The organism is Shinella sp. AETb1-6, assembly GCF_009826875.1.
In the GTDB taxonomy this organism is placed as follows: Bacteria; Pseudomonadota; Alphaproteobacteria; order Rhizobiales; family Rhizobiaceae; genus Shinella; species Shinella sumterensis.
The window spans coordinates 345251-387524 of record NZ_WUMM01000005.1 but is presented as its reverse complement, the minus strand read 5'-3'; the positions used below and the strand labels follow the sequence as shown (position 1 = coordinate 387524).

Sequence of the window (42274 nt, the reverse complement as noted above, 5' to 3'; positions counted from 1 at the left end):
TTTGTGGCGAGACACACCCCCAAAAAACCGCGCCCTGGTCAGTCGACGGTCGTCAGAAAAGTTGGCCACCGCTTCGGCATGGAAGACATACCGCAAGCGCAAGCAGGCCTCCTATTCCGTCGAGTCTGCAGCGATATGGCTATCGATGCCGCGTGTCGCGAGGCCTTCGGCCGTCACATCGCGCACACCCTTCACGCCTCGAACGAAGCGGATGAGATGGTTTCGGTCATCTTCGCTGTCGACGGCGCCATCGAGTTCGGCAACGCCGTCGCGAATGGTGATCTGCAGCATGTCCAGTTCCACGCGGCCATCGTCCTCGAGCGCCTCCATGATGCGGGCCTCCAGATCATCGTCGCTGATTGTTCCACCCTCCTCGTCGGAGAATGGCGTCGGTGCGCCGGCGACGGCGCGTTCCTTAGGATCCGACGTCACCGCAAGACGCTCGTTGTCGATCTGGTCGAGTTCCGCGCCGCCGGCGCCGTAGGGTGCGTTGCCGCCGGCCTTTCGGCCGTCGTCATTATCCGAATAAGGCCAGCCGTCGCGGATATCCCGCTCTTCATAGTCGCGAAAATCCTCTTCGCGGGATGGGTGTTTGCGATCGGTCATCGTCGTTTCCTCGCTCACAATTGGCGTTGCATCCCTAACCGATCAGGGTTCGCCCTTGTTCCACGTCGCATTTCGCTCGCCGGGAAGACCGGCGGCGACGATGCGGCTTTTGAGGAACAATCGGCGAAAAGCGTGGTTGGTCATCAATCCCGACACACGATGCCCAACACAAGAGGCGAAGATGGCACTGACAGCACTGGCGCTCAACTGCACCTTGAAGACGAAGAGGGCCGAAGACCCCTCCTCGACCGACCGTATGTTGAAACTCCTCGCCGCGGCCATGGAGCCGCTCGGCGTCACCACGCAGTTCGTGCAACTGGCCGATCACGATATCAAGCCGGGCGTCACGTCCGATGAAGGCGATGGCGACGCGTGGCCGGCCATCCGCCAGAAGATCCTGGACGCCGACATCCTCATCATGGGCACGCCGATCTGGATGGGGCAGCCGTCCAGCGTCTGCAAGCGCGCGCTTGAACGCATGGATGCATTCCTGGAGGAAAAGGACGAAGAGGGGCGCATGGTGTCCTACGGTCGCGTCGCCGCCGTTGCCGTCGTCGGCAACGAGGACGGCGCGCATCATGTCTCCGCGGAGCTTTTTCAAGCGCTCAACGATGTCGGCTTCACCATTCCCGCAAATGCCTTAACCTACTGGGTCGGCGAGGCGATGGGATCCGTGAATTTCGTCGATCTCGATGAAATCCCGGAGCCCGTGCGCTCCACGCTCTCGCTTGTCGCACGCAACACCGTGCACGCCGCGACGCTGCTGAAGGCCCGTCCCTATCCAGGTGAAGGTGCATGACCATGGGAAAGAAAAAGAAGAAGTGGTCGCAGGACGTCACGGAAAACAGCGACGCCATGGACCTCGAAAACGGCGTCTTCAAACAGAAGAGCGCCAGGAAGATCGCCAGTTCGCTCAAGCAGTCTGCCGAAGAGAGCGGCCGGCGCAAATCGAGCCCGTTCCGCTCGGCCATGTCCATGCTGACGTTCTACATCAACCGCGCCGGCAGCCAGCTCTCGAAGAGCCGGCGCGACACACTGGAAGACGCGAAAGCGGAGTTGCGAAAGGATTTCGGCAAGCAGCCAAAGAAGGGTAAATAGCCTGAGATTCATGATACTCAGGGCGCCAAAGGCGTCACCCTCCAGACCAAGACGCCGCCTCAACTATCCTGCGCAATGATGGACGATCGCTTTTTCAACCAGCGAAACACCTGGATTTCATCCTCGTCCATCCAGTCCAGAAGACGTTTTGCGCTTGTCTTCATCTTCAATACCTCGCCCAGCCTGCCGGCATGAAAATCCTCGAAAACGGCCGGATGAATGTAGGATGAGCGACAGACGGCACGGGTGTTCACCAGTCTTGCCGCGACCGTGTCGATCGCCTGGTTGATCTGTCGGGTGAGTTCGCGCTTGGTCGGCGGAACATCGACGGTAGCAAGCGCCTGGACGGCCATGCACGTTGCGCCCCAGGTGCGAAACTGCTTCGAGCTGAAACCGTCGCCGGCGATCTCGCGAATATAATCGTTTACGTCCTGCGAGGAGATCGGCCGGCAGCCGCCCTCATCACACACATATTTGAAAAGGTGCTGTCCCGGCAGCTCCTGCAGCTTGCGGACCACATTGGCAATCCGGCGATCGCTGTGGACGAGGTTCCACTCCTTGCCCGACTTTCCCTTGAAACGGAACTTGAGGTTGCCGCCGTCGACCTTGACATGCCGCCTGCGCAATGTCGTCAAGCCATAGGATTTGTTCGCCTCGGCATAGGCCGCGTTGCCGACACGGATATAGAGATTGTCGAGCATCCAGATGACGGTCGCCAGCGCCTTGTCGAACGTCAGGCCGGGCGAACGCAGGTCGTGTTCCACACGCTCACGCAGGTCCGGCAGCCGGTTCGCGAAGTCGATGAGCCGTTCGAATTTGGCACGGCCGCGCTCGGCATGCCAGTCGGCGTGATAGCGATACTGACGGCGGCCGCGCGCATCCTTGCCGATCGCCTGCAAATGAGAATACGGGTTGGTGGAAATCACCACGTCGGTATAGGCCGGTGGAATCGCGAGAGCGTTCAGGCGCGCGATTTCCGCGCGGTCTGTGATCCTTCGCCCGTCGGGCCCGTAATAGAGATATCCCTTTGCGCCCGTTTTGCGCGTGATACCGGTTTCCAAACCTTCGATGTAAACCAACTTCGCGTGGAGGTCGGTATCGGAAGGGGCATCGGCGAACACGCGGGGCATCTGGTTCATGACGCGATAACTCGCAGACCCGTCCGCTGTTCCCGGTCTAAATCGTCGGAAGGACCTCAACGGCTCCAAGATCGCGCAGAGCTTGGAGCTGGTCGCCGGAAGGCTCGCCATCGGCAAAGACGCGGAAAGCCTTTCCCTGGTCCTTCAGCCCCTGCGCCATTTTCAGCGCATCCGGAAAGACCAGTTTCGGCTCGTCGCGCGTGTCCGTGCCTTCGGGATCGAGCGCGCTGAGCGCGACGATCTGATAGGTGGTCGGCATCCGCCTCTCCTCTTCAACCCTCATTTCCATCCGAAACGAAATTGTCGGACACAGCCGCACGTGCGCGTCTCATCGCCTCGATCTGATCGAGCCAATTGCGGCTCAAGACCTGCTGGATCGCCAGAGCGATGTCCTCCATGTTCCAGCCGGCATCTTCCAGTTCCACAACGAGAGCGGTCAGCTTGGTATCGATGACGGCGTTCAGTTCTTCGGTCCGGTCGTCACGGGAATCACGCATATGCCTGGCCTTCTTGTGGTGGCGCTCTAACGTCATGCGTCAGGCGCGGTGATATCTCGTGGCGTAACGCGTGAAATGACATCAGGTTTCGCGGGATGGATCAGACGGCGCGAATATGGAACTGTATCGGCACTTGGCGGTTAAGAGATGTTGGGGCAACGCAGCATTTTCGTCAAAGACCTGAAACCGGATGCTGTTGCGGGAAGGAGCCGGCCTTGGCCGAGGATAATCATAGCAACGGACTGCTTGCACGCGTCGACCCCGACGATTTGGCGGCGTTATCGGCGCAATTTGAGCGCGTGGATCTGGATCAGGGGCAATTCCTGTTCCACGCCCACGAGGCCATCGAGCACGTCTATTTTTTCCTGAACGGTCTATCGTCGGAAATCGCCGGCCCACGCGGCAAGGAAGTCGAGGTCGGCTGCGTCGGCGCCGAGGGATTGTCCGGCGTGCCCGCGCTTCTCGGCGTCGACAGCAGCCCGCATTATGCTTTCATGCAGGTCGGCGGGACGGCCCTGCGTATCCGCAGCGACGCCCTGAGGGACCTGATGGACAGGCGCCCGCGGCTAAGGTGGTTTCTCCTGCGTTTCGCGCATGTCTTCATGATGCAGATCGCCGCCACCAGCCTGGCCAATGGAAGGTTTAATGTGGAGCAGCGCCTCGCGCGCTGGCTGCTGATGTCGCAGGATCGCCTGGGCGACCGCCTTCCCCTCACCCACGATTTTTTCGCGCTTATGCTTGGCGTGCGTCGGCCCAGCGTAACGGACGCCCTGCATTTGCTTGAGGGAAAGCGCCTTATACAATCCAGCCGCCGGCTCGTGACGATCCGGGACCGCGCAGGGCTGGCACAGCTTGCCGGCGCCTCATACGGTATGCCGGAAACGGAATATCGACGACTTATATCGGGTCATTCCGAACCGTCGCCACCACTCATTGAGACTTCGATCTGAGCGCTGAGCGAAACGGCACGCTCACAAGAACCCGGCCCTCTTCATCGGCGATGTCGAAAAACTGCCCGTCCGGCTCATATCCCGCCAGAACATGCTCCGCCATGATCTCACGCGCCGCCAACCGTGCGTCCTCGATCGCAAGCTCCAAAGTATCGAATTCCGATCCTTCGAGATCCTCTTCCGTGCGCTCTCCGTCGCGAATATTAAAGAAGTATCGCACTCTTATTTCCTCCTGCAAACCATGCGAACAGAAAGCCGCGGTGCTTTGTTCCGGACGGTGTTGACCCGGCGGTTCGACGGGTCGCGCACAAGGCGACGCCGCACGCCCGATACTCTGCCTAGAGACCAGCGCCCGCCTTGTTTTCACGCCTGTCGGACCCTGTGGAAACGGAACATCCCGCGATCCAGACGGTTTAGAGCGTGAAAGGAGATGTCACATGGGTATGAACAAACCGCAGGACGGCGCACCGGGCACCACGGATCAGTCGCCTCGCTGGGAGGGGCCGGAATCATCCAGACCGCGCGGCTACCTGCCTGCCAAGGACGATCCCGACACCGCGCGCGACGCCGTCGGTGAGACGAACAAGGATCCCGAGCGCAATGGGGTAGCGGACGCGATGAAAGCCAAAGGTGATCAAGGCGGACAGTCTCCGGCCGTGCAATCGCTCAAGGAAGAGCAATCCCGCCAGGCGCGACCCAGTCAGGAAGGAGAGCTCCAGAAAGGGCTGGAAGACACGTTCCCCGCCTCCGACCCGGTTTCAGCCGCCAATACCTCGACCGTGAAGAAACACGTTCCCCAGGATGAAACATAGCCATCGCGGCCCCCGATCGGGCACCGCAACAACGAGATGAAAGACGGCGGCATTCCGGATGCCGCCGTTTCTTCTGAGGCGGTACGATAGAAAGAGCGGGCTCCTGTCAGTCGAACAATGTGCCGCGGGCGCCTTCCTGCTCGCGTGCCAGCTGCCTTATGGCGTCTTGCGCCTCGTCGGCGCGCCACCCTGCTCTCTCCGCTCCTGCAACAAGCTCCGCGAAATTGCCCGCAGGCCCGGTGGTCATCGTTGTCGTCAGATCCTCCGGCGCCGCTATCGCCAGGTCCGCGACGGCAGGTCGCAGCGCGGCGACGCAGTCGGCGCTGCGACCGGGATAGTCTGCACTCTCCTTGGGAGGCTCGATAGCGTGCTGATGCGGCATGGCCGTTTTTCCTCGTTGGCACTACACTGCCAATCCCCGCCAGCCTCCATTGTTCCCCGCCAAGGTCGGAACAATCCTTGAAGGCCGAGGTTGGCCCATTGTCCTGATGTGCAGCGGCACATGTCATGAAAGAGGCGCGCAAGAGACCATGTCCACCCATGACCCTTACACGCATTCACAGGTCGTCATCATCGGTGCGGGCTTTGCCGGCCTCGCCTGCGCAAAGGGCCTCGGCAAGTCGGGCATCACCGTTACCGTCGTGGACCGGCGCAACCACAATCTCTTCCAGCCCCTGCTCTACCAGGTGGCCACTGCCGCCCTGTCGCCGGCCGATATCGCAGAACCCGTGCGTCGGACGCTCGGGCGATATGACAATATCCGTGTCCTGCTGGGCGAGGTCGTCGGTATCGACAGCACCGGGCACCGTGTTCTGCTGAAGGACGGCACGTCGCTCCCCTATGACGACCTCGTCATCGCGACCGGCTCGGAATACAACTATTTCGGCAACGACGGGTGGAAGCCGTTCGCCCCGGGCCTCAAGACCATTCATGAAGCAAGGCTCATCCGCCACCGATTGCTGTCCGCCTTCGAGCGCGCGGAGCGCGCAACCGATCCCGCCATTCGCAAACGCCTGCTCACCTTCGCCATCATCGGCGGCGGTCCGACCGGTGTCGAGATGGCCGGCGCCATTTCCGAACTGGCGCGCCAGATGATCCATCACGACTTCAAGGCCATCAACAAGAACGAGGTCGATGTCCTTCTCATCGAAGCCGGGCCCCGCATCCTTGCCGCCTTCCCGGAGAAACTCGCGGCCTACGCGCATGCCTATCTGACGGATATCGGCGTTCGGGTCCTGACCGGACGCAGCGTGACCAAAATCGACGCCGACTCCTTGTCGCTGGGCGACGAGCGCATCGAAACAAGCTGCATCGTCTGGGGTGCGGGTGTGCGTGCCTCGCCCGCTGCGCGCTGGCTTGACGTGGAAGGCGGGCAGCAGGGCCGCATTCCCGTGGAACCGGATCTGTCGCTGCCCGGGCATCCTGATATTGCGGTCATCGGCGATACGGCCCTGGCGACGGATGAGGATGGAAAGCCGCTTCCGGCACTGGCGCAGGTCGCCAAGCAGCAGGGCGAGTATGTGGCGGACCGCCTGCGCCATAAACTGACCGGCCGCACGCACACGGCACCGTTCCGGTTTCACAACCGTGGCAACACCGCCGTCATCGGCCGCAACGCCGCGATCTTCGATTTCGGGTCCTGGACCCTGAAGGGCCGCATGGCCTGGTTCCTGTGGGCCCTCGTCCACGTCTATCTGCTGGTGAATTTCGAAAAACGCCTGCTGGTCAGCATTCAGTGGATAACGCGTTACTTCACCCGGCAACGCAGTGCACGCCTGATCGACGAGAACCACGGTCGTGACGACGACACATCGGATCCACCCGACAAACCGTTCGAGAACCCGCCGGCAGCGGGGCGTTAATTTCGCGAGGCCGACAAACCGGAGGCGGCCTGCGTCGCGTTCACGAACCGAACAGGAGGACGCTATGGAAGCGATGGAAGAACAGTTCTGGTTTCTGGCGATTGCGGGCGGCGCGCTGCTCCTGGGGGCTGTGCTGGTTTACGGTGTTATGAAGCAGCGACGCCTGTCACCGACGGAGCGCGCGCAGCAAAACCGGAAGGTCAGAAGCCTCTATGGAAAGGACACCCCCGCCGCAACGCCGCAGGTCGACGACGGTTCGGACCAACCCCGCGCACGGACCGGGCCTATTTTTCTGGCGGTCCTGTTCGTCGTGGTGGGCTGCATTCTCGGCTATTTCGTCATCAGGCAACCGACGGCGCCCTCCCCTTTCGTCGAAGGAAAGGAAACCAATGACGCCCAACCTGCCGCACCGGCTGACAAGAATGCCCTGCCCGGCCAGTCCTGAGCGCGCAGCCTACGTCTCTTTCGCGTAAAACATGCGGGCCGACGACTCTACGACAAAGCGATGCTTGGCGGGATCGAATGTAGCATCGGCGAAGGTATCGAAGAGATATCTGGCAAAGCTCTCTCGCGCTTCGTCCGAGGCAGCAAACCATGGCTGTGCGGTCAACTCGTCGAAGACCGACTGCAACGCGCCCAGTTCTTCAGGATCGAATGCGCCGTAATGTGTGTAGCTGCACATGCTCACCTCCTGAATGAGAAGAGGAAAGCTTAGAGAACTTGCGGCCCAATACAAAGCGGGAACACTGTACGAAAGCGTACAGTGTTCCCGCCGCTCAGCGCCGGCGCGCGTGGACGCCTACATGACCCCGGGCCGCCCGATATCGTCCTCGAGCATCTTTCTCGCACGGTTGACCCGGCTCTTGACCGTGCCGATTTCACAGGCGCAAAGCCTTGCCGTGTCGATGTAGCTGACACCCATCGCCACCAGCAGCAATGTGCGGCGGGTGCTGAAAGGAATGCGCTTGAGCGCTGATCGCAATTCGCTGCGGCAGACCGCCCATTCCTGCGGCGCGCTGATGCTGATCCGTTCGAAAAGCTCCGGATCCATGCCGGCGGGCTCCCGGCAGCGGCGATGATATTCGGTGTTGAAGGTGTTGCGCATGATCGTGAACAACCATGAGCGGAGATTTGTGTTCGGGCGAAATTGATGGGAGGACCGCAGGGCCCGCATCACCGTTTCCTGAACGAGATCTTCGCGATCGCTGATTGCACGACACAATTGCCGCGCAAACCGCCTGAGGGCAGGCAACTGGGCTTCGATCTGGGCATGAACTGTCTGCTCGATTGGGGCAGTAACCAAGGCGTCCATTCGTTCCTCCATTTCAAAGGGAACGAGACGGCTTCAAAGAGGTTGCAGTACGTTATCGTACGGATCACCGCGCGGAAATGCGCACGTGGTCGCGCTTCGCGATCGGCGGGACCGCACGGTTTCCGGCAAAACATGAAGGCATATTCCGATCAGTCCGAGGAACGCGCGATGCTTGTCCCGATGAGGCGCTCATATTCCCGCTCGCATTCGCCATAGGCGTCCCGCGCGAAGGCGACCAGCCCCGCCCTGTCGCGGACGCTGACAACACCCCGTTCGGAATAGATGAGCTTCTTGCCTTCCAGCACGTGGAGCGCCGTGGTGATGCTGGGACGCCTGACCGCAAGCACCATCGACATGAACTCGTGCGTCAGACTGATCTCCGTTCCGTCCACACGGTCATGGCACATCAGGATCCAGCGGGCGAGACGCTCGCCGATCTGGTGCACCGCGTTGGAGAGCGAGGTGTAGGCCTGCTGGACGGTCAGCGCCTGGACGTAACAGGCAAGCAGCCGGTGGATCTCCGGATCTTCGGCCATCATCGACTTGAGAGCGGGCGTGGCAATCCGGTGCGCTTCGCCCTGGATCTGCATGTGGACCGAGAATGGATCGGCGTCCACGTCCAGAATGGCCGAGGCGGGATACATGCCATCCCTGCCGACGATGCCGATCTCGCTGCACCGTCCATCAGGCGAGCGGATAACCACCGATGCTATGCCGCTTTCGAAGAAATAGGCGTGTTTCATCGGCTGCTGGGGTGAAGACAGCTGATGCCATCGGGGAAGCCGCACCCGTTCGAGATGCGGCAAAATCCGTTGCAGGCTCGCTTCCGGTAAACGCCGAAGAAGGTTGTTCCGAAACCCGCCGTCACAACCAGCTGCCATCAATAAATCCAATGCAGTTCATCGACCGCATATCCGCCAAAGGCCTCGGTCTCTCCCAAAGTCAATGGCTGTCCATCTATGGCCATACAATCGGCGAAACAACCCGGTCTGGAGGGTCGGTACGAAAGCGGACAGAGGTCTCCCGCCCGCAGGCGCCGCATCGCATTCGTACGGTTTCGTACGGAGCTTTTCCCCGCGGAACTTCCCGCCTCCGCGTGCATTTTGCGGGCTTCACCGGGAGGAACACCATGCAACACGTCGACAGCAATCGCTCCGTAGCGCAGGTCAGGGTGTATGACGTCGTGCTCTATTGCAGGCAGCAGGGCATACACGAAGCGGAAGCCCGGAAACTGGTCCGCCTGATCGGGCCATTCGCGGACCGCTTGGCGATCCAGATGAACCTGACGAAACGACCGGTCCGTTTCCGCTAAGCCAGCGGACGCCATCCGTCCTTGACAAGGTTCTGATATAGAACGCTTGCGGTTTAACTCTCGCGCCCGCGCCTATATCTTGTCGGACTGAACAGCAGTGCGACAGAGGGCATTCGTGACGGGCAGACTAAGCCATCCGGAAACAAAACTCGGCCGTAACCGGCGGCGGGACATTGCGGGGAACGCCATTTGGGGCCCGTTCCGCTATGGTGTCGCCGGCCTCCTGATCTGGCTTGCGGCATCCTGCCAAGTGTGGGCGCAACAGCCCGTACCGGCGGGCTGGAGGAAACAGACCTTCGACTTCGGGAGCACGGACCTGCGAGGCGAAATCCTCGTTCCCGCCAACGCTGATTTCCAGACCGTGGAAATCCAGCCTCGCCGGGCGGGTACCGCCGGCAACGTGACGGTGGTCGGCAAGATCGCACCATCGGCTGCCGTGCCGGCGGACGTGACCATCATGGCGCTGGATCTCCAATATCCGGCGGCGGCATTACGGGTCTGCCTCTACGAGGTGGGATTGATTGGCCTCGAAGTTTTCTCACGATCCATCGCGGACGACCTGTCGAGCGCATCCGTGCGCAGCATGCGCGTCAAAGACGGCCGGTTCGAGCAGGTGGCCTATTCGCGCTGCCTGACACGCGGCACCAAGCTCCTCGTCTTTCATTTCATCGCCACGCCCGCCGGTACGGACGAGGAAAGCGCCTTCGCGACCGGCGGGAACATCGAGACATTCGCACGAACGGCGCTCGATGGCCTGACCTTTGCCGACGGCAAGCCGGTCAGCCATTGGGCCGGCATGACCGATGTCCCGCTGAAACTCGGGTCACGCACCGTGGCCCTGCCGGTTTCGCCCGCCTGGAGCATCGCCATCAACGACTTCCAGGGCGGCGTCCCCGCCGAACTCAGCATGGTGCGCAAGCGCGATGGCAAGGATGCCGGCCTCGTCTGGCTTGGCGCTTTCGATGCGCCCGCCGGCTTCGACATCGCACGCGATGGAGAGACGTTCCTGCGCGATTTCATCGCCAGGCAGTCGCCGGATTTCGGTAGCGCGCAACTGCTGTCGAGCGACAGCGCTTCGCCGCCCGATGGCGTCGAGGGCACGAAGAACCATTTCCACTTTGACATCGCCACGAAAACCGGAGGCGAGGCCGGAGAGGTTTTCGCAACCGTCACCCTGAGCGGCGACAGGCTCTACACCGCTGCATGGTGGTCGCCGCCCGTGTCCGGCGATGGTCGCGCCGCGTTCATGGCCCGCCTGCCCGGCATGACGGCTTTCGATCTGGCAAGGCGGGCGGCCGACCGTATGATGGCCGCGCCGTAGCGTCCGGCGCGCCAAACCGAATCTCCGAAGAATATTCCAGGCCGCGCGGACGTCGAACAATCGGGTACGGGCTGGGGCGCACGACGAACACGCAGATGGAGGACAGCACGATTTCGAACAGACCGGAACTGAGCGAGCTTTTCCCCCTTCCCTATGCGCACTGGTACGCGGCATCGCTCTTTGCCGATGTGGGGCGCCCCGCACGCGAAATCCTCTCCCGGCTCGGCATCGACGCTGCGCGCTGGCAGAACTGCAACAACCGTTACGGGCAGCTTCACTTCGCCAATACGGGCTGGGTTGCCGGCGCCTATGCCCGCGAGGGCTTGCCTGAGCCCGAGCATGACCGCGCACTCTTCGATCATCTGACCGAACATGACGGCATCGACCTGCCCGTGCCCGAGCCGTTCAGCATGCGCCGGGAACTCGGCACCCTGCGGCGGGCGGTCGAAGCCAACCCGCGCATCGGCCCCTTCTCGGACGTCGACTGGGTCGCGCACTACATCTGCGAGCGGCGCTTTCCCGTCATCCGTTACGTTCACGATGGCAGCCATGTTTGCGTCGACGGTGCTCCGATCGCAGATCGAAAGGGGGTGCCTCTCGCCGGCCTCGACCCTTTGACCTTCCGCCAGCTTGGCGATCGCTGGTTCTGCGACGCCAAGCGCGTCTACGGCCAGGGCGAGACGCCCACGAAAATCTTCTGGTTCGTCGCGCGCGGCGCAGATCCGGAAAGCTTCACCGTGCTGAACGAGCGCTACGGCGCCGATAAGGCCGCCGGCTTCTACATCACCAACCTGCGCCTGCCGATGGCGGAGCCCGGCACGTTCGAAATCGTGAGTTATTATTACGGACGCGGCCAGAAACCCGGCATCCATGTCGATGAAAGCCACTATGCCAAGGACAGCCGCAAGGTCTATGCCTATGGCGTCGAAATCAAGGGCGCGGACGCACCGAGCTTCCACGCGATAGGCGACGAGGGTCGGTATTTCGCCGACAGGAACCGCATCTACTGGGAAAACCGTCCGATCCCCGAGGCGGACCGGCAAAGCTTCACCTGCGCGTCCGAGGCCGGCCAATATTGCGCCTACGACAAGGACCGGCCCTTCTCGCGTGGGGAGCCGAAATCGGTATCCGCCGAATTCGAACACTGGAGCCGCTATTTCGAGTCGCATCCCGAGCTCACCGGCACCTGGTGGCATCGCGAAAAGGCGCGGCGGGAGCGTGGGGCCGCGGACGCCGCCGAGCTGGTCCCCATGGGCGGACCCTATTTCAGCGACGGGAGCCGTGTCCTGGTCCGACCGGCACGTCCGCATGATGGCGCGTGGGTCTCACTGGATCATTTCGACCATGACAGCCTTCGCCACATCGTCGATGTCTTTGCCGAGGACAGGCACGGGCTGCGCTATTTCGAACCGGGGATGGAGCGTTACGGATGCTCGCCGGTCAAGGGTGCCGACGCCGCGAGTTTCGAGCGTGTGTCCGGCCCCTGGTTTCGCGATCGCCGGCAGGCCTATTATTTCGACAGCACGGCGCCCATGCCGGCGCTTGTCATCGTCAAGGCGGATCTGAAGAGTTTCGAGGTGCTCGGCGGCGCCTATGCGCGCGATGCCAAGGGGCTGATCGTCGAGGGCGTGCGCAAACGCGGCATCGATGATCCCGATGCTGTCGAAGCGCTCGGCTGCACCTTCGCCCGTATGGGCGAGACGCTGCTTTACCGTGGTAAACCCGTCACCAGGCCCGGCAAGGTCGATCCCGCAACGGCGCGTGGCGTCCACGAGCAGCTTCTGATCGATGCCGAGGGACACATGCTTTTCGGCGGCAGTTATCGCAAGCCCCTCCCCGGCATCGATCCCGCCACGCTGACCTTCCTCAACCGCATTTTCGCGGCCGACGTGCGGCATGTCTATGCCCTTACCGATTCCGGCCTCGTCGCCTGCCCGGAGGTCGACCGCACCCGCGTGCATACGCTGGGGCACTATGCCGTGCATGTCGGAGACGTCAAATTCCAGGTCGTCAGCGGCCGCGTTCGACAATTCCCGTTGGAGGAGCAGGTGTGAGCGACTGGCGGATCCCCTTGCCATACGTCATGACTGTGACCACGATCGACATCAAAACACCGAGGCGAAGCGAACCCAGATGATGACCACTCCACGCCGCGACCACAGACGATACACGATCCTCATGACCGTGCTGGCCTTCATCATCATCGCGGCCTGCATGCGTCTTCCCATTCCCGGCATCGATCTTATTCCGGCAAGCCTCCAGCTGGCGCAGTCCGGCGGCATGGAGCGGCTGTCGCTGTTCGCTTTGGGAACCGTTCCGCTGTTCAGCCTGCTGGCGCTTGTCGAACTCGTGAGATTGATGGCGCCGGACCTGACGGAACGGCTGGGCCATGCCGGCTGGCCAAGGCTGCTCTTCGGCATTGCCGTGCTGCTTTTGACCGCCCTGCAGGCCTACGGTGTGCTGACGGCATTCGTCACCATGGGCCTCATGGCCGATACGCTCGGCGCCATGGCCCTGGGGATCGCAGCCTTTGTCGGCGTATCCGCCCTGTTGCTGTGGCTGAACGATGCGATCCGGCTTCCGGGCCTCGGCAGCGGCATATGGCTGCTCATGACGATCCCTATGTTTTCGCGCGTGCCTCGGGAAATCGTCATGTCCATTCAAACGGTCCGATCCGGCATCATGCCGCCGTGGCATCTCTGGATGCTTGCCGGCGCCGTCGTCGTAGCCGTCGCCATCGTCGTGGCGTTGAACCGACTGCTGCTCGCTACCGGCCGGGACGACGGCATGCGGCAGGATACGCCCTTGAGCGTTCTCCTCTGGCCTCCGTTTCTGGCGGGCATCGCCACCGGATATCTGATGGTCGTTCCCATCATCCTGCTGCCGGCTTCGCTCGAAACAGCGCCATGGCTCGCCACGGCGATGCACACCGTGTTCATGAGCGTGCTCATACCGCTCTTCGTCTATGGCTATTTCCGGCAGCTGCCGTTCGACCGCCGGGCAGACATGAAGCCGATCCTGACTGTCGTGGCCTTGGCGCAAGTCCTGCTCTGCGCGGGCCTGGGGCTGCTGCACCTGATCGTCTTCGCGCCGGCGGCACCCACCGGCCCCGCGCTCATCGTCTGCGTCACCGTCGTCCTCGCCCTGGGTCGGGTTCTGGTGAGCGGCCGCCGGCAGACCCGATGAGGCATTTGGCCGGTCAACTGAACTGTCGGGTCAGGCGGCCGCGAGACCACTCATGCGAAGGTGCAGTTATACCGCGCTACATCCCGCAAAACCGCACAGCCCGTCGGGCGTGCATAATGCGCGATAATAATGGATTATGGGGCTAAGGTTGGTATCGTCGCCAAGCACATCGAGGCCCAGCGTGCCAAAAAGCATCCGCATCCCGCCATGGGTCGCCATTTGCCAGCTTGGCCGAATCGAGATGCTCCTTCGCGCACGACTTTTATGAACGAAACTCCCTTTGAATTTCAGCGCCGGAGATTTGTCGGGAAATTTAGGAACTGCGTGGCAACCCGCCCGCATGAAGGGCAAAACCGAGATGAGCCGCCAAGTTCATATGGGATTGAAAGTAAGACCCTTCCGCAAACCCGTTCAGGTGTTCTCACGCGCGCTTGATGTTGGCGGCCAGCATTTGCCTGAGGTCGTCGATCTGGGCTGGCGTGAGGACACGCTTGGGCAGCATGTTGAACAGGCGCGGTCCCTGGAAGAGGAGGATTACCTTGCTGTCCTCGGTCCATTTGAGGTAGTCGGCCCAGGGGATGTTCCATTCGCCCTGCTCTGCGGTGCTCTTGAAGCCACCGTCCGACCATGAAACCCTCATCGGATGCTGAAGGGTTTTCTGGTTTGCGTAAGCCTTGCGGGCAAACACGGTAGCAGCGAAGAAATATTGATAGAACGGTATCGCGATCACAACCGCCACACAGATGTAGAAGAATGCCGCGTAAGGCTCAACACGAAGTCGCAGCGCCGGTACGAAGAACGAGCCGAGCAGCAGCGCAACGAATATCAGCCAGCAAACGAGCGGCCGGAGTGACGTTGCACTTTTCAGGATGAACAGCTTGTTGGCCGCGACATAGTCGTCGGCGGTCAAGGTGAGGGTAACGCTGCGGTTCGTATCGCTCATTGCCTGCCTGGTAAGGGTCTGTTTCAGCTCTTTAACAGCAAACGTTTGTGACGTGGAAAAGCAACGACTGCGACGGGCGAAAAATCAGGATTTCGACGACATCTGGTGGATAAGGAGGTGCTGAACGGGCTGCCGATGAACAAACTCGGCCTCCACGCACAACAGCGGGCTATTATCATGCCGGTCAGAACAAGGAGAAGATCATCATGCCGGCGAAGGCTATGAGCAATACGATGTAAAACGGACGGAAGAGATAGAAGCGCTGCCAATTCGTGAGGCCGAGAGCATTGATATGAACACGCTCATCAAGCTTCAGATTGTCCACGCCGCTGTCGACGGAAAAATCACCGCCGTTGCTCTTATAAAATCGGTACTCCCTGACCTGCGTGACAATTTGGTGAGCCGCCAGAAAAATGACCGCCAAAAACGCTGCTGAAAAAAGCAAGATTTCCAATAACAGCAAAACTGGAAGACTCCTCTTTAATTCCCGGGGCAGGAATAAATAGCAGCCAGCGTCTCTATGACCAATGGCGATGCACTCCCTTTGAGACGCTTTGGCGTGACGCTTCGAAGACGCGCGTAAATCCGGTCTGTCAGCCCATGGCGAGAACCGATCAGTCCATCGCCTCGTTCGATATCTCGATGAGGTTCTTCTCCTGGAACAGGCCATGGCCGGGCTGAAACAGCACCAATTGCGGCCAGGTAAATCCTGTCGTCTTGCTCACGAAGACCGGCGGCTTTCCCTTGCGTCGCACGCGACGAGCCGGGAAAGCGGCTCGCGGCCACTGGTTCGGATGAAGCGAAAATGACCGCTCGACAGGGGCCCGGGCAGGGTTCGCAGTCGAAAAGCCATGACTGCCGCGGCCGTCACTGTATAGTAACGTCCGATATACGGTTCATTCATTGTTTAAAAATTGGGGGTCTAAAAATCGCAAAGGCTTTTTCAGCCGACGAAGCCGAAAACCACGGCGCTCACGAAGATGAAGGCACCGGCAAAGAGCACGGTGCTGACGAGCGCCTGACGCTCCGCCCGGCGGGCACGGCGCGAGCCGAAGGTTGCGTAAGTCGCACGGCTGTCGAGTTTCATATCGCGCATTGCCACCGTCCTTTGCTCGAGCGTCTGCTTATCGCAGGTTGGCCAAGAAGAGCGCTTCACTCCGCTCCGGAGATATTTCTATAGGATCCCTATAAGATTGGTAGGGTATTTTTTCTCATTTTGGCCGCAATCGTAAATTCGCGTTTCTCCCTTCTTCCGGCGATGACTTGCCACAGTGGGTGACGGGTTGCAGGGCAAGGCGTTCTGGGCCATAAATCCCGCCCCACCTGTCGGAGGCAGCCGTCATTGCGAGTGTTGCGGGCCGTGCGTGAATGTCACGCCACGACGCCTCCCCTGCGCTCCTCCCGCCCCGACAGCACCGGACACGACTGCGGACCGACCAAAAAGGAGAACGCATCATGGGCGCAACGGGACACCTTGGCACAGCCTGGCGCAAGCGCGACTATCACCGCCAGTGGCTCTGGCGGGAGGCAAACCGCCTGTTCGATTTCTTCCAGAACCGGGCCTTCAATCCGCTCGGCGGCTTTCACGAACTCGACGTCGACGGTCGCCCGCTCAATGCCGGCAACCCGGTGCGCGGCATTCATTCCACCGCCCGCATGGTCCATTGCTTTGCGATCGGCAGCCTGCTTGGCCGCCCCGGCTCCGACGAGATCGTTGACCACGGCATGAAATTCCTCTGGGAAAAGCACCGCGACCACGAGCGCGGCGGCTATCATTGGTCGCTCGACAATGCCGGCCTGCTGGATGCCACCAAGCAGGGCTACGGCCACGCCTTCGTTCTGCTGGCCGCCTCGAGCGCCAAGCTTGCCGGCCACCCCGATGCCGACCGCATGATCGCCGACGTGACCGAGGTTCTGGACAAGCACTTCTGGGAAGACCGTCACGGCGCCATCGCGGAGGAATTCGAGGCCGATTGGACGCCGGTTGCCGGCTATCGCGGCCAGAACTCGAATATGCACCTCACCGAGGCCCTCATGGCGGCATACGAGGCGACCGGCGAGCGTTTCTATCTCGACCGCGCCGAGAGCATCGCCGACCTCATCATCCGCCGCCGTGCCGCCGAGAGCGGTTTCCGCGTGGGAGAACATTTCGACGAGAACTGGGTGCTGGATCGCGATTACCGCGGTAACGAGATGTTCCGTCCCTCCGGCACCACGCCGGGCCACTGGCTGGAATGGACCCGCCTGGTGCTCCAGCTCTATGCACTCGGCGGCCGCAAGCATGCCTGGATGCCGGACGCGGCGAAGGCCTTGTTCGACCAGTCCATCGCATTGGGCTGGGATACGGAAAAGGGCGGCTTCTACTACACGCTTGATTGGGACGACGTCCCGGCCAAGCGCAACAAGCTCTGGTGGCCCATGGCCGAGGGCGTGGGCGCCGCAGCGTTTCTGTGCGAACATCTGCCCGATGAGAAGCATGAACTCTGGTATCGGCGTATCTGGGGCTCGATTTCCCGCCATTTCCTCGACAACGAGCGCGGTGGTTGGCACGAAGAGCTCACGGAAGACCTCACGCCGAGCTACACGCTGTTTGCGGGCAAGAGCGATATCTATCACGCCCTCCAGGCCTGCCTCATCCCGCTCTATCCGGCAACCGGCAGCCTGACGCGCGGCATCATCGAAGCGGGCCAGCGCTGACATCTGCTACCGCGCCGAGACCGTCGGGATCCGAAACGCCGCCGCTCCGGCGGCGTTTTACGATGTGGTGTTCCCGGCATCATGCGCGCACGACGACGCAGGATCGCCAAGGGAACGATAGCGACGGCGCTTTCCTCGGCCCGGAAGCCGGCTCGGCTTTTAACGACATCCTCCAGGCCGCAATCGTCTCCATGCCGGCCGTCGTCGCCGGCGAAGGATTTTTCTCCCGCAGACCCTTTCGTAAAATAGATTGTCTACTGATTTTATAGAAATCCTGAAAGGCTACGCTTTCCGCCAACAGGGAGCACCGCCATGGGGATCATCGAACAGCAGCCGATCGACTACACCGTTCATCCGCGCGTCAACTCCAGCGATCCGGTCCCGCCGCGGCCGCGGCCACAGACGCCGGCCCATATCATCACAAGCGATGCCGAAGCTATTGAGATTGCTCAGCGACTGGCTGCGGAGTTTACCACCGGCGCGGCACTGCGCGACCGTGAAGGCCTGCTTCCTCTCGCCGAAATCGACGCCTATTCCCAGAGCGGCCTGTGGGGCATCAACGTGCCCAAGGCCTATGGCGGGGCGGGCGTTTCCTACCGTACCCTCGCCCGCGTGATCGCCATCATCGCGGCGGCGGACTCCTCCATCGCACAGATCACCCAGAACCATCTCTCCATCAATGGCCATATCGATCTCGACGGCACGGAAGCGCAGAAACGCGAATTCTTCGGCTGGGTCCTCTCCGGCCTACGTTTCGGTAACGCCTTTTCGGAGCTGAACAGCAAGAATGTCGGCACCTTCGAGACGCGGGTGGCGTTCGATGGAGACGAGGCCGTCGTGAACGGCGAGAAGTTCTACACGACGGGCGCCCTGCTCTCCCATATCATTCCCGTCGTTGCCCTGGACGCTGACGAAAAAAGCTACCTCGTCTTCGTCGACAGGGAGGCGCCCGGCATCACCGTCACGAACAACTGGTCGAGCTTCGGCCAGCGCACGACGGCATCCGGCTCGGTCAGGATCGAGAATGTGCGCGTGCCGAAAAGCCGCGCGCTGCCTGTCCTCGCCTTCGATCGGCCGACAGTGGCCGGCCCGGTTTCGCAGATCATCCAGGCGGCCATCGATGCCGGCATTGCGCGCGGCGCCATCGATGACGCGATTGCCTTCATCAAGACGCAGAGCCGTCCGTGGATCGACAGCGGCAAGGAAACCGCGGGCGAGGACCCCTTCACCATCGCCGCCATCGGCGATCTGAAGATCAGGCTGCATGCCGCCGAAGCGCTGCTCGATATCGCGGGCGAAGCTATCGATGCCGGTCTGGCAAACGCCACGGAAGACACCATCGCCGAGGCGACCGTGAAGACTGCGGAGGCCAAGGTGCTCACGACCGAGATCGCCATCCTCGCCACGAACAAGCTCTTCGAGTTGGCCGGCACGCGCTCCACCCTTGCCAAGCACAATCTCGACCGCCACTGGCGCAACGCGCGGGCGCACACCCTGCACGACCCCGTGCGATGGAAGTTCTTCCACGTCGGTAATTACTACCTGAACGACCTCAACCCACCGCGCCACGCGTGGAGCTAAGAACCGAAAGGTTGCCCGCCGTAAACTGAGGAGGGCCGCCATACGCTGAGTACGACATGCGGCGGCAAAGTTCTCGCCAACGAGATGGCCCGCGAGCCTGGCGGGCCATCGTTCGACCATTTACTGCGGGATCAAGCGCGACACGTTCCGTGATCGTGAACTGTCCGATTACGACGGGCATTGCACATGAGAGCCCTCCTCCCATAACAGAACTTGCCTCCGTGACAGAATGACGGGTTGCGGACGGCGGGGCCCGCTCGTATCTGATTGTCTCTCGATGCGCGTTCGTCCGGGGAGGAATCAGGTGGGTCTGTCGCAGAATCTCGTTCGCCGGCTGGAAAATCCGGCCTTGTTCCGGGCTATTGCCGATGGCGCGGGTGCGGCGACGTTCGAGGTGTTCAACCCGTCCACCGGCGAGGTCCTTGCCACGCTTCCCGATATGGGCGCGGAAGAGACGCGGGCGGCCATCGAACGCGCCGCCGTCGCGCAGACCGAATGGGCAGCCCAGACCGCGCGCGAGCGCTCCGACACGCTCTGGCGGTGGCACCAGCTCATCGTGCAACACACCGACGATCTCGCCATCATCCTGACGGCCGAGATGGGCAAGCCGCTCGCGGAGGCGAAATCCGAGGTGTCGCACGCCGCCGCCTATCTGCAATGGTACGCCGAAGAGGCCAACCGCATCTACGGCGAGACGATCTCCGCCCCTTCCCGCGACCGGCGCATGATGGTCATCAAGCAGCCCATCGGTGTCGTGGGCGCCATCACGCCCTGGAATTTTCCGGCATCGATGGTGGCACGCAAGATTTCGCCGGCGCTTGCGGCGGGCTGCACGGTCGTCCTGAAGCCCGCCGAGCAGACGCCGCTCGTCGCCGGCGCCATGTTCGCGCTGGCCGAGAAGGCCGGGTTCCCCGAAGGCGTGGTCAACCTCATCTACGCATCGGAAGGCGATGCTGTCGGTCGAGAGCTTTGCAGCCATCCGAAGGTGCGCAAGATCAGCTTCACCGGTTCGACGGAGGTGGGTCGGCTGCTGATGCGGCAATGTTCCGACCAGGTGAAGAAGCTCAGCCTGGAACTCGGCGGCAACGCACCTTTCATCGTTTTCGATGATGCGGATGTCGATGCTGCGGTGGATGGCGCCATCCAGGCGAAGTTCCGCAATGCCGGCCAGACCTGCGTTTCGGCCAATCGGCTCTATGTGCAGGCCGGCGTCCATGACGAATTCGCGCGGAAGTTCACCGAGCGCGTCGGCACGCTGTCGGTCGGCGACGGGTTCGATCCGGCCGTTTCCATCGGTCCGTTGATCGACGACCGCGCGCTCGCCAAGATCGAGGCCCATGTCGCCGACGCCGTGGCCAAGGGCGGCAGCATTCATTGCGGTGGCCGGCGCTACGAGGGTGCCGGCACCTTCTTCGCGCCGACGGTCCTGACGGACGTCACGCGCGACATGCGCGTCGCCCAGGAGGAGACCTTCGGGCCGCTTGCCCCGATCATCCGTTTCGAGGATGCGGATGCTGTCGTGCGGGAGGCGAACGACACGATCTACGGGCTCGCCGCCTACTTCTACGCTTCGAATCTCAGCCGCGTCTGGCGCGTCGCCGAAGCGCTGGAATACGGCATGGTCGGCATCAATACCGGGCGCATGTCCTCCGAAGCCGCCCCCTTCGGCGGCGTCAAGCAATCCGGCATGGGTCGTGAAGGCTCCCGCCACGGGCTGGAGGATTATCTCGAGATGAAGTATCTCTGCATGGGCGGGATCTGACGGGACGGGAACAGCGAGCGCCCTGCCCCGTTTTCTTCCGATCGCGGAACCGGCATCCGTAATGATGTCGGCGTTCCCTACGCATGAGACCGATAAAATGCTGGTTGCACGATGGAGGCCGGCATGATGGCCCGGCGCTGCCGGCATCGGATTGGCGCTGAAAACCATCGAAAAGAATCTATACAGTATCTATAGAATGTGATTTTTTACCCGCTTGAGCCTGTGCGACCTGAAACCACCTTCGGCAAGGAGCAGACGACATGGGTACGATTTCGTCGACGCTCGACCATCCCTCGCGCACTGCTGCCGTTATCGGCACGGAGGACGAGGCCTTAACGATCATCCGCACGCTCGCGGGTGTCTTCGGCGGCACCGCGGGCGCGCCCGGCACGGCCGAGCTGCGGCTGGAACTGCTTTCGCGCTCCGGCCTCTTCGGCATATCCGTGCCCACCGACAATGGTGGCATCGATGTTTCCAATACGGTGCTGGCGACGATCTGTTGCGAGGCTGCGGTGCGCTCCGCCCCGCTCGCCGATATTCTGGCCGCCCATTTCGTCGGGCTTGAATCTCTGCGCAGCCACGGAACCGAGGGCCAGCGCAAGACCGTGTTCGCCGCCGCTCTCGCGGGCGCGCGTGTCGCTCGCGGCGCCGCACGGTCGGGCGAAGCCCTGCCGATCCAGTCGAATGGGGTTGCCTTGCGCTTTGGTGGCGAGGTCTTCTGCACCCCCTGTGCCCGCCATGCCGATTGGATGCTGCTGCCGGTGCAGACCGGCGGACGGACGGGGAAACTCCTGTTGCCCGTTCGCTCCGAAGGCGTGCATTTCGTCGCGAATACCTGCGAACCTGCGCCGGGAGCCGCACAGGCGGCCGAACATGTGCTGTTGAAGGATGTCGCGGTGGAGCCGGACTTCCTGCTTCAGGCCTCAGGAGATGCGGTGCCCGTGGCCGTTCCCCGCTCGCTCGGCCTGCTTCTGGAGGCGGCGTGCCGGCTCGGCGCCGCGCGGGGCGTCCTGGAACGGCTTCTGGATGCGGGTGATGCAGACCCTCTCGCGGTCGGGCTGTTCACGGCCCGCCTTGCCGCTACCGAAGCGATCATCGCGGATGCAGGGCGCGCGATCGACGCGGCGCAGATCGGCCTTGCCGATCAACATCGCATCAATGCGTTCCAGGCATCCGCGTCCGCGCTGGCTTCTGCGCAGGCGGTGGCGCATGACGCTGCATCAGCCGGTCGCGAGCCGCCGGCCGATATCCCCCTCACCGCGCAGGTGATGGAAGCGCTGGCCGAAAGCGGACGGATCACGATCGATGCGCACAGGAGCGGCGGGGCGCGGGACGTTTAGGCGCAGATCCGGCGGGCGCGATCAGCCCACCAGTTGCTCGCGCCCGTCTTCGTCCTCGATGATTGCCGCAGCACCCGGCACGGCGACGAACTGTTCCAGCGTCATCGTGTCGAGGATCGAGGCGATGGCATCGCGCACATCCGTCATGGCCCGGCGGACCTGACAGGTCTCCGGATCGGCACAGTCCTCGCAGGCCTCATAGGCCGTGCGGCTGGCACAGCGAATGGGCGCCAGCGGGCCGTCGAGCACGCGGATGGCGTGGCCGATGCGGATCTCGGACGCGGGATGGGAGAGCGAATAACCGCCGCCCGGGCCCTTCTTGGAGCGCAGCATGCCGGCATTGCGCAGTTCCAGAAGGATCGTGTCGAGGAATTTCTTCGGGATATTGTTGCGCAGGGCGATTTCGCTGACGAAAGCCGTTTCGCCCGGTTGAAGCCGTGCGAGGTCCACCAGGGCCTTCAGACCGTATTTTCCCTTTTTCGTCAGCATTCTTGCCTGCTTTCCATCAGCATCTATGCGTCGCGTGCCACACGTTTGCGCACGCCGCGTTTCCTCGTCTTCTTCGGGAAGATCGACCGATTCCCCTTTGACGGGTGATTCTGGCCCATTCTAGGCACCGAAGTGCGAAAAACATATAAAAACGGTATAATTTATTTACGGCATCGCCCGCAAGGAAATTGCTGCTTCTGTCAAGCCCTTAGGTCGTTTTCGTTCGACCCGTGCCCATTCGGCACCATCTCGGGCGATTTCTCCTTGCCGATACGGCGCCCGGCCTGCCATTGCGCGGCCGATAGCGCCGCTCGACCCGGTTTTCGCGGTGCGCGTGCAAAACGCAAAACCAATCGCGGACAGCCACCAAGATTGAGGCGAAAATTTCTCTACTAAAATTATTGATTATGTAGCTTTGAATAACCGGCCCGCAGACAGGGCGACGGCAATTTGAGGAGAGGACCATGACCATTACCCGCAGGACCCTGCTGGCCGCCACCGCCGCCGTTGCAATGGCGGCGTCGTTCAGCACCGCCCGCGCCGCCGATGTGACGCTGAATATCGGCTACCAGCCGATCGTCGAGCCGTCGCGCGTTCCGCAGGCCGACGGCACGTACGAGAAGGCGACGGGCGCCAAGATCAACTGGCAGAAGTTCGATGGCGGCGCCGATGTCATCGCGGCGATCGCTTCCGGCTCGCTCGATATCGGCTATGTCGGTTCGTCGCCGCTCGCGGCGGCGGCAAGCCGCGAACTGCCCATCGAGGCGATCTTCGTCGTCGGCCTGATCAGCGAAGCCGAGGCGCTGGCCGTCAAGTCGGTCGAGAAGCCGGAAGACCTCGTCGGCAAGAAGATCGCGACGCCCTTCGTTTCCACCGCGCATTACAGCCTCCTGACCGCGCTCAAGCATTGGAATGTCGATCCGAAGTCGGTCGAGATCCTCAATCTGCGCCCGCCGGAAATCGCAGCCGCCTGGGAGCGTGGCGACATCGAGGGTGCCTATGTCTGGGATCCGGTACTGGCGCAGCTGAAGAAGAGCGGCAAGGTGCTCGCGACCTCGGCGGATGTCGCCGAATGGGGCGGGCCGACTTTCGACGCCTGGATCGTCAGCAAGAAATTCGCCGAGGAACATCCCGATGTCGTGACGGCCTTCGTCAAGGTGACGGGCGATGCGACCGCGGCCTATCGCGCCAACCCGGATGCCTGGAACGCGACGTCGCCTGAAGCGGAAAAGATCGCCCGCCTCACCGGTGCCAAGCAGGATGAGGTGCCGGCCCTGCTCAAGGGGTACATCTTCCCGACGCTCGAAGAGCAAGCCGGCGAACCGCTCCTGGGCGGCGGCACGGTGAAGGCCGTTTCGGATACGTCCGCCTTCCTGCTCGAACAGGGCAAGATTCCGGCGGCACTCTCGGACTACACGCCCTACGTCTCCACCCGCTGGGTGACGGATGCGGCAAAGCTCGTCAACTGACGCGCGACGATCCTGCGGCGGAGATGGCCCGGTCGCGCGAAAGCGCCGCCGGGCCATCGGCTGAACCCTTTACCTTCCGGAGGCCTCATGAGCATCCTGACATTCCGCAACGTGTCGCTTCGTTATCCGCCGCAGCCGGGCCGCAAGGGCGCGGGTGAAAAGCGTGTCCTCGACGGCATCAACCTGCAGGTCGCCTCCGATGAACTCGTGGCCGTCATCGGCCGCTCGGGCTCCGGCAAGACAAGCCTGCTCAACCTCGCCGCCGGCTTCCTGGCACCGAGCACCGGCACGATCACCGTGGATGGCGCGCCGGTGCGCGGGCCCGGCGCGGACCGCGCGGTCGTCTTCCAGGACGATGCACTCTATCCCTGGCTCGATGCGCGCGACAATGTCGCCTTTCCTCTCAAGCTCAAGGGTGTGCCGCTCGGCGAGCGGCGCGCGCGTGCACAGGCGCTGCTCGATCGTGTCGGCCTCGCAGATGCCGGCGACCGGAATATCTGGGAACTGTCTGGCGGCATGCGCCAGCGCGTCGGTATCGCGCGCGCGCTCGCGGCCGAACCGCGCTTCCTGCTGCTGGACGAACCGCTCGGCGCGCTCGATGCCCTCACCCGCACGCGCATGCAGGAATTCCTGCTGCGCATCAAGGCGGAAAGCGGCGCGGGTGCGCTTCTGATCACGCACAGCATCGAGGAGGCGCTGCTGCTCGGCACGCGCGTCGTCGTTCTCTCTCCCAATCCGGGTCGTCTCACCGCCGAGATCGAGGCCGGCTTCAATGCCGAGGTGCGCGCAGGCGCCTCCGTGGCAGCCGTGAAGGCCTCGCCGATCTTCAAGCGCATGCATGCCGGGCTGACCGGCCTGATCCATTCCGGTGACGACGAGGAGCTCGCGGCATGACATTCTCCACCGACATCGAAACGCTCGCCCCCGCGGCCGACACCGCAACCGACGAGAAGGCCGCCGGCCGCCCCATTCCCGTGGCCCTTATCTCCGCGGTCACGGTCGCGGCAATCATCGGCGCGTGGGCTGTTGCAGCCTCCTACGCGCTCGTATCGCCCGTGTTCCTGCCCTCCCCCCGGCAGGTCGTCGTGGCGCTTTACAATCTCGTCGTGACGGGCTTCGTCGATGCGACGCTCGCCGAACATGTCGGCGCCAGCCTCTCCCGGATCTTCGGCGCGCTGATCGCGTCGATCCTGATCGGCATTCCGGCCGGCATCGCCATCGGCACGAGCCGCGTCGGGCGCGGCATTCTCGATCCCATCGTGGAATTCCTGCGCCCGCTGCCGCCGCTCGCCTATCTTCCGCTCATCATCATCTGGGTCGGCATCGGCGAGGCGTCGAAGATCACGGTGATTGCGCTCTCCATGCTGCCGTCGATCATTCTTTCGACGTCCGCCGGCGTACGCTCCGTCTCGAAGGATCACGTCAACGCGGCGCGCTCGCTTGGCGCCACCCGGCGGCAGGTGCTGGCCGAAGTCGTCCTTCCAAGCGCCGTGCCATCGATCCTGACGGGCGTGCGCATCGCGCTCGGGGCTGGCTGGACGACGCTGGTTGCGGCGGAACTCGTCGCCGCGACGAGCGGCATCGGCTTCATGATCCAGTCGGCCGCGCAGTTTCTCGTCACCGATATCGTGATTGCCGGCATCGTCGTCATCGCCCTGATCGCGATCCTGCTGGAGTTCCTCGCGCGGCTGATCGAGCGCCGGCTTGTGCCGTGGGCGGCGCATCGCTGATGCTCAGTTGAGCATCAGCCCCGTATTCGACACGGCCGCCGAAAACAGGCGGCCGTCTTTCGTTGCGGCGAAGGCCGCGCGTTCCTTCAGAAGTTCGAGAAAGTCGTAGCCCGCGGCCCAGCGGCCAAATCCGCTCGCGATGTTGATGTGGCCCGCTCCGCCGATATCGATGAGATCGCTGCCCCAGTTGTCCGCCGTCTTCTTGAGCCGGGCGACCGGCATATAGGGATCGTTCAGGCTGCCGACGACAAGCGAGGGAAACGGCAGCCGCGCTGTCGGCATCGCGCCGAACCGGATGATACACGGATGCATCGTTTCCGTCGTATCGAGGTCGCAGGGTGCGACGAGCAGCGCGCCGCGGATGCGCGAGGCGATGGGGCTTTGTGCCAGATGTGCCGCCAGCACGCAGCCGAGGCTGTGGGCGACCAGCCAGACGTCGTGGCCCACCCGCTCGATATCCTCTTCCACGCGGCTGAGCCAACTCTGCCGCTCCGGGCAGGTCCAGTCATATTGCTCGACGACACGGCTTTGCGGATTGTCACGCACCCAGTGGCGCTGCCAGTGGGCCTCGGGCGAACCGTTGAGGCCGGGCAGGATAAGTGTGTCGAGCGGAATATCGATCGAGCGCATCGCGCAATCTCCTTCGCAAATCGGAATGCTTGCGATGATGCGCGCGAAGGCTGCGGAAGATAAGAAAGTCCCTCCTATAGTCCTGCAAATCCATAGAATTTCCTTGCAGAAGCTTGGGCCGCGAACGGCAAAACCCCGGGCGTTTAACCCGGGGCGTGCCAGGAGCGCTGCCGATCAGCTGTGCGTGATCTTCGTGCCGAGCACGTTCAGGCACTCGCGCATGAAGGCGGCGAGGCCCGTCCAGCCCTTGGCCGAGACCATGTTGCCGTCGACATAGGCCTCGGTGGGCTTCACGTCGATATAGATGCCGCCGACGGCCGTCACTTCGGGCTCGCAGGCGCCGAGGCCGGCGACCTTCCTGCCCTTCAGCACGCCGGGCACGGCCATCAGGATCTGCACGCCGTGGCAGATGGTGAAGATCGGCTTTCCGCTCTCGTGGAAATGGCGCACCATGTCCTGCACGCGCTTGTCGGTGCGGATATATTCCGGGCCGCGGCCACCGGCGGCGTAGACGGCGTCATATTCCTCGACGCGGACTTCGGAAAAGGTCTTGTTGATGTCGGCGTAGTGGCCGAGCTTTTCGGTATAGGTCTGGTCGCCTTCGAAATCGTGCAGCGAGGTCTTGATGCGGTCGCCGGCCCTCTTGTCCGGGCACACGACATGCACCGTGTGGCCGACAGCCTCCATCCCCTGCTGGTAGACGTAGATTTCGTATTCCTCGGTGAATTCGCCGGTCAGCATGAGGATTTTCTTGCCGCTCATGTCTTGTCTCCTTGTCTCATGGTTGTCGTGATGTGCCCGGCTGAAGCCGGGCACGGTCTGCGATCAGAACGGGGATGCGGGGAAGTAGAACTGGTCCGCATTTTCCGGGGTGATGAGCGGCGCGCCAAGCAGGAAGGAGCCGCGCACTGGTGCCTGGCCTGCAAACTGGGCAGCCGTCATGTAGATGGCCGACTTGATCATCGACGGCGGATAGGGCGTGGAGATCGGCGTGCGCTCGTTCTTCTCCTTCACCATCTCGATGACCTGCTTCATGCCGTTGCCGCCAAGCGCATACTTGATGTCCTTGCGGCCGGCATTGTCGACGGCCTCGAGCACGCCGAGCAGCATGTCGTCGTCATTGGCCCAGACGGCGTCGATCTTCGGATATTTCGCCAGATAGTCCTGCATCAGCTTGAAGGCTTCGTCCTGGTTCCAGTTGGCATACTGGATGTCGAGGATCTTGATGTTGGACTTGGCGATGACATCCGAGAAGCCCTTGATGCGCTCGTCGTCGATGACGGTCGGGATGCCGCGCAGCACGACGATCTGGCCTTCGCCGCCCAGCTTGTCGACGAGCCAGTGCGCGGTGTTGGCGCCAACGGCGATATTGTCGCCGGCAACATAGAGATCCTGCACCGCCGGGTCCGTCAGGCCGCGGTCGACGACCGAGATGAAGGTCCCCTTCTGCTTGATCTGCTCGACCGGCCCCGTCAGTTCCTCCGACGTGAAGGGCAGGATGACGAGCGCATCGAGCTTGCGGCTCGCCGAAAGATCCTCCAGCGCGGAAACCTGCGCGGTCGCCGAGGACGCCGTGGACAGGACGACGTCGATGTTCGGGAACGCGGCCTCGATTTCCTTTTCGGCCTGCTCGGCGTGATAGACCACGCCGCCCGTCCAGCCGTGCGTTGCGGCCGGAATGGACACGGCGATCGTCACCTTCTCCTCCGCCTGGGCGCTGGCGAGCGGCAGGGCGATGGCCAGGGCGGCCGTTGACAGCAAGAGTGCTGCTTTCTGCATGATAGACTTCATTTTCTCCTCCTTTTGAAGTCAATGCCGGTCTCGACCGAGGGCCGGGATCAGCGGTTGGCGGTAAAGCGGTGCGCCAGCATGGCGATGATGATGATCGCGCCCTGAACGGCGGCGACGAGATATTCCGAGACCATGTCCGACAGCACCATGACATTGGCGATGACCTCGAGGATCAGCGCGCCGGCGACGGTGCCGCCGATGCGTCCGCGTCCGCCGCGCAGCAGCGTGCCGCCGATGACGACTGCGGTGATGACCTGCAGTTCCCACAGCTGTCCCGTCGTGGGGGTCGCGGCGCCAAGTCGCGGCACGTAGCAGATGGCGGCGACGGCCACGCAGACGCCCTGGATGACATAGGCCATGGTGCGCACGGCAGCGACATTGACGCCGGAAAAGCGCGCGACCTCGACATTCGAACCCGCCGACGTGAGGCGCCGGCCGAACTTCGTCTTGTAGAGCAGGAAGGCGCCGACGAGCACGACGACGAAGGTGATCAGCACCGGATAGGGAATGCCGAACAGGCTGCCGAAATAGACCGGGCGATAGGCCTCGCGCAGGCTGCGGTCGATCGGCAGCGAGCCGCCGTCCGTCATGAAGGTGATGAAGGCGCGGAAGATGCCCATGGTGCCGAGCGTCACGATGAAGGGCTCGATGCGCCCGACCGTCACGATCAGCCCGTTGAAGAGCCCGCACAGCGAGCCGACGACCAGGGCGACCCCAGCCCCCATCGGGATGGCCCAGGCGCCGAAGTTGGGCGCAAGATGGTTCATCACCATGATCATGATGCCGGTAACGAAGGCCATCATGGAGCCGACCGACAGGTCCAGCCCGCCCGAGGAGATCACGAAGGTCGCCCCGACAGCAATGATGGCGATGAACGCGCTGCGCGTGATGACGTTGATCAGGTTGGCCGACGAGACGAAATTGGAATTCACCAGCGCGCCGAAGAGCACGATCAGCGCAAGGGCGATGAACGGCGCCAGATCGGCCCAGCGGATGCGGGCGGCGTCGTCAGCCGGCGGGATTGTTATGGTCGCTGCGGTGGTCATGGTCTTCCTCCCCGCCGTCCGCACCGCCACCCGTCGTGGCCGCATAGACGACATTCTCCTCATTGATGTCATTGCCGCGAAGCTCGGCGACGATCCGCCCGGCCCGCATCACCAGCACCCGGTCGGCGAGGCCGACCAGTTCGGGCATTTCCGACGAGATGACGATGCAGGCCTTGCCGGCGCGCACCATCGCGTCGATGAAGTCGTAGATCTGGCTCTTGTTGCCGATGTCGATGCCGCGGGTCGGCTCGTCGATGATGACCACCGAAGGATCCGCCATCATGACTTTGGCCAGCAGAAGCTTCTGCTGGTTGCCGCCGGAAAGCTTTCCGGCCTCCAGGCGCAGCGAGCGCACCCGGATGTCATAATCGGCCACCGCCTTTTCCAGCCGCACGACTTCCGCCCGCTTGTCGAGAACGGCGCCCGGATTGACGGAATCGAGCGCCTGGAGCGTCAGGTTGGGGCCGAGCTTCTCCTCCAGAAGAAGGCCCTTTCCCTTTCGGTCCTCGGTCAGGTAGACGAGCCCGGCTTCCATCAGCGTGCGCACCGACCGGCCGGCGATCTCCTTGCCATTCACGGTCACGCGCGCCGCCTGCGAAGGGCGAAGCCCCATCAGGCCTTCGATCAGTTCCGTGCGTCCTGCCCCGATCATGCCGCCGATGCCGAGCACCTCGCCCGGACGCACGTCGAAGGATACCGTCTCGGAGCCGTGATCGACGGCAAGACCGGTCACGGTCAGGATCGGCTCGGCCGTGGCTTGCGGCCGCTTGTGCGGATAGAGCATGTCCAGCTCGCGTCCGACCATCAGCTCCGCCATCTCGCGCTGGCCAAGGCCGGCGGCAGGCCAGGTGCCGATCATCCGCCCGTCGCGCAGCACGGTGATGCGGTCGGCCAGCGCCTGCACCTCGTCGAGGCGGTGCGAGATGTAGAGCACGGCGACGCCATGGTCGCGCAGGCTGCGCACGATGTCGAGCAGCGCCGCCACTTCGTCATTCGCCAGCACGGCCGTCGGCTCGTCGAGGATCACGACCTTGCGCTCGTCCAGCAGGGCGCGGGCGATCTGCACGAGCTGGCGCTGGGCAAGCGGCAGGTCGCAGACGCGGTCGCGCGGACGCGCAGTCGAGCCCACCCTTGCCAGGAGTTCGGCGGTGCGCCGGTTCATCGACCGATCGTCGACCATCAGGCCGCGGCCGACCTCCCGGCCGAGAAAGAGGTTTTCGGCGACGGTCAGGTCGGCGGCCAGCAGGATTTCCTGGTGAACCAGCACGATGCCGGCGTCCTCGGCCTCCACCGCATTGCGGAACGCGACCGGCCTGCCGTCCAGGAAGAGGCTGCCTTCGGTTGGCGCCACATGGCCGGAAAGAAGCTTCATCAACGTCGACTTGCCGGCGCCGTTCTCGCCGATGATCGCGTGCACCTCGCCGGGGCGGATATCGAGTGTGACATCCGACAGCACGGTGATCTGGCCATAGGTCTTGCCAAGCCCCTCGGCGCCGAGGGCGGCGGCCGTGCCTGCGGGCGCCATGGCCAGCTGTGGGGTGACGACCGCGTTCATTCGAAGGCCGACAACAGGCGGTCGCGCGAACGCTCGATATGGACGCGCATGGCATCGTATGCCGCCTGCGGCTCGCCGGAGCGGAAGGCGGCGAGCAGGTTCTCGTGTTCTTCAAGAGCCTCCTGCGTGACGCGGGTGTGGAACATCAGCCGGAAGATATGCAGGTGGACATGCTGGTTCGACAGCGTGCTGCGGATGATCTCGTTGCCGGCGATCTTGAGAATGGCGTCGTGGAACTGTGCATCGGCGCGGGCGAAGCGGGAATAACGGGTGTTGCGGTCGACCGGCGTCTCGCCATGACCCATATCGGCGGCGGAGGTCTCCAGCTGCGACAGCGCCTCAGGCGTCATGTTGATGACCGCAAGCCGCGCCGCCTCCGGCTCGACCAGAAGGCGGAAGACGTAAAGGTCCTCGAACTGCTTGCGCGTCCACTGCGGGGCAGCGCTGTAGCCGACGAGATGTTCCTTGCGGACCAGCCCCTCGCGCTCCAGACGGCTCAGCGCTTCACGGATCGGTGTCTGCGATACGCCGAGGTCCCGGGAGAGCACGTCGATCGGAATGCGCGCTCCCGGCGCGATCTCCAGCGACATCAGGCGATGGTAGATACTGTCGTAAACACCTTCCACGACGCTGATGGGGCGAATAACCGGCGCCTTGCCTTCCCGCTCCGCTGCAATTGCCACGTTTGCTCTCCGACTGCTTATTGACATGCGATCTTTTGTTGCAAATAAGATATCCTATGTCAAATACAATATCGTATATGATCCGATATAGGATATGAAATGCAGGTGATGCCCGATCAACTCCGTAGGCTGGCGACGGCGCTGCTCGAAAGCCGGGGCGTGGAGCCTCGGGCCGCAGCGCTCCAGGCCGACCTTCTGGTCGAGGCGGAGTTGCGCGGCCTGCCCTCGCACGGACTGCAACGCCTGCCCCTTTTGCTGTCACGCCTTGAGAAGGGACTGGCGGACGGGCGCGCGCAGGGGGCCTTCAAATGGTCGCGGCAGGCCTTTCTCGATGTGGATGGCGAGCGCGGCCTTGGTCCCGTCGTGCTGATGAATGCGATGCAGCGCCTGAGGCAGAACCTGCCCGAAACGGGGATAGCGGCGGCGGCCATTCGCAACGCCAACCATATCGGCATGCTCGCCTATTATGCAGAGACCGCCGCGCGCGAAGGGCTGATCGCGATCGTGATGTCCACGAGCGAAGCCCTCGTCCATCCCTTCGGCGGCACCGAGGCCGTGCTCGGCACGAACCCGGTTGCGATCGGTATTCCCGCGGGCGAGCGACCGTTCGTGCTGGACCTCGCGACCAGCGTCGTTTCCATGGGCAAGATTCGCAACCATGCGCTGCGCGGCGTGCCGATCCCGCCAGGTTGGGCCGTCGATGCGCACGGGAAGCCGACCGAGGATCCCCTCGCCGCGCAGAGCGGCGCCATCGCGCCGTTCGGCGATGCGAAGGGTTATGGTCTTGGCCTCGCCATCGAGCTTCTTGTGGCGGCGCTTGCCGGTTCGGCCCTGTCGCCTGACGTGCACGGCACGCTCGATGACGCTCACGCCGCCAACAAGGGCGACCTTCTCGTCCTCATCGACCCCGCGGCCGGCAAGGGCGCGGCCCCCGCGCTGACCGCCTATCTCGACAGCCTGCGGCTCTCCCGCCCGCTCGATCCTGCAAGACCCGTCGCCGTTCCCGGCGATGGCGCGCGCAGCCGCCGGGCCGCCGCGATGGCCGAGGGCATTACCCTGCCGCAACCGCTTTTCGAACAGCTTATGGCCCTTGAGGCCGCCTGAATTCACTGGAGGAGACACGGAATGAACCTATTCGGCACATTGAGGGCGCCGCGCGAACTGCTCTTCGGGGCCGGCCAGCGCCACGCGCTCGGCAGCGTCGCGGCCACGCTCGGCCGGCGCGCGCTGGTCGTCACGGATACCCGCCTTGCGGCGGACGCCGATTTCCGTGCGCTGGTCGGCCAGTTGGAGGCCGCAGGCCTTGCCGTGCTCATCGACAGCTCCACCCTGCCGGACGTTCCCGTCGAGCAGGCCGTCGCGAGCGCCGAGAATGCGCGGATATTCCGGCCTGATCTCGTCATCGGCATCGGCGGCGGCTCCTGCCTGGACATGGCGAAATGCGTGGCGCTTCTTCTTGCGCATGGCGGACGCCCGCAGGACTACTACGGCGAACACACGGTTCCCGGGCCGGTGCTGCCGCTGATCGCCATTCCCACCACCGCCGGTACGGGGTCCGAGGTGACGCCGGTCGCGGTGCTGTCGGACAGCGAGCGCAGCCTGAAGGTCGGCATTTCCAGCCCCCATCTCATTCCGACCGTATCGATCTGCGACCCCGAACTGACCCTTTCCTGCCCGCCCGGTTTGACGGCGATTGCCGGCGCGGACGCCCTGACCCACGCCATCGAGGCCTTCACGGCCATCCGGCGCGATCCCGTGCCCGGCCTTGCGCTGCAGCGGGTCTTCGTCGGCAAGAATGCGCTGTCGGATCATTTTGCGCTGAGCGCCATACGCCTCCTGTGGCAGGGGCTTGAAGCGGCCTGCAAGGACGGCGCCGATCAGGCCGCGCGCGAAAAGGTCATGCTCGGTGCGACGCTTGCGGGGCTTGCCTTCGGCGTGGCCGGCACGGCTGCGGCCCATGCCATCCAGTATCCCGTCGGCGCGCTCACACACACCGCTCACGGCCTCGGCGTCGCCTGCCTCATGCCCTATGTCATGACCTGGAACCAGCCGGCCATCGGGCCGGAACTTGCCGAGATCGCCGACGCCGCGGGTCTCGACGGCCCCGAGGACGTCATTCCTGCGCTTGCCGCGCTGTTCGAACGGATCGGCATTCCCGTCACGCTTCGCGATCTTGGCCTGGCCGAAGACCGCATCGACTGGGTGGCCGAGCAGAGTTCCGGTATCGCCCGCCTCATCCAGAACAATCCCCGCCCGCTGAACCCGCAGGAAATGCGCTCCCTCGTCGCCGCCGCGCATGGCGGCGACCGCGCCAGCCTGATCTGATCTGATCTGAAAGGACAAGCCATGACGTTCCACGCCAAAGTTTCCGGCTATGCCGATCCCGCACTCCACGCCCAGGGCCTCTATATCGGCGGCAGCTGGGTCAAGGGCGACGGGATAAAGGTTCTCGACCCCTCGACCGGAAACCTGCTCGCCGAGGTAGCCGACGCGTCCATCGACGATGCCCGCCGTGCCGTCGACGCGGCCGAGGCGGCTGCCGCAGGCTGGCGCGCCACCCCGGCCCGCCAGCGCGCCGAAATCCTGCGCCGCTGGTTCCAGCTGATGACGCAGCACGCCGAGGAGCTGGCCACACTGATCTCGCTCGAAAACGGCAAGGCGCTGCCCGATGCACGCGGCGAAGTGGCCTATGCGGCTGAGTTTTTCCGCTGGTATGCCGAGGAGGCCGTGCGTATTCCGGGCGAATATCGTCATACGCCGTCCGGCTCGCACAATATCCTCGTCGATCACGAGCCGATCGGCATTGCGGTCCTCATCACGCCGTGGAACTTCCCTGCCGCCATGGCGACGCGCAAGATCGGCCCGGCGCTTGCCGCGGGCTGCACCGTCATCCTCAAGCCCGCCTCCGAGACACCGCTCACCGCCTATGCCATGGCGCGCCTCGGCGAGGAAGCAGGGGTGCCGCCCGGTGTCGTCAACGTGCTGACCACGACCAATCCGGGCGGCGTGACGAACGCCATGCTCGCCGATCCGCGCGTGCGCAAACTCTCCTTCACCGGCTCCACGGGCGTTGGCCGTACGCTTCTGGCCGAGGCCGCCAAGTCGGTCGTCAGCTGCTCGATGGAGCTTGGCGGCAACGCGCCGTTTCTCGTCTTCGACGACGCGGATCTCGAAGCCGCACTCGACGGCGCGATGATCGCGAAAATGCGCAATGCCGGGGAAGCCTGCACCGCCGCCAACCGCTTCTATGTGCAATCGGGCATCCACGACGCCTTCGTCGCCGGCCTGACGGCCCGCATGGCGGCGCTCAGGATCGGTCCCGGCTACGATCCGGAGACGCAATGCGGTCCGATGATCACGACGAATGCCGTGCGCAAGATCGACCGCCTCGTTTCCGACGCTGTGGCCGCAGGCGCCCGCGTCACGACGGGCGGCAAGCCGCTTGGCGAAAACGGCTATTTCTATCCGCCGACGGTTCTTGAAAACGTGCCCGTCGACGCAGCCATTGCGCGCGAGGAAATCTTCGGCCCCATCGCGCCCGTCTACAAGTTCGACACCGACGACGAGGCGGTTCGCCTTGCCAATGACACCGAGTATGGTCTGGCCGCCTATATCTATTCCGGAGACCTGAAGCGGGCGCTCAAGGTCGGCAAGCGCCTCGAAAGCGGCATGCTGGGCATCAACAGGGGGCTGATGTCTGACCCGGCAGCACCCTTCGGGGGCGTGAAGCAGAGCGGTCTCGGCCGTGAAGGCGGCGTTACCGGTATTCTGGAATTCATGGAGGCGAAGTATTACGCCGTCGAGTACTGACGCGGGGGAGCGAAGAGGATGACGTCACAGGACCTTTACCGGATTCGCGATTTCGTGCCGGATTTCGACGCGATCGCGGCCGAATTCGCCGCGCGCAGCCGGGCGTTTTCGGCTCGTGCGGAGGTGCTGGCCGATCTGCGTTACGGCGCGCGGCCGCGCGAGGTGCTTGATGTCATCCTGCCGGAGCGCCCGAAGGCCGGTGCGCCGATGCACGTCTTCGTCCATGGTGGGTACTGGCGCTCCGGCGAGAAGGAGAACTATCGCTTCGTTGCCGCACCGGTCCTGGCCGCCGGCGGTGTCGCGGCCCTCGTCGAATATGATCTCATGCCCGGCGAGCGGCTTGATGTGCTCGTCGGCCAGGTGCGGCGTTCCGTGCTCTGGCTTCAGGAGCACGCACGCGATTTTGGCGCCGATCCCACGCGGCTCACCGTCAGCGGCCATTCGGCGGGCGCCCATCTCGCCTCGTTCCTTGCCGCGACGGGCCTCGACGAAAAAGACCCGCCACCGCTTCCTGCCCTGAAGGGACTTTTCCTGCTCAGCGGCATCTATGACCTCTCTGGAATTCCCGGCAGCTTCCTGCGCGACGAGGCGAGGATGACACCCGCGGAGGCGGCGGCGTGGTCGCCTTTTACCGCCGCCCAGCATGCCTGCCCCCTGCGTGTGATCGCTTTCGGCGCGGAGGAAACGACGCCCTTCCTTGAGCCCGCATCGGCACTGCAATCCCGATTGAACGCGCAGGGCGAGGCTGCCCAGCTTCTCCCGCTGCCCGGCCTCAACCACATGTCGGTCGTGCTGGACCTGGCAAACCCGCTCGGCATCGCCGGCGGCCGCATCGCGGATATGGTCGCGTCGAGCTGACGCGATCCGGGCGGAAAGCGAAGCCGCGCCGCCCTGTCTCTTCCCCTCCATTTGCCAAAGCTGCAAATGTTGCCGGCATTTTCGCCCGGAAAATTCCCGCAAACGCAATTTTGCACGCCGCATTCGCGCAGGCAGGATGAATCTTCCTGGAAAAATCACCGATAAAAGTAGCAAATTCAATCGGTTGGATATTCTTTCCGTCAATGCCTCGTCACGGGATTGACAAGGTTCCGGCGCCCATGATGCCATGCTAGCAACATATGTGAAATAATATCACTTATGTTGCTCTCTGGGAGAGAGGGCGATTTTCGGTTCTTTAGGGAGGAAACCAATGAACACGCGTCGTACATTTCTTGCCGGTCTCGCCGGCACCGTTTCGGTTCTCGCCGTCATGGCGCTTTCGCCTGCCGCCGCCCATGCCGAGGGCCTGAAGATCGGCTTCAGCCAGGTCACGCTTCAGTCGCCCTTCTATGTCCAGCTGAAGAACGGTGCGGAGGCCGCCGCCAAGGCATCCGGCGACACACTCGTCTTCCTCGACGCCAATGGCGACGTCAGCAAGCAGAACAACGATATCCAGGATCTGATCACCCAGGGTGTGAGCGCGATCATCATCAACCCCGTCAACCCGGAAGCCGTCGCCCCGTCGCTTGAGGCCGCCGCCGCTGCCGGCATTCCCGTCATCACCGTCGACCGTCCCGTCACCGGCGGCAAGGTCGCCGCCCATGTCGGCCGCGACAACAAGGCGATGGGCAAGCTGGTCGGAGAAGCCGTTATCGCGAAGCTGAAGGCCGATGGTGTCACCGGCGCCAAGGTCATCGAGATCCAGGGCGATGCCGGCGGTGCAGTCATGATGGACCGTCGCGATGGCTTCCATGCCGCGCTTGAAGGCTCCGGCCACACGATCGTCGAAGGCCCCTATGCGGAATATATCCGCGCCAACGCCGTGACCGCCATGCAGGACCTTCTTCAGGCCAATGCCGATGTGAAGGTGGTCTACGCCCATAACGACGACATGGCGCTCGGCGCCCTGCAGGTTCTCAAGGAAAACGGCCGCGACGACGTGCTGATCGCCGGCGTCGACGGCCTGTCCGAGGCGCTCGAGGCCATGGCCGACGGCAAGTACATCGCCACCGCGCTGAACGACCCGCAATATCTCGGCGACGTCACCATCCAGGTCGCACGCGAGGCTGCTGCCGGCAAGACGGTCCCCGCTTTCGTCGATGCAGGCACGGCCCTCGTGACGCCCGACAAGGTCGGCGAATACCCGCATAAGGAACTGTTTGCGGAATACCGTCCGCAGGTTCTCGACAAATAACTCCCAGGGCGGCGGGGGGAGCTCCGGCTCCTCCCGCTCTTCCGAACGCTGGCGGCTGTCCGCCGGCGCAAGCCATTTCGTTTTTAAAGGAACCCATTCATGCGCGCCGCCGTCCTCCACACGCCCGGAGACATCCGCCTCGAAAATGTCGACAAGCCCGTTCCGAAGGCAAACGAGGTCCTGCTGCGCGTGGCCGCCGTCGGTGTTTGCGGATCGGACCTGCCGCGCATGCTCATCAAGGGCGCGCACAAGATGCCCATCATCTGCGGCCACGAATTTTCCGGACATATCGAGGAACTGGGCGCTTCGGTCACGGGCTTTTCCAGGGGCGACCTCGTCACGATCCCGCCCATGCTGCCGTGTGGCACCTGCGACCAGTGCGCAACCGGCAATTTCTCGCGGTGCCGCAACTACGACTATTTCGGCTCGCGCCGTGACGGCGCCTATGCCGAATGGGTCTGCGCGCCGGTCGAAAACCTCCTGAAGGCGCCGGCAGGCTGCGATCCGCGTGCCGCCGCCATGGTCGATCCCGCCTCGATTGCCCTTCACGCCATCTGGAAGGCCGGCGGCGTGCGCATGGGCGATCGCGGCGCGGTCATCGGCTGTGGCCCGATCGGCCTCTTCGCCATTCAGTGGATGCTGCTGATGGGCGCGCGCGAAGTCGTCGCCATCGATGTTTCCGAGGAAAAGCTGGAACTTGCCCGCCAGGCCGGCGCGACGCACGCCTTCCTCGCCGGAGCCGACCTGCCCAAGGAGCTTCTCGCCGATATCATCGTGGAAGCAGCAGGGCATCCGACATCCGTCAACGCCGCCGTCAGGCTCGCCGCGCCAGGCGGTCATGTGGTCTTCATCGGCATTCCCGTCGGCGACATACCCCTCACCAATGCCGCCTTCCAGCATTTCCTGCGCCAGGAAGTGTCGCTGCACGGTTCGTGGAACTCCTTCGGCGCACCCTATCCAGGCCCGCAGTGGACGGTGACGCTGGACAAGCTTGCGTCCGGTGCGCTGAAGTGGGAGTTCATGATCACACACGATCTGGAGCTGGAGGAACTGCCTGGGATCTTCGAGCGGCTTCGCACCGACCGCGAATTCTTCTTCTCGAAGATCATGTTCCACCCCTGACGGGGTGCCCGGCACTGGAGGCGTTGCCGGGCGACGGAGAATTTAGGGAGGATCATCGGTCATGGCTCATATCCTGAGCTTCGACTTCGGTACGGGCGGCCTTCGCGCCGGCGTCTACGACACGGACCGGCGCCAGATGCTGGCCCAGGCGGAGGCGGCCTACGCGACGCACTATCCGCGCGCCGGCTGGGCGGAGCAATCCGCTGCCGAGTGGCGTGCGGCCCTGCGCACGGCCGGCCGCGCCGTGCTCGAAAAGGCGGGCCGGCGCACCGTCGATGCCGTCTGCACCGCCACGACCGCCTCCACCGTGGCGATCTGCCGGCGCGACGGCACGCCGCTCTCGCCCGCCCTGCTCTGGATGGACTGCCGCGCTGAAGCCGAAGCGCGCGAGACGGCGAGCCTTGACCATCCCGTCATGCGCTATTGCGGCGGCTCTGACGCCGTCGAATGGCTGGTGCCCAAGGCCATGTGGCTGAAGCGCAACCGCCGGGACATCTGGGATGCCGCCGAGGTCGTCTGCGAGGCGCTCGATTACGTCAATTTCGACCTGACGGGCGAATGGGTCGGCTCACGAATGAACGCCGCCTGCAAATGGAACTACGACAGCGCCGTCGGCCGGTTCGTGCCAGAGGTCTATGAAGCTTTCGGCATTCCGGACCTGACCGAGCGCCTGCCGCAGCGCATCGTGCCCGTCGGCGGCGTGATCGCGCCGATGCGCGCCGAGATGGCGGCAGAACTGGGACTGGACAACCGGCCCGTCGTCGCGCAGGGCGGCATCGATGCCCATATCGGCATCCTCGGTGCCGATACCATCGAGCCCGGCGGCATGCTGTTCATCGGCGGCACGTCCATCGTCCAGCTGGTGCAGCTAGCAGAAGAGTCCGACGTTTCCGGCTTCTGGGGCCCCTACCCCAACGCGCTCAACGACGGCCGCTGGCTGGTCGAATGCGGACAGGTGGCGGCCGGCTCGATGCTCAACTGGCTTGCCGGCGAGATGTTCGGGCTGGATGCCGCCGGCCACGCCGCGCTGATCGCCGATGTCGCGGCCAATCCGTCGCGATCGGAAGGCCTGCTGGCGCTGGATTACATGATGGGCAACCGTACGCCCTATCGCGACGCCGCCCTGCGCGGGGCGCTGATGGGCCTGACGCTCGGCCATACCCGAACGGACGTCTATGCCGCCTCGATCGATTCCATCGCGCTCGGCTCGGCCAATGTGCTGTCGGTGCTGAAGGCGCGCGGCGTTTCCGTGGACCGCGTCATGATGGCGGGCGGCATCGTCAAGAACGCCGCCTGGCTTCAGGCGACGGTGGATGCCATCGGTCAGCCGGTGCAGGTCGCGCGCGAGGACAATCTTTCGCTCGTCGGAACCGCGGCCGCAGCCGCTGCCGCCATCGGCGAGTTCCCGGATCTTCGCGCCGCCGCCGCCGCTTGCGTGGCGCCGTCGAAGGAACTGCTGCCCGATCCGGCGCGCGCCGAATGGTTCCAGAAGATGCTGCCGCTCTATCAGGATGCGACGGAACGGCTGAGGCCGGTGCTCCACCAGCTGGCAAGCCGCCAGAGGGAGGCGTGACATGGCAGAACGCAATCCCTATTCCGCTCGCCTGCCCTCCTCCGATCAGCGCGATCACCTGATCGTCCAGGTCGCCAAGCTCTATTACGACCTCGACCGCACCCAGTCGGAAATCGCAAACGAACTCGGCCTCACGCGCTGGCAGGTCGGCAAGCTTTTGACCGAGGCGAAGGAGGCGGGCATCGTCCGCATCGAGATCACGCCGCGCGCCGGCCGCAGGACCACGGTCGAACTCGAATTGCAGCGTAGCTTCGGCGTCAAGGAGGCCATCGTCGTGCCGACCGGCGAGATCGACGACCCCAGCCTCGTCATCGACAGCGTCGCCCAGGCCGCCGCCACGCATCTGGCAAGCCTCAGCCCCAAGCCGAAGCTGATCGGCGTCAGCTGGGGGCGCACCATGTCGGCGGTCGCCCGCGCGCTTCCGAAGGACTGGTGCCCTGGGCTTCATGTCGTGCTCGTCAACGGATCGACCGCGCTGACGGCGACCAGCAGCCGCAATTCCGCCGTCGCGGAGGAATTCGCGCAGTCGACGGGTGGGCGCGCGACGCTGCTGCCCGTGCCGGCGATCATCGGCTCGAAATCCACCCGCCAGGCGCTTGAACAGGATCCCATTCTCGGCCGCGTTCTGGCGCTGGCCGAAGAGGCGCCGGTGCTCTGCTTCGGTCTCGGCGGCCTCACATCCCAGTCAGTCCTGCTCGGTTCCGGCTATCTCGGCGACGAGGATATTGCGCGGCTGCGCGATCTGGAGGCCGTCGGCGACATCATGGGCCGCTTCGTCGATCGCAACGGCCGCATCGCCGACACCCAGCTCGACGACCGAACCATCGGTCTGAAGCTGGAAGCGCTTGCGGCCAAGGAGCGGGTGATCGGTGTCGCGGCGGGCGAGGACAAGCACCGCATCGCGGCGGCCTGCCTGCGCGCGGGCTACGTCACCGATCTCGTGACCGACGAGGTTACGGCACGCCGCATTCTGGAGGAGGGCGTATGACGCCGGACGTATTGACGATCGAGGGCCTGTCGAAACGCTTCCCGCCGAGCATCATCGCGCTCGACGAGGCCAATATCGCCGTGCGCAAGGGCGAGGTCCATTGCCTTCTCGGCGCGAATGGCGCCGGCAAGTCAACCTTCCTCAAGCTCATCGCCGGCGCGCTATCGCCATCGGCCGGCAGGATCGAGGTGGACGGCAAGCCCGTGCAGTTCCGCGCGCCGGCGGAAGCGGCGCGCGCCGGGATCTCGATGATCTATCAGGAACTCGATCTCGTGCCGCAGCTGACGGTGGCGGAAAACCTCTTCCTCGGCCACCCGCCGTCGCGCTTCGGCTTCCTTGATAAACGAAGCCGCCGGGCGCGCGCCCGCGAGGCGCTTGCCCGGGTCGGCGCGAGTTTCACGCCGGAGGACCGCGTCGGCAGCCTTTCCATCGCCAACCAGCAATTGACCGCGATTGCCCGTTCGCTGACGCGCGAGGCCAAGGTCATCATCATGGACGAGCCTTCGGCGGCACTCAACGAGACCGAGCTGAAATCCGTCTTCCGCGTCATCCGCGAACTGACGGCGCAGGGCGTCGCCATCCTGTATGTCAGCCACCGCCTGGGTGAGCTTCGCGAGATCGGCGACCGCGTGACCGTGCTGCGCGGCGGGCGCACCATCGAGACCTTCGATGTCGAGGGCACGCCCGACAGTGCGCTGGTGGAAGCCATCCTTGGGCGCGATCGCGGCTTCGTCGAGCGCCGCGAGCGGCCGCCGGTCACCGGCGAGGTCGTGCTGAAGGTCGATCGTCTGACGGCA

General features: G+C 63.7%; 44 protein-coding genes and 2 pseudogenes (1 of these 46 only partly in view). 27 read left to right on the top strand and 19 right to left on the bottom strand.

What is annotated here, in order from left to right; all coding sequences use genetic code 11:
• Positions 1–111 precede the first annotated feature (111 nt).
• Positions 112–606, bottom strand: a complete 495-nt coding sequence (locus GR158_RS11695; protein ID WP_160871214.1) for a BON domain-containing protein — start codon at positions 604–606, stop codon at positions 112–114.
• A 181-nt stretch (positions 607–787) separates the two neighbouring features.
• Here GR158_RS11695 and GR158_RS11690 point away from each other — a divergent pair, with 181 nt between their 5' ends.
• Complete coding sequence (locus GR158_RS11690; RefSeq protein WP_160871213.1) at positions 788–1405, top strand: flavodoxin family protein; 618 nt, start codon at positions 788–790, stop codon at positions 1403–1405.
• 2 nt (positions 1406–1407) lie between these two features.
• Positions 1408–1704 carry a DUF3175 domain-containing protein gene (locus GR158_RS11685; RefSeq protein ID WP_160871212.1) on the top strand — a complete coding sequence of 99 codons (297 nt, stop codon included), beginning with the start codon at positions 1408–1410 and terminating at the stop codon, positions 1702–1704.
• A 59-nt stretch (positions 1705–1763) separates the two neighbouring features.
• On the opposite strand, the gene GR158_RS11680 is transcribed toward GR158_RS11685, so the two are convergent.
• The 3 genes from GR158_RS11680 to GR158_RS11670 are packed head-to-tail and all read right to left on the bottom strand — an operon-like array spanning position 1764 to position 3340.
• Positions 1764–2843 carry a DNA topoisomerase IB gene (locus GR158_RS11680; protein ID WP_160871211.1) on the bottom strand — a complete coding sequence of 360 codons (1080 nt, stop codon included), beginning with the start codon at positions 2841–2843 and terminating at the stop codon, positions 1764–1766.
• Between the two features lie 37 nt (positions 2844–2880).
• The gene (locus tag GR158_RS11675; protein WP_134650368.1) at positions 2881–3102 is read right to left on the bottom strand and encodes a hypothetical protein; all 222 of its coding nucleotides are present in this window, start codon (positions 3100–3102) and stop codon (positions 2881–2883) included.
• Between the two features lie 13 nt (positions 3103–3115).
• Complete coding sequence (locus GR158_RS11670) at positions 3116–3340, bottom strand: hypothetical protein (protein WP_160871210.1); 225 nt, start codon at positions 3338–3340, stop codon at positions 3116–3118.
• A gap of 215 nt (positions 3341–3555) precedes the next feature.
• On the opposite strand from GR158_RS11670, the gene GR158_RS11665 reads away from it, so the two are divergent.
• The gene (locus tag GR158_RS11665; protein ID WP_246665623.1) at positions 3556–4290 is read left to right on the top strand and encodes a Crp/Fnr family transcriptional regulator; all 735 of its coding nucleotides are present in this window, start codon (positions 3556–3558) and stop codon (positions 4288–4290) included.
• Here GR158_RS11665 and GR158_RS11660 read toward each other — a convergent pair.
• Positions 4271–4510 carry a hypothetical protein gene (locus GR158_RS11660; RefSeq protein WP_160871208.1) on the bottom strand — a complete coding sequence of 80 codons (240 nt, stop codon included), beginning with the start codon at positions 4508–4510 and terminating at the stop codon, positions 4271–4273. The two genes, GR158_RS11665 and GR158_RS11660, sit on opposite strands and share 20 nt — an antisense overlap.
• 217 nt (positions 4511–4727) lie before the next feature.
• On the opposite strand from GR158_RS11660, the pseudogene GR158_RS11655 reads away from it, so the two are divergent.
• Positions 4728–4925 (top strand): annotated as a pseudogene (locus GR158_RS11655) (hypothetical protein); the annotation flags it as partial.
• A 283-nt stretch (positions 4926–5208) separates the two neighbouring features.
• Here the strand turns inward: GR158_RS11655 and GR158_RS11650 are convergent.
• On the bottom strand, positions 5209–5484 hold the full coding sequence (locus GR158_RS11650) for a hypothetical protein (RefSeq protein ID WP_160871207.1): 276 nt from the start codon (positions 5482–5484) through the stop codon (positions 5209–5211).
• Positions 5485–5632: 148 nt separating this feature from the next.
• Between GR158_RS11650 and GR158_RS11645 the strand changes: the two genes are divergently transcribed.
• Positions 5633–6964 carry an NAD(P)/FAD-dependent oxidoreductase gene (locus GR158_RS11645; RefSeq protein WP_160871206.1) on the top strand — a complete coding sequence of 444 codons (1332 nt, stop codon included), beginning with the start codon at positions 5633–5635 and terminating at the stop codon, positions 6962–6964.
• A gap of 64 nt (positions 6965–7028) precedes the next feature.
• Entirely contained in the window at positions 7029–7409 is a 381-nt protein-coding gene (locus tag GR158_RS25135; RefSeq protein ID WP_202402245.1) for a hypothetical protein, read from the top strand.
• 9 nt (positions 7410–7418) lie between these two features.
• Here the strand turns inward: GR158_RS25135 and GR158_RS11640 are convergent, their stop codons facing one another.
• The 3 genes from GR158_RS11640 to GR158_RS11630 form a co-directional block, all read right to left on the bottom strand.
• Entirely contained in the window at positions 7419–7646 is a 228-nt protein-coding gene (locus GR158_RS11640; RefSeq protein WP_134650375.1) for a hypothetical protein, read from the bottom strand.
• A gap of 117 nt (positions 7647–7763) precedes the next feature.
• Entirely contained in the window at positions 7764–8276 is a 513-nt protein-coding gene (locus GR158_RS11635) for a sigma-70 family RNA polymerase sigma factor (RefSeq protein ID WP_246665622.1), read from the bottom strand.
• Positions 8277–8425: 149 nt separating this feature from the next.
• Positions 8426–9019 (bottom strand): Crp/Fnr family transcriptional regulator, encoded by a 594-nt coding sequence (locus GR158_RS11630; RefSeq protein WP_246665621.1) that lies wholly within the window; start codon positions 9017–9019, stop codon positions 8426–8428.
• A gap of 386 nt (positions 9020–9405) precedes the next feature.
• Here GR158_RS11630 and GR158_RS11625 point away from each other — a divergent pair, with 386 nt between their 5' ends.
• The 4 genes from GR158_RS11625 (at position 9406) to GR158_RS11610 (ending at position 14095) form a co-directional block, all read left to right on the top strand.
• Positions 9406–9588, top strand: coding sequence for a hypothetical protein (locus GR158_RS11625; protein WP_134650378.1), 183 nt, complete (start codon positions 9406–9408; stop codon positions 9586–9588).
• A 115-nt stretch (positions 9589–9703) separates the two neighbouring features.
• Positions 9704–10909, top strand: coding sequence for a hypothetical protein (locus tag GR158_RS11620; protein ID WP_160871203.1), 1206 nt, complete (start codon positions 9704–9706; stop codon positions 10907–10909).
• 95 nt (positions 10910–11004) lie between these two features.
• Positions 11005–12963, top strand: coding sequence for a DKNYY domain-containing protein (locus GR158_RS11615; protein ID WP_160871202.1), 1959 nt, complete (start codon positions 11005–11007; stop codon positions 12961–12963).
• A 79-nt stretch (positions 12964–13042) separates the two neighbouring features.
• Complete coding sequence (locus tag GR158_RS11610; RefSeq protein ID WP_160871201.1) at positions 13043–14095, top strand: preprotein translocase subunit SecY; 1053 nt, start codon at positions 13043–13045, stop codon at positions 14093–14095.
• 421 nt (positions 14096–14516) lie between these two features.
• Here the strand turns inward: GR158_RS11610 and GR158_RS11605 are convergent, their stop codons facing one another.
• The 3 genes from GR158_RS11605 to GR158_RS11590 form a co-directional block, all read right to left on the bottom strand.
• A complete protein-coding gene (locus GR158_RS11605; protein ID WP_160871200.1) occupies positions 14517–15038 on the bottom strand; it encodes a YcxB family protein in 522 nt (173 codons plus the stop codon).
• A 184-nt stretch (positions 15039–15222) separates the two neighbouring features.
• Positions 15223–15501 (bottom strand): hypothetical protein, encoded by a 279-nt coding sequence (locus tag GR158_RS11600; protein ID WP_160871199.1) that lies wholly within the window; start codon positions 15499–15501, stop codon positions 15223–15225.
• A gap of 480 nt (positions 15502–15981) precedes the next feature.
• Complete coding sequence (locus tag GR158_RS11590) at positions 15982–16134, bottom strand: hypothetical protein (protein ID WP_160871198.1); 153 nt, start codon at positions 16132–16134, stop codon at positions 15982–15984.
• A gap of 359 nt (positions 16135–16493) precedes the next feature.
• On the opposite strand from GR158_RS11590, the gene GR158_RS11585 reads away from it, so the two are divergent.
• The 5 genes and pseudogenes from GR158_RS11585 (at position 16494) to GR158_RS11570 (ending at position 22418) form a co-directional block, all read left to right on the top strand.
• A complete protein-coding gene (locus tag GR158_RS11585) occupies positions 16494–17735 on the top strand; it encodes an AGE family epimerase/isomerase (RefSeq protein ID WP_160871197.1) in 1242 nt (413 codons plus the stop codon).
• 312 nt (positions 17736–18047) lie between these two features.
• Positions 18048–19316, top strand: coding sequence for an SfnB family sulfur acquisition oxidoreductase (locus tag GR158_RS11580; RefSeq protein WP_160871196.1), 1269 nt, complete (start codon positions 18048–18050; stop codon positions 19314–19316).
• A 66-nt stretch (positions 19317–19382) separates the two neighbouring features.
• A pseudogene (locus tag GR158_RS25630) lies at positions 19383–19497 on the top strand (IS30 family transposase); the annotation flags it as partial.
• 96 nt (positions 19498–19593) lie between these two features.
• Complete coding sequence (locus tag GR158_RS11575; RefSeq protein WP_134650387.1) at positions 19594–21078, top strand: NAD-dependent succinate-semialdehyde dehydrogenase; 1485 nt, start codon at positions 19594–19596, stop codon at positions 21076–21078.
• A gap of 260 nt (positions 21079–21338) precedes the next feature.
• Positions 21339–22418 (top strand): acyl-CoA dehydrogenase family protein, encoded by a 1080-nt coding sequence (locus GR158_RS11570; protein ID WP_160871195.1) that lies wholly within the window; start codon positions 21339–21341, stop codon positions 22416–22418.
• A 21-nt stretch (positions 22419–22439) separates the two neighbouring features.
• Here GR158_RS11570 and GR158_RS11565 read toward each other — a convergent pair whose 3' ends face one another.
• Complete coding sequence (locus tag GR158_RS11565; RefSeq protein ID WP_134650389.1) at positions 22440–22907, bottom strand: Rrf2 family transcriptional regulator; 468 nt, start codon at positions 22905–22907, stop codon at positions 22440–22442.
• A gap of 464 nt (positions 22908–23371) precedes the next feature.
• On the opposite strand from GR158_RS11565, the gene tauA reads away from it, so the two are divergent.
• The 3 genes from tauA (at position 23372) to GR158_RS11550 (ending at position 26106) form a co-directional block, all read left to right on the top strand.
• Positions 23372–24376: a taurine ABC transporter substrate-binding protein gene (gene tauA / locus GR158_RS11560; RefSeq protein ID WP_134650390.1), complete on the top strand. Its 1005-nt coding sequence runs from the start codon at positions 23372–23374 to the stop codon at positions 24374–24376.
• Positions 24377–24463: 87 nt separating this feature from the next.
• On the top strand, positions 24464–25270 hold the full coding sequence (locus tag GR158_RS11555; protein WP_134650391.1) for a taurine ABC transporter ATP-binding protein: 807 nt from the start codon (positions 24464–24466) through the stop codon (positions 25268–25270).
• A complete protein-coding gene (locus GR158_RS11550; protein ID WP_160871194.1) occupies positions 25267–26106 on the top strand; it encodes an ABC transporter permease subunit in 840 nt (279 codons plus the stop codon). Before GR158_RS11555 ends, GR158_RS11550 begins: the two co-directional genes overlap by 4 nt.
• Positions 26107–26109: 3 nt before the next feature.
• Here GR158_RS11550 and GR158_RS11545 read toward each other — a convergent pair whose 3' ends face one another.
• The 6 genes from GR158_RS11545 to GR158_RS11520 all read right to left on the bottom strand — a co-directional run bounded on the left by GR158_RS11545 (position 26110) and on the right by GR158_RS11520 (position 31838).
• Positions 26110–26736 (bottom strand): alpha/beta hydrolase, encoded by a 627-nt coding sequence (locus tag GR158_RS11545; protein WP_160871193.1) that lies wholly within the window; start codon positions 26734–26736, stop codon positions 26110–26112.
• Positions 26737–26910: 174 nt separating this feature from the next.
• Positions 26911–27498 carry a DJ-1/PfpI family protein gene (locus GR158_RS11540; RefSeq protein WP_160871192.1) on the bottom strand — a complete coding sequence of 196 codons (588 nt, stop codon included), beginning with the start codon at positions 27496–27498 and terminating at the stop codon, positions 26911–26913.
• A gap of 63 nt (positions 27499–27561) precedes the next feature.
• Positions 27562–28527, bottom strand: coding sequence for a substrate-binding domain-containing protein (locus GR158_RS11535; protein WP_134650395.1), 966 nt, complete (start codon positions 28525–28527; stop codon positions 27562–27564).
• 47 nt (positions 28528–28574) lie between these two features.
• Entirely contained in the window at positions 28575–29573 is a 999-nt protein-coding gene (locus GR158_RS11530; protein WP_134650396.1) for an ABC transporter permease, read from the bottom strand.
• Positions 29536–31128 (bottom strand): sugar ABC transporter ATP-binding protein, encoded by a 1593-nt coding sequence (locus tag GR158_RS11525; RefSeq protein WP_160871191.1) that lies wholly within the window; start codon positions 31126–31128, stop codon positions 29536–29538. Before GR158_RS11525 ends, GR158_RS11530 begins: the two co-directional genes overlap by 38 nt.
• On the bottom strand, positions 31125–31838 hold the full coding sequence (locus tag GR158_RS11520) for a GntR family transcriptional regulator (RefSeq protein WP_160871190.1): 714 nt from the start codon (positions 31836–31838) through the stop codon (positions 31125–31127). Before GR158_RS11520 ends, GR158_RS11525 begins: the two co-directional genes overlap by 4 nt.
• Positions 31839–31910: 72 nt before the next feature.
• On the opposite strand from GR158_RS11520, the gene GR158_RS11515 reads away from it, so the two are divergent.
• From GR158_RS11515 to GR158_RS11475, 9 genes are all read left to right on the top strand, one after another.
• A complete protein-coding gene (locus GR158_RS11515) occupies positions 31911–32915 on the top strand; it encodes an Ldh family oxidoreductase (protein WP_160871189.1) in 1005 nt (334 codons plus the stop codon).
• A 21-nt stretch (positions 32916–32936) separates the two neighbouring features.
• The gene (locus GR158_RS11510) at positions 32937–34136 is read left to right on the top strand and encodes an iron-containing alcohol dehydrogenase (RefSeq protein ID WP_160871188.1); all 1200 of its coding nucleotides are present in this window, start codon (positions 32937–32939) and stop codon (positions 34134–34136) included.
• Between the two features lie 21 nt (positions 34137–34157).
• Positions 34158–35621: an NAD-dependent succinate-semialdehyde dehydrogenase gene (locus GR158_RS11505; RefSeq protein WP_160871187.1), complete on the top strand. Its 1464-nt coding sequence runs from the start codon at positions 34158–34160 to the stop codon at positions 35619–35621.
• Between the two features lie 18 nt (positions 35622–35639).
• Positions 35640–36479, top strand: coding sequence for an alpha/beta hydrolase (locus tag GR158_RS11500; protein WP_160871186.1), 840 nt, complete (start codon positions 35640–35642; stop codon positions 36477–36479).
• Between the two features lie 331 nt (positions 36480–36810).
• Entirely contained in the window at positions 36811–37794 is a 984-nt protein-coding gene (locus GR158_RS11495; protein WP_160871185.1) for a substrate-binding domain-containing protein, read from the top strand.
• A gap of 99 nt (positions 37795–37893) precedes the next feature.
• Positions 37894–38916, top strand: a complete 1023-nt coding sequence (locus GR158_RS11490) for a galactitol-1-phosphate 5-dehydrogenase (protein WP_160871184.1) — start codon at positions 37894–37896, stop codon at positions 38914–38916.
• 61 nt (positions 38917–38977) lie between these two features.
• Positions 38978–40489, top strand: a complete 1512-nt coding sequence (locus tag GR158_RS11485; RefSeq protein ID WP_160871183.1) for a ribulokinase — start codon at positions 38978–38980, stop codon at positions 40487–40489.
• 1 nt (position 40490) lies between these two features.
• Positions 40491–41477 (top strand): sugar-binding transcriptional regulator, encoded by a 987-nt coding sequence (locus tag GR158_RS11480; RefSeq protein WP_134650406.1) that lies wholly within the window; start codon positions 40491–40493, stop codon positions 41475–41477.
• Positions 41474–42274: the 5' portion of a sugar ABC transporter ATP-binding protein gene (locus GR158_RS11475; protein WP_160871182.1), read on the top strand. The gene runs 693 nt beyond the window's last position; only the first 801 of its 1494 coding nucleotides appear in the window; it begins with the start codon at positions 41474–41476; the stop codon falls past the right edge of the window. The genes GR158_RS11480 and GR158_RS11475 overlap by 4 nt, the downstream gene beginning before the upstream one ends.

Coding starts and splice junctions, on each gene's coding strand:
- GR158_RS11695 (WP_160871214.1), bottom strand. CDS start 606: ATGACCGATCGCAAACACCCATCCCGCGAAGAGGATTTTCGCGACTAT.
- GR158_RS11690 (WP_160871213.1), top strand. CDS start 788: ATGGCACTGACAGCACTGGCGCTCAACTGCACCTTGAAGACGAAGAGG.
- GR158_RS11685 (WP_160871212.1), top strand. CDS start 1,408: ATGGGAAAGAAAAAGAAGAAGTGGTCGCAGGACGTCACGGAAAACAGC.
- GR158_RS11680 (WP_160871211.1), bottom strand. CDS start 2,843: ATGAACCAGATGCCCCGCGTGTTCGCCGATGCCCCTTCCGATACCGAC.
- GR158_RS11675 (WP_134650368.1), bottom strand. CDS start 3,102: ATGCCGACCACCTATCAGATCGTCGCGCTCAGCGCGCTCGATCCCGAA.
- GR158_RS11670 (WP_160871210.1), bottom strand. CDS start 3,340: ATGCGTGATTCCCGTGACGACCGGACCGAAGAACTGAACGCCGTCATC.
- GR158_RS11650 (WP_160871207.1), bottom strand. CDS start 5,484: ATGCCGCATCAGCACGCTATCGAGCCTCCCAAGGAGAGTGCAGACTAT.
- GR158_RS11645 (WP_160871206.1), top strand. CDS start 5,633: ATGTCCACCCATGACCCTTACACGCATTCACAGGTCGTCATCATCGGT.
- GR158_RS25135 (WP_202402245.1), top strand. CDS start 7,029: ATGGAAGCGATGGAAGAACAGTTCTGGTTTCTGGCGATTGCGGGCGGC.
- GR158_RS11640 (WP_134650375.1), bottom strand. CDS start 7,646: ATGTGCAGCTACACACATTACGGCGCATTCGATCCTGAAGAACTGGGC.
- GR158_RS11635 (WP_246665622.1), bottom strand. CDS start 8,276: ATGGACGCCTTGGTTACTGCCCCAATCGAGCAGACAGTTCATGCCCAG.
- GR158_RS11630 (WP_246665621.1), bottom strand. CDS start 9,019: ATGAAACACGCCTATTTCTTCGAAAGCGGCATAGCATCGGTGGTTATC.
- GR158_RS11625 (WP_134650378.1), top strand. CDS start 9,406: ATGCAACACGTCGACAGCAATCGCTCCGTAGCGCAGGTCAGGGTGTAT.
- GR158_RS11615 (WP_160871202.1), top strand. CDS start 11,005: ATGGAGGACAGCACGATTTCGAACAGACCGGAACTGAGCGAGCTTTTC.
- GR158_RS11610 (WP_160871201.1), top strand. CDS start 13,043: ATGATGACCACTCCACGCCGCGACCACAGACGATACACGATCCTCATG.
- GR158_RS11605 (WP_160871200.1), bottom strand. CDS start 15,038: ATGAGCGATACGAACCGCAGCGTTACCCTCACCTTGACCGCCGACGAC.
- GR158_RS11590 (WP_160871198.1), bottom strand. CDS start 16,134: ATGCGCGATATGAAACTCGACAGCCGTGCGACTTACGCAACCTTCGGC.
- GR158_RS11585 (WP_160871197.1), top strand. CDS start 16,494: ATGGGCGCAACGGGACACCTTGGCACAGCCTGGCGCAAGCGCGACTAT.
- GR158_RS11580 (WP_160871196.1), top strand. CDS start 18,048: ATGGGGATCATCGAACAGCAGCCGATCGACTACACCGTTCATCCGCGC.
- GR158_RS11575 (WP_134650387.1), top strand. CDS start 19,594: ATGCGCGTTCGTCCGGGGAGGAATCAGGTGGGTCTGTCGCAGAATCTC.
- GR158_RS11570 (WP_160871195.1), top strand. CDS start 21,339: ATGGGTACGATTTCGTCGACGCTCGACCATCCCTCGCGCACTGCTGCC.
- GR158_RS11565 (WP_134650389.1), bottom strand. CDS start 22,907: ATGCTGACGAAAAAGGGAAAATACGGTCTGAAGGCCCTGGTGGACCTC.
- tauA (WP_134650390.1), top strand. CDS start 23,372: ATGACCATTACCCGCAGGACCCTGCTGGCCGCCACCGCCGCCGTTGCA.
- GR158_RS11555 (WP_134650391.1), top strand. CDS start 24,464: ATGAGCATCCTGACATTCCGCAACGTGTCGCTTCGTTATCCGCCGCAG.
- GR158_RS11550 (WP_160871194.1), top strand. CDS start 25,267: ATGACATTCTCCACCGACATCGAAACGCTCGCCCCCGCGGCCGACACC.
- GR158_RS11545 (WP_160871193.1), bottom strand. CDS start 26,736: ATGCGCTCGATCGATATTCCGCTCGACACACTTATCCTGCCCGGCCTC.
- GR158_RS11540 (WP_160871192.1), bottom strand. CDS start 27,498: ATGAGCGGCAAGAAAATCCTCATGCTGACCGGCGAATTCACCGAGGAA.
- GR158_RS11535 (WP_134650395.1), bottom strand. CDS start 28,527: ATGAAGTCTATCATGCAGAAAGCAGCACTCTTGCTGTCAACGGCCGCC.
- GR158_RS11530 (WP_134650396.1), bottom strand. CDS start 29,573: ATGACCACCGCAGCGACCATAACAATCCCGCCGGCTGACGACGCCGCC.
- GR158_RS11525 (WP_160871191.1), bottom strand. CDS start 31,128: ATGAACGCGGTCGTCACCCCACAGCTGGCCATGGCGCCCGCAGGCACG.
- GR158_RS11520 (WP_160871190.1), bottom strand. CDS start 31,838: ATGTCAATAAGCAGTCGGAGAGCAAACGTGGCAATTGCAGCGGAGCGG.
- GR158_RS11515 (WP_160871189.1), top strand. CDS start 31,911: ATGCAGGTGATGCCCGATCAACTCCGTAGGCTGGCGACGGCGCTGCTC.
- GR158_RS11510 (WP_160871188.1), top strand. CDS start 32,937: ATGAACCTATTCGGCACATTGAGGGCGCCGCGCGAACTGCTCTTCGGG.
- GR158_RS11505 (WP_160871187.1), top strand. CDS start 34,158: ATGACGTTCCACGCCAAAGTTTCCGGCTATGCCGATCCCGCACTCCAC.
- GR158_RS11500 (WP_160871186.1), top strand. CDS start 35,640: ATGACGTCACAGGACCTTTACCGGATTCGCGATTTCGTGCCGGATTTC.
- GR158_RS11495 (WP_160871185.1), top strand. CDS start 36,811: ATGAACACGCGTCGTACATTTCTTGCCGGTCTCGCCGGCACCGTTTCG.
- GR158_RS11490 (WP_160871184.1), top strand. CDS start 37,894: ATGCGCGCCGCCGTCCTCCACACGCCCGGAGACATCCGCCTCGAAAAT.
- GR158_RS11485 (WP_160871183.1), top strand. CDS start 38,978: ATGGCTCATATCCTGAGCTTCGACTTCGGTACGGGCGGCCTTCGCGCC.
- GR158_RS11480 (WP_134650406.1), top strand. CDS start 40,491: ATGGCAGAACGCAATCCCTATTCCGCTCGCCTGCCCTCCTCCGATCAG.